The sequence below is a fragment of the Sphingopyxis sp. EU05-FHT14B03 genome (genome assembly GCF_058790875.1).
The window spans coordinates 767036-824706 of record NZ_JBYTDC010000002.1 but is presented as its reverse complement, the minus strand read 5'-3'; the positions used below and the strand labels follow the sequence as shown (position 1 = coordinate 824706).

The following is a 57671-nucleotide window of genomic DNA, read 5'->3' as shown; positions in this document are numbered from 1 at the left end:
AGCCGCCCGATCAGCGTCGACTTGCCGTCGTCGACCGAGCCGCAGGTGATGAAGCGCAGCAAGGACTTTTGCTGATGCTGCGCGAGATAGGCGTCGATATCCTCGGCGATGAGCGCGTCGGTGACGTAGACGGGGGCAGCGGGTGCCTCGGGGGGGCTGTCGGTCATCAGAAATACCCCTCCTGCTTCTTCTTCTCCATCGACGCGTCGCCGCCGTCCTTGTCGATCGCGCGGCCCTGCCGTTCCGACGTCGTCGTCAGCAGCATCTCCTGGATCACTTCGCTCAAGGTCGCCGCCTCGCTCTCGACCGCGCCGGTGAGCGGGTAGCAGCCCAAGGTGCGGAAGCGGATCGAGCGGGTCACGGGCACCTCGCCGTCCTTGAGCGGGAAGCGGTCGTCGTCGACCATCAGCAGCAGCCCGTCGCGCTCCACCGTCGGGCGCGGCGCCGCGAAGTAGAGCGGCACGATCGGGATATTCTCGCGCGCGATGTACTGCCAGATGTCGAGCTCGGTCCAGTTCGAGATCGGGAACACCCGGATGCTCTCGCCCTTCGCTTTCCTGGCGTTGTAGAGGTTCCACAGCTCGGGGCGCTGCTTCTTGGGATCCCAGCCATGGCTCGCGGTGCGGAACGAGAAGATGCGCTCCTTGGCGCGGCTCTTCTCCTCGTCGCGGCGCGCGCCGCCAAAGGCGACGTCGAAGCCATGCAAATCGAGCGCCTGCTTCAGCCCCTCGGTCTTCCACATGTCGGTGTGCAAGGGACCATGGTCGAACGGGTTGATCCCCCGCGCCTTCGCCTCGGGGTTCTGGTAGACGAGCAGCTCCATGCCGCTCTCGGCCGCCATCCGGTCGCGCAGCTCATACATCGCCTGAAACTTCCAGGTCGTATCGACGTGGAGCAGCGGGAACGGCGGCGGCGAGGGGTAAAAGGCCTTGCGCGCCAGGTGCAGCATCACCGCGCTGTCCTTGCCCACCGAATACAGCATCACCGGCGCCGCCGCATCCGCCAGCACCTCGCGCATGATGTGAATCGCCTCCGACTCCAAGCGGTCAAGATGGGTCAGGTTCGATGGACTTTGCGGCGTGGGAGACGACAAGCTCCGGTTCCTCTTTATTCGATGACGCTGGATCGGCGACATACGCGCCTATCCGGCGTAGACCATTCCCAAATGGGAGCCACGCGGACGACCGTCCGCGCCGATCGCCCCTAGCCACTCGGCGCGCCGACAGGCAAGCAGTATGGGCTTTGCGGCAAAATAGTCTGGCTTGTGCATCCCCTTCTGTTTGCGGCACCTTCCTGCTAGTCGCAACAACAAGCAGATAGAGGAACATATGCGCGCCACCCCCGATTTCGATTTCGCGCTCGGCGACAATGCCGAGATGATCCGCGAGAGCGCCGCGCGCTTCGCCGACGACAAGATCGCGCCGCTCGCGGCCAGAGCCGATGCCGAGGACTGGTTCCCGCGCGACGAACTGTGGACCGCGATGGGCGACCTTGGCTTGCACGGCATCACCGTCGAGGAAGACTATGGCGGGCTGGGGCTCGGTTATCTCGAGCATGTCATCGCGGTCGAGGAAGTCAGCCGCGCATCGGGCGCGATCGGGCTCAGCTATGGCGCGCATTCGAACCTGTGCGTCAACCAGATCCGCCGCTGGGGCAATGCCGAGCAAAAGGCGAAATATCTCCCCAAGCTGATCTCGGGCGAGCATGTCGGCAGCCTGGCGATGTCCGAAGCCGGCGCGGGCAGCGACGTCGTGTCGATGAAGCTAAAGGCCGAGCGGAAGGGCAGCGGCTATGTCCTCAACGGCACCAAATTCTGGATCACCAACGCGACCTGCGCCGACACGCTCGTCGTCTATGCCAAGACCAGCCCCGAGGCGGGATCGCGCGGGATCACCGCCTTCCTGATCGAAAAGGACATGCCGGGGTTCAGCATCGGACAAAAGATCGACAAGGTCGGCATGCGCGGCTCGCCGACCGCCGAACTGGTGTTCGACGATTGCGAAGTGAGCGAAGAGCAGGTGATCGGCCCCGAAAATGGCGGCGTCGGCGTGCTGATGTCGGGGCTCGATTATGAACGCGTCGTGCTTGCCGGGCTCCAGCTCGGCATCATGCAGGCGTGCCTCGACACCGTGATTCCTTACGTCCGCGAGCGCAAGCAGTTCGGCAAACCGATCGGATCGTTCCAGCTGATGCAGGCGAAGGTCGCCGACATGTATGTCATGCTCCAGTCGGCGCGCTCCTATGTCTACAACGTCGCCAAGGCGTGCGACGCGGGGCAAACGACACGCTTCGACGCCGCCGGCTGCATCTTGCTGGCGAGCGAGAACGCGGTGAAGGTCGCGGGCGAAGCGATCCAGGCACTGGGCGGCGCGGGCTACACCAAGGACTGGCCGGTCGAACGCTATTGGCGCGACGCGAAGCTGCTCGACATCGGCGCCGGAACGAACGAAATTCGCCGTATGTTGATCGGCCGGGAGCTTATTGGGGCGGGCTGAGACCAGCCGAAGGGGGGCTAAATGAGGGGTATTGGCGGCGGGATACGCGGCGCGTGAACTGGCTATGGCTTGCCGCCGCGGCGATGGTCGCATCGGCCCTCACCCATTCGATTCTGGGCGAAAAGCGGCTGATCCAGCCGCTGCTGCGCATCAAGCGCGGCATCCTGCTCGCCGACCTGCCGCGCAAGGTCTTCCGCTTCGCGTGGCACGCGATGGCGGTGCTGATGCTGCTGTCGGCGGCGACGGTCGCCTGGCCGGGCACGCCGCGCGGGCTGATTATCGTCCTCGGCGTCGGCTGGCTGGGAACCGGACTGGTCAACGCCGCGTGTACCGGTGGACGGCACATCATCTGGCCCTTTCTGGCCGGATCGGGGGTGCTGGCGCTGATCGGAGCATGGGCTTGAACGACACGCTGCTGACCGCGATGCAATATTATGGCGCTGGCGCCGCGACGCTGGCGGCGCTCGTCGTCTCGCTCAACCTCGGCCGACGCTGGACCGGCTGGGCGTTCGTGGTGTTCGTGACGAGCAGCATCGCGCTGGTCGCGTGGGGCTTTCTGCAACCCGAGAGCGAGGGCATTGGGTGGCAGAATATCGCGTTGCTGATCATCAACGCGATCGGGGTCTACCGTTATCTGATCCTGAAGGAAAAGCCGGGGGCGGAGCAGCCTCCCGACTAACCGTCATTGCGAGCGAAGCGAAGCAATCCAGGGCGGTTTACGCCTACTCTCTGGATTGCCGCGTCGCTTCGCTCTTCGCAATGACGAGGCTTATCTACCCCCAAACCCGCACGCGTTTGTCGGGCGCCAGATACAGCTTGTCGCCTTCCTTCACGTCGAACGCCTTGTACCAGGCGTCGAGGTTGCGGACCGTCAGCGCGCGGTACATGCCCGGCGCATGGCCGTCGGTCGCGACGCGCGCGCGCAGCGCCTCGTCGCGCATCTTGGTCGCCCAGGTCTGCGCATAGGCGATGAAGAAACGCTGGTCGCCGGTGAAGCCGTCGATCACCGGCGCCTCCTTGCCGTTCAGCGATGCGCGATAGGCGTCATAGGCCGCCTGCAAGCCAGCGACGTCGGCGATATTCTCACCCAGCGTCAGCTTGCCGTTGATCGCGAGGTCGGGAAACGGCTTGTAGGTGTCGAACTGCGCCGCGAGCGCAGCACCCGCCGCGTTGAACTTCGCGAGATCGGCCGGGGTCCACCAGTTGCGCAGCGCGCCAGTCGAATCGAACGCGGCGCCATTGTTGTCGAAGCTGTGGCTGATCTCATGACCGATCACCGCGCCGATCGCGCCATAATTATAGGCGGGATCGGCCTTGGGATTGAAGAAAGGCGGCTGCAGGATCGCGGCGGGGAAGTTGAGCGCGTTCTGGACCGGCAGGTTCACGGCATTGACCGTCTGCGGCACCATCCACCATTCGCCCTTGTCCATCGGCTTGCCGATCTTGGCGAACTGGTGCGCCGTTTCGGCCTTTTCGCCCGCGACGACATTGGCATAGGCATCGTTGCCGACCGTGTAGCTGCCATAATCGCGCCAGCTGTCGGGATAACCGACGCCGACGACGATCGTCTCGACCTTCTTGATTGCTTCCTTCTTGGTGTCGGGCGCCATCCAGTCGATGCCCTCGACCCGCTTGGCAAAGGCACCTTTGATATTGCTCACCATGTCGCCGACTTCGGCCTTCGCCGAGGCGGGGAAATATTTGTCGGCATAGGCCTTGCCGACCGCATCGCCGAGATAGGTATCGAGCGCGTCGAGCGCGCGCTTGTCACGCGCACGCTGCTGCGGCGTGCCGGCCAGCGTCGTGCCGTAAAAGGCGAAATGGACGTTGTCGATCGCGGTCGGCAGCACGTCGCTGTGCGTATTGATCTGGTGGAAAACCAGCCAGTCCTTCCACGCGTCGAGCGGTTCGGATGCGACGAGCGCCGACAGGCCGGTGATCGCCGCTGCGTGATAGGCACCGAACTTGCTCGCGCCGTCCAGTCCGGCACCAGCCAGATAGGCCGACCAGTCGATGCCGGGGGCCTTTTTCGCGAAATCGGCCTTGCTCCACACGCCCGACGATTTGGCGAAATCCTCGCTGTCTTCGCGCGACACATGCGCCTTGGCGATCTTGACCTCGAGATCGTAGATGCGCTTCGCCTTCGCGGCGGCATCGGCCTGCCCCGCAGCGGTCAGCAGCCTGGCGATATAGGCCTGATATTCTGTGCGGATCTTCGCCATCTTGGGATCGGCGGACAGATAATATTCGCGCTCGGGCAAACCCAGCCCGCCTTGCAGCACATAGGGAATGACGTCGCCCGGCGTCGCAAGCCCCTGCGTCACGAAAATGCCGAACAGGTTTTCGGTGTTGAAGTCGGTGGCGTTCAGCGGGTCGACGTCGGCGCGCGTCTGTTCGCCCAGTATCTTCGACAGCGCCGCCTTGTCGGCGATCGCATCGAAGCGCGCGATGTCGGCCGCCACCGGCTTCATGCCCGCGGCATCGATCGCCTTGGTATCGACATAGGCGCGATAAAAGGCCGCGATGCGCGAATTGTTGCTGTCCGCGCCCGGCGCGCCCTTGACGATCGCATCGACCAGTTCGCGGTTGCGCTTTTCGGTTTCGAGCTGCGCCACATAGAAAGCGCCGATGTTCGACCGGTCGGCCGGAATCTCGGTCGTCTTCGCCCAATTGCCGTTGGCGTAAGCGAAGAAGTCGTCGCCCGGCTTGGCGGTGGTGTCCATCGCCGCCTTGCTGATGCCGAGTTCGGTGCCGACGGTATAGGCGGCGCTGCTTGCCTCCTTGCCGCTGGTGCAGGCAACGGGGCCACCGAGGATCGCCGCGGAGGACAGCAGGATGGCGAGGATGGGATGCTTCATGGGGGGAAGGACCTTGTCTGTTTCAAAATATGCCGAAGCGATACGCCTGTGTGCCGATGGTTTCAACGCCAACCGATTTCGGCGTGCGGCGCTTTCCAATCGACGAGCGACCGGCTAACTCCGCCCTTCTGAACGGGAGAGTAATGGACGTGAGCGCACCGGTCCTCGGAACCATGATCAACGCCGATAGCGAAGCCTATCGCGCCAATGCCGCACACAATATCGCGCTGCGGGAGGAACTGCGGGCACGCGTCGCCGAAGCCGGGCTGGGCGGCAATGAAAAGTCGCGCGAGCGCCACACCAGCCGAGGCAAACTACTGCCGCGCGAGCGCGTCGAGCGGCTGCTCGATCCGGGCTCGCCCTTCCTCGAAATCGGCCAGCTGGCCGCGAACGACCTCTACGACGGCGAAGTGCCCGGCGCGGGGCTGATCTGCGGCATCGGCCGCGTGTCGGGGCGCCAGTGCATGATCGTGTGCAACGATGCCACCGTGAAGGGCGGCACTTACTATCCGCTGACGGTGAAGAAGCATCTTCGCGCGCAGGAGATTGCCGAGGCGAACCGCCTGCCCTGCATCTACCTCGTCGACAGCGGCGGCGCGAACCTGCCGCATCAGGATCAGGTGTTTCCCGACCGCGACCATTTCGGGCGCATCTTCTTCAACCAGGCGACGATGAGCGCCAAGCGCATCCCGCAGATCGCCTGCGTGATGGGAAGCTGCACCGCGGGCGGCGCTTATGTGCCCGCGATGAGCGACGAGACGGTGATCGTCCGCAACCAGGGCACGATCTTCCTCGCCGGCCCGCCGCTGGTCAAGGCGGCGACGGGCGAAGAAATCAGCGCCGAGGACCTCGGCGGCGGCGATTTGCACGCGAAGAAATCGGGGGTCGTCGACCATCTCGCCGAGAATGACGAGCATGCGCTGACCATCGTCCGCGACATCGTCAGCCATTTGGGAACCAACGCGGGCTTCGACGTCGCTATCAAGGACCCGCGTCCGCCCAAATATGACGGCGAGGAGCTTTACGGCATCGTCCCGCAGGATGTACGCGCGCCCTATGACGTGCACGAAGTGATCGCGCGCATCGTCGACGGCAGCGAGTTCCACGAATTCAAGGCCAATTACGGCAGTACGCTCGTCTGCGGCTTCGCGCATATCTGGGGCATCCCGGTCGCGATCCTGGCGAACAATGGCGTGCTGTTCAGCGAGAGCGCGGTCAAGGGCGCGCATTTCATCGAACTGGCGCAGCAGCGGCGCATCCCCCTGCTCTTCCTGCAGAATATCAGCGGCTTCATGGTCGGTGGCAAGTACGAAGCCGAAGGCATTGCGAAACATGGCGCAAAGCTGGTGACAACGGTCGCGACGGCGACGGTGCCGAAGATCACCGTGCTGATCGGCGGCAGCTTTGGCGCGGGCAATTATGGCATGTGCGGGCGCGCCTATTCGCCGCGTTTCCTGTTCACCTGGCCCAATGCGCGAATTTCGGTGATGGGCGGCGAACAGGCGGCGAGCGTGCTGGCGACGGTGCACCGCGATGCGGAGAAGTGGACGGCGGAGGAGGCCGAGGCCTTCAAGGCGCCGATCCGGCAAAAGTACGAGGATGAGGGCAATCCCTATCATGCCACGGCGCGGCTGTGGGACGATGGGATCATCGACCCGGCGCAGACGCGCGATGTGCTGGGGCTGGCCTTCGCGGCGACGCTGAACGCGCCAGTGGAAGAGCGCGGGTTCGGCGTGTTCCGGATGTAATTCGGCGAGGGGGGCGGAAATGACACGAGACTATCACGGCGTGATGAACGCCGCGGTCGACCTGGAGCAGTTTCGGGGATTTCTTACAGTCGAGGAAGAAAAGCAGCAGCGAGAAGCCACGGGTCGTTTCAATTCGGCGCGTAATCGCTTCGTCTATGACGCGCTGAGGGGGGGCGAGGAACCGGAAGCGGTGAAGCGCGGCGTCGAAGCGGAAATCGGCGCCATGATCGCCGCCGACGACTATAGGGCGGCGACATATCATTTCGTCCGCGACGAACTGTTCGCGCGGATCGACCGTGAAGCTGGCAAGCGGCCTTGGGTCCGTTCGATGTGGCGCTGGTCGCCGACCGCCTTGGGGGTGCTGTTGGCATGCATCTATTTCGGGGTGCGGCTAGCCAGCGGGGTGACCATCGACCAGCCCGAAACGAGCAAGCAGGGTTTGATCCAGCGCGCGGCCGCCTTCGAAAAGGCGGCGACCTACAACGAGTGGATCAACACCGATACCCGGCGTGGCGGCTGGTTGAAGGGTCTATTGCTCTGGCCGATCGAGCCGTCGGAAGCGGAAATCAAGGGTGCCCGCGAGTTCGCATCGCTCGCGCTCGAAGGATATGACGTGTTGTCGGAACGAGGCGAAATCTGCGGGACCTTGGCAGCGGGACCTAGCGATCAACTGTCTGCGGAACAGATCGCGTTCACGAGCGATATTGCAGAGCACATCCAACGCGACGGCACGGCGTGGCAGGCGCCACCGGTCATGACTATTCTTCAGCCGATCAGGACAAAATATCCGTGCTAAGGGCTCATCGATGATCAACTCCCTCCTCATCGCCAATCGCGGCGAAATTGCCTGCCGTATCATCCGCACCGCGCGCGAGATGGGAATTCGGACCGTCGCGGTCTATTCGGAGGCCGACGCGAAGGCGCTGCATGTGCGCGAGGCCGATGAGGCGGTGCATATCGGGCCGTCGCCGGCGCGTGAATCCTATCTGATCGGTGAGAAGATCATCGCCGCCGCGAAGGCTACCGGCGCCGAGGCGATCCATCCCGGTTATGGGTTCCTATCGGAGAATGCCGAGTTCGCACAGGCGGTTGCCGATGCCGGGCTCGTGTGGGTCGGCCCCAAGCCTTCGTCGATCACCGCGATGGGCCTCAAGGACGCGGCCAAGAAGCTGATGGCCGAGGCCGGGGTGCCGGTGACGCCGGGCTATATGGGCGAAAATCAGGACCCCGCCTTCCTCGCCGAACAGGCCGGGCAAATCGGCTACCCCGTGCTGATCAAGGCGGTCGCCGGCGGCGGCGGCAAGGGGATGCGCAAGGTCGAAGCCGCGGCCGATTTCTTCGACGCGCTCGCCTCGTGCCAGCGCGAGGCGGCGGCGTCGTTCGGCAACGCCCATGTGCTGATCGAGAAATATATTCTGACCCCGCGCCATATCGAGGTGCAGGTCTTCGGCGACACCCACGGCAACGTCGTCCATCTGTTCGAGCGCGACTGCTCGCTCCAGCGCCGTCATCAGAAAGTGATCGAGGAAGCCCCTGCCCCCGGCATGGACGACGCGACGCGCGCCGACCTCTGCGACGCCGCGGTGCGCGCGGCAAAGGCGGTCGACTATGTCGGCGCCGGCACGATCGAGTTCATCGCCGACGCCAGCGAAGGCCTGCGCGCCGACCGCATCTGGTTCATGGAAATGAACACGCGGCTCCAGGTCGAGCATCCGGTGACCGAGGAAATCACCGGCGTCGATCTGGTCGAATGGCAGCTGCGCGTCGCATCGGGCGAGCCGATTCCGCTGACGCAGGACGAGCTGGCGATCAACGGCTGGGCGATGGAAGCGCGGCTTTACGCCGAGGATCCCGCCAAGGGCTTCCTGCCCTCGATCGGCACACTCGAACTGTTCCAGCTTCCCGAACAACTCGGCCGCGTCGACACCGGCGTCTATGAGGGCGCCGAAGTGTCGCCCTTCTACGACCCGATGATCGCCAAGGTCATCGCCTGGGGCGAGGATCGCGAGGAAGCGCGCGAACTCTTGTCCGAAATGCTCGAGGACAGCGCGATCTGGCCGGTGAAGACCAATTCGGCCTTCCTGATCAACGCGCTCGACCACCCCGATTTCGTTGCGGGCAGCGTCGATACCGGGCTGATCGGCCGCGACGGCGACAGCATGACCGCCGAGCCCGAGCCGTCGGCGCAGGCGCTGACCAACGCCGCGATGGCGATGACGCCGCGTGTCCTGCAGGCGGGCTTCCGTCTCAACGCGCCCGATGTGCGCAGTGCCCCCTTCCTGCTCGACGGCAAGCGCGTCGAGGTGATGCTCCACGGCCCCGGCGCTGAAGAACCCGCCCCCGCGATGCTCGTCGCCGAGGCGGGATCGGTGTGGCAGCTCACCCCATGGCGCGCCGCGGGAAGCACCGGCGGCGCGGCGGGTGACGGCGCGATCCTCTCGCCGATGCCCGGCAAGATCATCGCGGTGGAGGTCGCCGCGGGCGACACGGTGACCAAGGGCCAGAAACTGCTGACGCTCGAAGCGATGAAGATGGAGCACAGCCTGACCGCGCCCTTCGACGGGGTGGTCGCCGAACTCAATGCGGTGGCCGGCGCGCAAGTGCAGGTCGAAGCGCTGCTGGTGCGGATCGAGAAGGAAGAAGGCTGATGGCCGGCAAATATTTCGACGAATGGGCGATCGGCGACACGCTGGCGCACGACATCCGCCGCACGGTGACCGAGACCGACAATCTGCTGTTCACGGTGATGACCCACAATCCACAGCCGCTGCACCTCGACGTCGAGGCGGCGAAGGCGTCGGAGTTCGGGCAGATCCTCGTCAACGGCACCTTCACCTTCAGCCTGATGGTCGGGCTGTCGGTCGGCGACACGACGCTCGGCACGCTGGTCGCCAATCTCGGTTACGACAAGCTCGTCATGCCCAAGCCGGTGTTCATCGGCGACACGCTTCGCGCCGAATCCGAAGTCGTTGGTCTCAAGGAGTCCAAATCGCGGCCGAATGCGGGTATCGTGACCTTCCTGCACCGCGCGATCAACCAGCGCGACGAAATCGTCTGCCAGTGCGAACGCTCCGCGCTGATCAAGAAGAAGAACTGATTTTTCCGTTCGGTTCGAGCGAAGTCGAGAACCGTTTGCCCTTCGCGCGTCTCGACTTCGCTCGACACGAACGGCATAGGTGATGGCATGAGACTCCGCTCCCTCCTCTTCGTCCCCGGCGACCGGCCCGAACGCTTCGCCAAGGCCGCCGCCTCGGGCGCCGACGCGATCATCCTCGACCTTGAGGATTCGGTGTCGCTCGCGAACAAGGATGCCGCCCGCCACGCGATCGCCGACTATCTGGCGGGCACCCGCGAGGTGATCACCTTGGTGCGCGTCAATCCGCTCGACGGCCATCTGACCGCCGCCGACGTCGCCGCGATCATCGCCGCGCGCCCCGACGCGATCATGCTGCCCAAGGCCGAAGGCGCCCCCAGCATCCAGCAACTCGACACGATCATGCGCAGCGAATCCGCCGACGATGCGTCGCTACCAGCGATCCTGCCGATCGCCACCGAAACCCCGGCCGCCGTCTTCACCCTCGGCAGCTACCGCGAAGTGAAGGATCGGCTCGTCGGACTGACCTGGGGCGCCGAAGACCTGCCCGCCGCGATCGGCGCGACGACCAGCCGCGAAGCCGACGGCAGCTATACCGCGCCCTATGACGTCGCCCGCGCGATGACGCTCTTCGCCGCGCACGCCGCGGGCACCGCCGCGATCGACACCGTCTTTCCCGCGATCAAGGACGAAGCCGGCCTCGCCGCTTATGCCGCGCGCGCGCGGCGCGACGGTTTCACCGGCATGATGGCGATCCATCCGTCGCAGGTCGGCCCGATCAACGCCGCCTTCACCCCCGCCGCCGAGGAAGTCGCGCGGGCGCAGGCGATCGTCGACGCCTTTGCCGCCAATCCCGACGTCGGGGTGCTGCAGGTCGACGGCAAGATGGTCGATGCCCCGCATCTAAAGCAGGCGCGGCATATCCTGTCGCTGGCGGACTAAAGAACTTCGCACCCAATCTCCATTGGTGTCGAGCGAAGTCGAGACACCCTGAAGGCGGGGGTTTCCCAAGCGTGTCTCGACTTCGCTCGACACAAACGGGAATTTAGGCCGGCTTTCGCCCGAACGGCCGGTGCCGCCTGATCCAGGCCTTGCCCTTGTGCCAGTTCTTGCGCATCCCGCGCTCGGGGATCGCATCGAACATCGCGTCGGGGCTTTCGGGGTCGAGCAGTTCATGCTCGGCGATATATTGGTCGAACGGCCCCGGTTTGGTCAGGTCGAGCAGTTCGAGCGTCCGCCCTTCGCTCCCGCGTAACGCCTCGATCGCCGCAACCAGCGACCCGCTGCCTTCGAACGCGCGGCCGACCTCGCTCGGCTCGACCCCCAGATGCTCGGCGATCAGCGACTCGCGCAGCCGGCGGATCGTCGGCTCAACCCCGGTGTTCGCCGCCAACGCGGCATCGATCGTCACATCGCATTCGCTGTCGAGCCCCATCGAGCGGTTGTTCATGTTCGCCGACCCGACACGGATCATTCGGTCGTCGACGATCGCGGTCTTGGCATGGACATAGATGGCCTCGCCCCCCTCGGTATGCGGGACATAGACGCGCAGCCGGTCGCCATGCTTCGCCTTCGCGATTTCGCGCACCAACTGCACGCGCGCGGCGTCCATCGCCATCTGCTCCAGCCAGCCGTCAGCCTGCTTCGGCATCACCAGCACAAATTCGGGCGGATCGTCCTCGTTCAGCCGCTCGGCGATCGCGGCAGCGATCTTGGCGCTCGTGAAATATTGATTTTCGAAATAGATGAAGCGCTGCGCCGCCGCGATCATGTCGAGATAGAGCTGCTCGATCTCGCGGATTTCCTCATAGCCGTCATATTCGGCGCGGGTGCGCGAAATGGCGACATCGACCCCGAAGAAGTCGGCCTCGAGCGCTTCGGGCCAATTCTCCCCGTCGCCCTTCACCTCGCGCAACGGCTTCTTGGTTGCGCGCTGCCACCGCTCGTTGCCCAGTTCGGCCAGCGCATTGCCGACCGGCCCGGCGAGGATCATCGTCGAATCATGCCAGGGCATATAGGATTTATCGTCGGGATCGGTGCGGCGCGGATCTTCGTCGGAGTGGTCGCGCGTATCCCAGCGGCGCGCGGCGACGTCGATGCCGCCGCATACCGCCAGATGGTCGTCGAACACCGCGACCTTCTGGTGATGGCTACACCCGAACGGGTGCGCGCTGTCCATGCGAAAGCTGATCGAGCGCGTCAGTTTCCAGCGCGCGATCATCGTCACGATGGCGGGCGACAGATATTGCTTCAGTCCGCCGAAATTCCATCGCAGGATGTCGATGTCGCGATCGGGGGCATCATGCGCCAGCCGCAGCAGATAGTGGCCGAGCGCCTCGCCCTCGCCCTTCTCGTCGGGGCATAGGGCGATGCGCGGATCGAAGTCCCAGCCGATCAGCAGGATGCGTTCCTTCGCACCCGCCATCAACTCTTTGAGCAGCGCATAATAATCGGCGGCATCGACGATCATCCGCGCCTTGTCGGCGCGTTCGATCCGCCAGCAATTGCGGCCTTCGACAACGATCGGGGAAAGCGCGCCCTCGCTCATGGTCGCTGAGACGCACCGCAACCACTTTGGTTGCCCCGACCTGCAAAGACGCCATCAAGCAGCGTGGAACTGCTCCGGCGTCAGCGCCATCATCGCCTCGCTGCCCGCCTCGATCTTGCGGCGCAGCGCGCCCGCGTCGGGCATGAAGCGTTCGGCGAAGTGACGCGCGGTGACCAGCTTGGCCTCCATGAACGCCTTGTCGCCGCGCCCCTCGACCAGCGCCTTTTGCGCGGCCTCGGCCATCATCAGCCACATCGACCCGAGCGCGACGATACCCATGATGTGCATATAATGATGCGCGCCGGCGCCGACATTGTTCGGGTTCGCCATGCCGTTCGCCATGAACCACATCGTCGCGGCCTTGAGCTCGCCATTGGCCTTTTCGAGGCGTTCGGCGAAATCGGCGAGCTCGGGCACGTCCTTCGCCCGCGCGCATTCGCCGTCGACCACCGCGAACAGCGCCTGCACCGCACGCCCGCCGTTCTGCGCCAGCTTGCGCCCGACAAGGTCCATCGCCTGCACGCCGTTGGCGCCTTCGTAGATCATCGTGATGCGGGCATCGCGGACATATTGCGACATGCCCGTTTCCTCGATGTAGCCGTGCCCGCCGAACACCTGCTGCGCATTGGTCGCGACCTCATAGCCCTTGTCGGTGCCATAGCCCTTGATCACGGGGGTGAGCAGGCTGACGAGGTCGTCGGCCTGTTGGCGTTCCTCCTCGGTATCGGCGACATGCGCCAGATCGACCTGCAGCGCACCCCACAGGCACAGCGCCCGCAGCCCCTCGACCGTCGCCTTGCCGTCCATCAGCATGCGGCGCACATCGGGGTGGACGAACAGCGGATCGGCCTTTTCCTGCGGGTCCTGCGGGCCGGTGAGCGCGCGGCCCTGACGCCGGTCCTGCGCATATTGCACCGCGTTCTGGAACGCGATCTCGGCCTGCCCCAGCCCCTGGATGCCGACGCCGAGCCGCGCGGCGTTCATCATCACGAACATCGCGGCGAGACCCTTATTCTCCTCGCCGACCATCCAGCCGGTCGCGCCATCGTAATTCATCACACAGGTCGAATTGGCGTGGATGCCCATCTTGTGCTCGATCGACCCGCACAGCAGCTGGTTATGATCGCCGAGCGAGCCGTCTTCGTTCACCAGATATTTGGGCACGATGAACAGCGAGATGCCCTTGACGCTGTCGGGTGCATCGGGGGTCTTCGCCAGCACAAGGTGGATGATATTGTCGGTCAGGTCGTGCTCGCCCGACGAGATGAAGATCTTGGTGCCGGTGATCGCATGGCTGCCATCGCCATTGGGGACGGCGCGGGTGCGGATCAGGCCGAGGTCGGTGCCGCAATGCGGCTCGGTCAGGTTCATCGTCCCGCCCCACTCGCCGGAAATCATCTTGGGGACATAGATGGCCTTCTGCTCGTCCGATCCCTTGACGAGGATCGCCGCGACCGCGGCTTGGGTCAGACCGGGGTACATGGCGAACGCCTGATTGGCCGCCATGCGATATTCCTCGACCGGGAAACCGACGACGTGCGGCAGGCCCTGTCCGCCGAACTCTTCGGGCTGGGTCAGCAGCGTCCAGCCGGCGTCGCAATAGGCCTTATACGCCTCCTTGAAACCCGCCGGGGTGGTGACGCTGCCGTCTTCGTGGCGCGTACAGCCTTCGAGGTCGCCCGACAGGTTGATCGGGAACAGCACCTCTTCGCAGAACTTGCCCGCCTCGGTCAGCACCGCCTCGACCATGTCGGGGCTTGCATTGGCGAAACCCGGCAAATTGGCGTAGCGCTCGATCCCGAGCACTTCGTTGATCAGGAACAGCGTGTCTTGGACGGGGGCGCGATAGACGGGCATGCGAATTCTCTCTGCAAAACAGGGGTTGGTATCATGTCTTGCCCGGGGAGGCTGGATTGTCGAGCGTCAGTTCGCCTTTTGGCGCGCGTCGACCTTTTTCACCATGTCGATGAAGCGTGACAGTTCATCGACGGCGCTGTCGATGTCGTCCCGCTGGCTGCGGAGCAACGCGATGCGCTCCTGGCATTTTTCGATCGTCACCTGGCGCTGGGTCTTGCGGTCGTCGCCGACGTCGTACAGGTCGATCATCTCGCGAATGTCGGCGAGGCTGAAACCGGTGCGCTTGGCGCGCAGGATCCAGGCAAGCCGCGCCCGGTCGCGCTTCGAATAGATGCGCGACAATCCCTTGCGCGACGGGCTGATCAGCCCCTCATCCTCATAGAAGCGCAGCGCACGCGCGGTGACGCTGAACTCCGACGACAGGTCGGTGATGCTGAACTGTTCGCGGCCGAGGTGATCGGGCGTATCGATGTGGGCGTGGCCGTAGTCGTCGGTCATCGGAGGAGAATAGTTTCCGTTGACGTGAACGTCAAGGCTGGCGGAGCGGAGCGAAACCGGTGGATCAGGCGCCGCACGGCATGGTCACATTGCCGCGCTTGTCCTTCATCTGCAAGCGTCTTGCATCGCCCTCCGCCCAGCTCGCACGCGGCAGGCGCAGACCCGACAACGACGCGCGTTCGGGGCAGAGCTTGTCGCACTGCGACGGCAGCCCGCCGGGCAGTTGCAGCTCATCCTCTTCCTCGCGAACCAATGCGCTGCAGCCCTCGGCGCCGGCGAAATCGAGCCGCCAGCCTTCGCCGTCGCGAATGATGCGTCCGCTCGCCTCGCACGACAGGCCCGGGCCGAAGGCGGCGGTGACGGCGAAGCGCCAGCGGTCGGCGCCGTCGGGGACGACGCACATCGCGTCGCGGCCCAGATCGTGGCGCCGTTCGAACACGCCGGTCAGGTCGGTCGCCTCGGGCCGGACGATCCCGCGTTCGCGCGCCGCGATCTCGAGCGGATTGCCGCTATCGGCGCGCTCGGCGGCCTCGGGCGCGGGCCGCCCGCAGGCCGCGAGCAGCAGCAACAGCGCGCAGCCGAACTTACGCATCATCGTCGAGGAAGGTCAGCCGGCCATCGCTCTCGACGCGGCGATAGAAGCAGGACCGCCGCCCGGTGTGACAGGCCGGCCCCGCGGGGGTGACGCGGAGCAACAACGCGTCCTGATCGCAATCGACGCGCATTTCGACCATCGCCAGCCCGTTTCCGGATGTTTCCCCCTTACGCCACAGGGATTTGCGCGACCGCGACCAGAAATGGGCCTGCCCCGTCTCCTGCGTCAGCCGGATCGCGGCATCGTTCATATGCGCCACCATCAGCAAAATCCCGCTGTCCGCATCGGTGACGATCGCCGTCACCAGTCCGGCGGAATCAAAACGCGGGTCGAAGCGGTCGGTGGCATCACGGATATCGGTCATGAAAGGCGCTTTAGAGCAGGACAAATGCAACTGTCACGCAAGAGTCCAAATTGGGGGGGCGACAATTGCGATTCCCCTCCCTATATGCGCCGCAGTCACTGCCCCGCACAGCTGGACAAAAATGCTCACCACACACCCGTTCGATGACGACAAGCTCCGTGAGGAGTGCGGCGTCTTTGGTATTCACGGCGCCGAAAGCGCGGCCGCAGTCGTCGCGCTGGGCCTCCACGCGCTCCAGCATCGCGGCCAGGAGGCCGCGGGCATCACCGGCTTCGACGGCAGGGAGTTCCATACCCACCGCGCGATGGGCCATGTCGCGGGCAATTTCGACCGCGACGACATCATGCGCCAGCTCGCCGGCGCCTCGGCGGTCGGCCATGTCCGCTATTCGACGACCGGCGAAACCGCGCTGCGCAACGTCCAGCCACTCTACGCCGACCTGTCGACCGGCGGTTTTGCCGTCGCGCACAACGGCAATATTTCCAACGCGACAGCGCTGAAGAAGATTCTCGTCCGCCGCGGTTCGATCTTCCAGTCGACCAGCGATACCGAGGTGATCATCCACCTCGTCGCGACGTCGAACTATCGTACCCTGCTCGACCGCTTCATCGACGCGCTGAAACAGGTCGAAGGCGCCTATTCGCTGATCTGCCTGACCGCCGAGGGCATGATCGGCTGCCGCGACCCGCTCGGCATCCGCCCGCTGGTCATCGGCAAGCTTGGCGATGCCTTCATCCTCGCGTCGGAAACCGTGGCGCTCGACGTCGTCGGCGCCGATTTCGTGCGCTCGGTCGACCCCGGCGAACTGGTGATCATCCGCGACGGCGAACTCACCTCGCACCGCCCCTTCGCCGAACGCCCGGCGCGCCCGTGCATCTTCGAATATGTCTATTTCTCGCGTCCCGATTCGATCGTCGACGGGACGAGCGTCTATTCGGTGCGCAAGGCGATCGGCGCCGAACTGGCGCGCGAAAATCCGGTCGAGGCCGACCTCGTCATCCCGGTTCCCGATTCGGGCACCCCCGCGGCGATCGGCTACGCGCAGGAATCGGGCATTCCGTTCGAACTCGGGATCATCCGCTCGCACTATGTCGGCCGCACCTTCATCCAGCCGGGCGACAAGGTTCGCCACCTTGGCGTCAAGCTGAAGCATAATGCGAACAAGGCGCTGATCGCGGGCAAGCGCGTCGTGCTGATCGACGATTCGATCGTGCGCGGCACGACGAGCCTCAAGATCGTCCAGATGATGCGCGATGCCGGCGCGACCGAGGTGCATATGCGCATCGCCAGCCCGCCGACCCAGCACAGCTGTTTCTATGGTGTCGACACCCCCGAGCGCGCCAAGCTGCTCGCGGCGCAGATGACGGTCGGGCAGATGGCGAATTTCATCAACGCCGACAGCCTGTCGTTCATCTCGATCGACGGCCTGTATCGCGCGCTCGGCGAGGCCGAACGCAGCGACCGGGCGCCGCAATATTGCGATGCCTGCTTTACAGGCGACTATCCGACCACACTCACCGATTTCGACGAGCATGGATTGGAAGATCAATTTTCCCTGCTCGCCGAACGAGTTGTCTGACACCATGCATATTCAGTCTGAAGAATTGGCGGGCCAGGTCGCGCTCGTCACCGGGGCAAGCCGCGGCATCGGCGAAGCGATCGCCGAAGCACTGGCGGCGCGCGGCGCGCATGTCGTCATCACCGCGCGCACCGCGGGCGGACTCGAAGAACTCGAAGACCGCATCCATGCCGCCGGAGGCAGCGCCACGATCGCGCCGCTCGACCTCACCGACGGTGACAGCATCGCCCGGCTGGCGAGTGCGATGGCCGAACGCTGGCAGAAGCTCGACATGCTGGTGCTCAACGCCGCGATGCTCGGCACGCTGACCCCGGTCGGCGCGATCGACGGCAAGGAATTCAACAAGCTGCTGACGCTCAACCTGATCGCACAGCAGGCGCTGATCGCCAATTTCGACCCTTTGCTGCGCCGCGCCGCCAGCGGCCGCGTCCTCGCGCTGTCGAGCAGCGTGGCGCGCGAACCGCGCGCCTATTGGGGCGCCTATGCCGCGACCAAGGCGGCGCTCGAGACGCTGATCACCAGCTATGGCGCCGAAATGCGCAATATCTCGACCGTGCGCACCGCGATCCTCGACCCCGGCGGCACCCGCACCCAGATGCGCGCGCGCGCCTATCCCGGCGAAGATCCGCAGAGCATCAAGGACCCCGCGGCGGTCGGCGCCTTTGTCGCGCGATTGATGATCGACGGCTTCGACAGCACCGCCTTCCACGCGCTGCCCAAGGTGATGGCGGAGGCTTAACGCGATATTTGCTTTCGCGACCTAGGATGTCCGTTCGATACGGGTTTTCATGAAGGTTTCGGGAATGACCAGCGGACTTATTCGATCGGCGATTGCAACGATCGTCGGCATCGTCGTGGCGTTCGGCCTCATCCTGCTCTTCCAATATGCCAGCGCGAGCCTGTTTCCCGCCGGCTATGACACAGCGGTCTATGATGTTTCCGCCGAGGAAATCGAGGCGCCGCTTGGCACGACGATCGCGCTGATCATCGGTTGGTTCGTCGGCACCTTCGCCGGCGGATGGCTCGCCATGCGGGTGTCGGCAGGCACTGGCGCCGGCTGGATCGTCGCGGGCGCGGTGATGGGCGCGGCCATCTACCGTGCCTCTTCGCCCGTCGACGAATGGTGGATTTTTGCCCTGGCCGTACTCGTCCCCGCCGCCGCGGCCTGGCTTGCGCAGCGCGCGACGGGCTTCGCGACCCCGGCTACGGCTTGACCGCGGCGTCCTTGTCGACGGCCGCCTGCACCGTCTTGTAAAATGCCTCGCGCGCCGCGCCGACGCCCTCGGGATCGGTCGCGGTCGGCCAGTTGCCGTTCGACGCGATCACCAGCTTGCGCTTGGGATCGATGAAGATCCCCTGCCCGAAGATACCCTGCGCGGCGAAGCTGCCGTCGTCGTTGGTCCACCATTGATAGCCATAGCCGCGGCCCGGCAGGTCGATACCCGTCTGTTTGGTCGTGGCCGACGCGATCCAGTCGTCGGGCAGGACCTTCTGCCCGCCCGCAACGCCGCCGTTCAGGATGAACTGGCCGAAACGTGCATAGTCCTTGAGGCTCGCCGACATGCAGCAGCCGCTGATCTCATGCCCCGTCGGCCCGAGCATCCACACCGCATTCTGCTCCATGCCGAACGGCTTCCAGACCTTCTCCGACAGATAGGCGGACAGCGTCTTGCCCGTCGCGCTCGACACCAGCACCCCGATCAGATTGGTCTCGCCGGTCTTGTACACCCACTTCGACCCCGCAGGCGCTTCACGCGGCAAGGTCTTCATATAGCTGACGGTGATGTCTTCTCCCGCCACCGGTTTTTGCAGGTTGAACTGCGCCACATCGGATTTGGGATCGGTATAATCCTCATTCCATTTGACGCCCGAAGTCATCGTAAGCAGCTGCTTCACCGAGACATCGTCATAGGCCGAGCCCTTGAGCCCGGGGATATAGACGGTGACCTTGTCGTCGAGGCTCTTGATATAGCCGTCCTTCACCGCAGCACCGACCAGCGTCGAGGTGAAGCTCTTGGCGACCGAAAAGCTCGTCCAACGGCCCGCGGCGCTATAGCCGAGCGCATATTTTTCGAGCCTGATCTTACCGTCCTGGACAATGATCAGCCCGGCATTGCGCTGCTTGCCCATATAGGCATCGACATCGGCCCCGATATCGAGCGGCTTGCCCTGCGGCAAGGGATAGACCGGCCCTCCGGCTTCAACGGTGTTGACCACCACCTTGGGCACCGTCTCCATCGTGCGAAAAGCGGCGTCGCGTTGATCCTGGGTCCAGAACAGCACATTCAAATCCTTCGGCAGGTTGTCGGTTTTCGTGGGTGCGGGGGATGTGCATCCCGCCGTCGCGCACAGCAGCGCCGCCGCCATAAGTCTTCGCATGTATCGTCTCCCCCTGCTTGTTTTCAGGCTGTTTTTTCAAGCGTGACCTGGGCGACGTCGATGCCGCCGCCGCGAAAACCGCCCTCGCAATATTGCAGATAATAGCGCCAGAGCCGGATGAACCGCTCGTCGAACCCTGCGGGCAATTGCTGGCTCGCCACCGCCGCGTCGAAGCGTTCACGCCAGATTCGCAGCGTCTCGGCGTAATCGGGTCCGAACCGCCGCACATCGCGCCAGGCAAGCCCGCGTTCCTCGGCAAGCTTGCGGAAGCGGCTTTCGGATATCAGGCAGCCGCCTGGAAAGACATAGGCCTGGATGAAGTCGCTGCTCGCGGCATAGCGTTCGAACAGGGCGTCGTTGATCAGGATATACTGAATCGCGGCACGGCCACCGGGCCGCAACAGCCGCGCGACGGTGTCGAGATAGGCGGGCCAATAGGCCTGCCCGACCGCCTCGACCATCTCGACGCTCGCGATCGCATCATAGGGGCCCTGCGCATCGCGATAATCGCATAATTCGATCGCACTGCGCCCCGACAGGTCGACCTCGGAGAGCCGCGCATCGGCGATCTCCGCCTGCGCCGGCGAAAGGGTGATCCCGGTGTAGATCACATCGTGGCGTTCGACCGCCCGTTCGGCAAGCGCGCCCCAGCCGCAGCCGATTTCGAGCAGCCGGCTACCCGACCGCAGGTCGAGCCGGTCGAGGATCGCGTCGAGCTTTTCGACCTGCGCCTCCTCCAGCGATTGCGCCGCTTCCGCAAACAGCGCACTCGAATAGTTCATGCCAGTGTCGAGCCACAAGCGATAGAAATCATTGCCTAAATCATAGTGAGCATGGATGTTGCGCTTGGCGCCGCGGCGGCTGTTACGGTTGAGGAAATGCGCCGTGAGATTGAGCCAGCGCCACGGTCCGCGCGATCGTGCGGCATTGCCCAACGTCTCGCCATTGCGCATGAACAGGTCGAACAGCGGCACCGGGTCGGGCGAAGACCATTCGCCCTTGTCCCAGGCGCGGTACCAGCCCACCGATCCCGACAGCGCGAGGCGGACGAGGGCCGCCCAGCTGTGGACATGCACCACCGCGACCGGCCCGCGGCCTCGCCCCCCGAGAATGCGAATGCTGCCATCGGGGAGATGGGCTTCGAGCGTGCCCTGTTCGAGTCCGGCGTCGATCTTGTCGAGACGGCCATGGAAAAAGGCGGCGGGCGCTCGCGCCATCATCGAGGCGATCAGCCCGCCCGACCGAAAGGCGCGATCCGCCCGCAGCAACCGTCGGCCCCGCCCCGTCCTGACATGCGTGTTCATAGGGTCATCACTGCCGCAAAGCGGCGCGGCTGACAATCAATTGTCGTGCGCCTTCATGACGTCATACGCCGCAAGCGCCCGGGCCCGCGCCTCGCGATGCCCGATGAGCTTGGCGGGATAGCCCGACGGCCGTACCCCATGTTCATCCGGGTCGTGTACGTGATGTGCGTGAAGATCGAGCAATTCCGGCACCCATTCGCGAATATAGTCCGCCGCATCGAACTTCTCCGACTGCGTCAACGGCGCCATGATGCGCGGAAACATGTTCGAATCGATACCGGTGCCGGCGGTCCACTGCCAGTTGACGCTGTTGTTCCCGTAATCCGCGTCGACCAGCGTGTCCCAGAACCATTGCTCGCCGAGCCGCCAGTCGATCAGCAGATGCTTGATCAGGAAACTCGCCGCGATCATCCGCACCCGGTTGTGCATCCAGCCGGTCGCCCAGAGCTGGCGCATCCCGGCATCGACGATCGGATAGCCGGTACGGCCCTGTTGCCAGGCTTTGAGGTCGGTGTCGGCCGCCTTGCCGGTGCGCCAAGGGAAGTCGTCAAAGACCTCGCGGACGTTGCGACCGCCGTAATCGGGAAATTGCAGGATGACATTCTGCGCATAATCGCGCCAGCCGACCTCACTGAGAAACACGTCGACCGATCCGCCCGCATCGGCGAGCCGATGCCAGACATGGGCGGGCGAGACTTCGCCGAAGTGCAGGTGCGGCGAGAGACGCGAACTGCCCTCTTCGGACGGCAAGTTGCGGCGGCGGTCGTAATCGGCGGCTTCGTCGATGAAATCGGCGACGCGGGTGCGGGCGCCCTCCTCACCGGGTGTCCATTCGTTGCCGAACCCCGTCGCCCAATCGGGTGTGGTCGGGAGCAGGTTCCAGTCGGCGAGCGTGTCGGAGGCCGGCCATTTCGGCGGTGCGGCGATCTCGCGCGGGCGGTTCGCGGGTGCTGGGGGCGGCATGCGTTCTTTGAGCGCGCGCCAGAAGGGGGTGTAGATCTTGTAGAGGCCACCGGCGCCGCTGGTTACCGATCCGGGAGGCGCGAGATAATTGCCGTCGTGCCAGATCAGGTCGAGACTTTTGGACACGGCGCGCTCAGCGTTGCGCCACCAGGGCTCGTAGTGGCGCAGGCAGTGGACCTGCCCTGCCCCGCATTCATCGGCGATTTGGTCCAGTTGCTCGTCGCTCTTGCCGCGGCGCAAGATCAGCCGCGAGCCCTTTTGGCGCAGCGCCGCGTCGAGGCTGGCGAGGCTGTGGTGGAGCCACCAGCGCGAGGCGCCGCCCATCGCACGGTGTTTCGGCGTTTCATCGTCGAGGATATAGACCGGGATCACCGCCCCCCCCGCCGCCGCGGCGAGCAGCGCCGCCTGATCGGACAGGCGAAGGTCGCGGCGAAACCATACGATCGAGGGTGCGGTCAGGGTGTGGGTTCCGGTTTGGGGTCGACGATGACTTGAAACTGACCGCGGCTCAGCCGGTTCCCGAACCGCTGGTCGGACAGGATCAACCGGCCCTTTTTGTCGAACTTCGCGACCGGCATCCGCGACCAGAAGAGGAAGGCCTGCGCCGCCGGGCTGGTCGCCACCATCGGTGCGACGCGCGGGTCGTCCATGCCGGTCGGCATGCCGGTGATATCGACCTCGCCGCCCGAGCCGATGTCGAAACTCGCGCTGCCGTAACGCTCGCCACTGCGCCAGAAGACGTCGCGTTTCCAGAACATCAGCGGCGGTGGGCTGGCGACGACGAGCGCGTCGGGGTGGCCCCCACCGCGTAGCACCGCGGCGATTTCGCGCTCGGCGGTGCCGGTGATCAGGCCGTTGAAGAGGAAATAGCCGCAGATCGCGGTGAAACCGACCCAGGCGGGGCGTGTCCATGCCGCGACCTTCGCACGTTCGCGGCGCAGCGAGAGCCAGACCGACAGGCCGAGCGCGATCCAGACCCACAGGTCGATGATGAAGATGCTGTCGCCATAGAACCAGCGGTGGCTGAACGGTTCGAGCAGGCGGATGCCGTAATTGTTGAGCCAGTCGAGCGCGGGGTGACTGAGGCAGCCGATATAAGCGAGCGCGAGCAGCCAGCCCTTGTGGATGGCCAAGCGGCCTTCGGGGCGCTTGCCGCGTTTGGTCTGCCAGCGGTCGAAGCCAATCATCGCGATCCAGAGCAGGATCGGTAGCAGGATCAGCGCGATCGGGCCGTGGGTGATGCCGCGGCGCATCGACAGCGAGAGCTGGCCATAGACGGTGCAGGCGGCGTCGATATCGGGCAGGTTCGCCGCGATGATCAGCGTCGGCATCGCGAGGCCGGTCTTTTTCTTGAGCCCCATCTGGCCGAGCACGGCACCGACGAGGCTGTGAGTCAGATTGTCCATAGATCCTATAGACCCGACCCACAGCGTTATCGCAATGCGTTAAAGCTCAGGCCCGCCCTCGGTCACCGTCCAAGTCTGGCCCTTCTTGAGCAGGCTTTGCAGGTCGGCCTTCTTGCCTTCGGATGCCGCCTTGTTCTGGCGCCAGACGTCAGCTTCGAAGGTCGGGCGGGGGTCGTCGTAGAGGACGCCCAAAGCCATCGGGAATTCGCCGAAGCGCATTTCGACCAGCATGTGCGCGACGCTGCGGTTGGTGACGTCATGGACGATCACCCCCGCCGCCTGCCAGTCGCCATCGACGACGTCGACGACCTTCAGATGCAGTGCTTCGCTGTCGAGCGCGATGCCCTTCGTGCCCTTTGCAAAGACCATCGGTTCGCCATTTTCGAGCCAAAGCTGGCGGTCCTCGGCGCCCTTGGGGGCGGCGAAATCCTCGAACACGTCCTTGTTGTAGACGATGCAATTTTGGAAGATTTCGATGAAGGCGGCGCCCTTGTGGGCATGGGCGGCCTTCAGAACCTCGGGCAGCTTTTTCGACACGTCGAAACCGCGCGCGACGAAGCGCGAACCGGCGCCGAGCGCGAAGGCGGCGGGCTGGGCCGGACGATCGACCGAACCATAAGGCGTCGAGGGACTGGAGGTGCCGACGCGGCTGGTCGGCGAATATTGGCCCTTGGTGAGGCCATAAATCTCGTTGTTGAACAGCATGATCTGGCAATCGAGATTGCGACGGATCAGGTGCATCGTGTGGTTGCCGCCGATCGACAGCCCGTCGCCGTCGCCGGTGACGATCCAGATGTCGAGACCCGGATTGGCGAGCTTCAGCCCCGTCGCGAACGCCGGCGCGCGGCCATGGATCGTGTGGAAGCCATAGGTTTCCATATAATAGGGGAAACGCGACGAGCAGCCGATGCCGCTGATGAACACGGTGTTTTCGGGCGTCGTGCCGATTTCGGGCATGGTGCGCTGCACCGCCTTCAGAATCGCATAGTCGCCGCAGCCGGGGCACCAGCGGACTTCCTGATCGGTTTCCCAATCCTTGAGCGTCGTGGTGCGGGCGATGGTGGTCATCTCGTTCATCAGAGGGCTCCCTCGATCGCGGCTTCGATTTCGGCGATGGTGAAGGGCTGGCCCGACACCTTGTTCACCGGCTTCGCGTCGACCAGATACTGGTCGCGCAGCACGGTCTTGAGTTGGCCGGTGTTCATCTCGGGCACGATCACCTTGTCATAGCTTTTGAGCAATTCGCCGAGGTTGGCGGGCAGCGGCCAGATGTGACGGATATGGATGTGGCTGACGTCGGCCCCCTCGGCGCGCTTGCGGCGCACCGCCTGGTGGATCGGGCCAAAGGTCGAGCCCCAGCCGACGACCGCGAGCTTGCCGCCCTCGCCACCCAGCTCGACGACCTGATCGGGCACCTTGATGCCGTCGATCTTGTCCTTGCGGATGTCGGTCATCGCCTGATGGTTCGACGCCTCGTAGTTGATGTGGCCGGTGTCGAGTTCCTTCTCGATCCCGCCGATACGGTGGAGCAGGCCGGGAGTGCCGGGCTTGACCCACGGGCGCTTGAGCTTTTCGTCGCGGCCATAGGGCTTGAACCCGCCTTCGGGCACTTCGGTGAGGAATTCGACCGGGAACGCCTCGTAAGTCGTCAGGTCGGGCACCGCCCAGGGTTCGGCGGCATTGGCGATATAGCCATCGGTGAGCAGCATCACCGGGGTCATATATTGCACCGCGATGCGCACCGCCTCGATCGCGCAGTCGAACGCGTCGCCGGGCGAGCGCGCGGCGATCACCGGCAGCGGCGCGTCGCCGTTGCGGCCGTAGACCGCCTGATACAGATCCGACTGTTCGGTCTTGGTCGGCAGGCCGGTCGAGGGACCGCCGCGCTGCGAATTGACGATGACGAGCGGCAGTTCGGTCATGATCGCGAGGCCCATCGCCTCGCCCTTCAGCGCGATGCCCGGGCCCGACGAGCTGGTCACACCGAGCGAGCCACCATAGCTGGCGCCGATCGCCGAACAGATCGCCGCGATTTCGTCCTCGGCCTGGAAGGTCGTGACGTCATATTCCTTGAGCCGCGACAGGTGATGCAGGATCGCCGAGGCGGGGGTGATCGGATAGCCGCCGAAGAACATCGGCAGCTTCGCAAGCTGTGCGCCCGCGACGAGGCCCAGCGCGATACCCTCGGCACCGGTGAGTGTGCGATAGAGGCCGGGCGCGACCGGCGCGGGATCCACATGATGCTGGGTGAGCGGTCCCGCGAGTTCGGCGGTCTCGCCATAAGCGTGACCGGCGTTGAGTGCCGCGACGTTGGCGGCGGCAAGATTCGGGTCCTTGGCGAATTTTCCGTTGAGCCAGTTGATCAGCGGCTGGCGCTCACGGTCGAACATCCAGAGCGCGAGCCCCAGCGTCCACATATTCTTGCAGCGCAGCGCTTCCTTGTTGCCGAGCCCGAAGGGCTTGACCGCGTCCATGGTGAGCTGACTGATGTTGAGCTTGAGCAACTGCCATTTGGCGAGGCTGCCGTCATCGAGCGGGTTGGCGTCGTACTTCGCCTTGGCGAGGTTGCGGTCGTTGAACTCACCCTCGTCGGCGATGATCAACCCGCCCTGCTTGAGCGACGGCACATTGGTCTTGAGCGCCGCGGGGTTCATCGCGACGAGCACGTCGGGCGCGTCGCCCGCGGTGTCGATCGCCGACGACCCGAAATTGATCTGGAACGCCGACACGCCGAACAACGTGCCCTGCGGCGCGCGGATCTCGGCGGGGAAGTCGGGAAAGGTCGCGAAGTCGTTGCCCGCAAGCGCCGACGACAGGGTGAACTGGCCACCCGTCAGCTGCATCCCGTCGCCGCTATCGCCGGCAAATCGAACTACCACTGCATCGGAAAGGGGGGACTGCCGATTGTCGGCTCGGTCCTCTACCGCACTCGCCATTTTCTATCTCTGCCTTTGAATCTTGCGAACCTGTGACATCGGCCTAGGCCCGTCGGCGCGATGCCGCAATTCAGAAAAAATTGTGCGCTGCAAAGCGAATGCGCGGCATAGGCGACGAGATCGGTTGCCAATTGCCATTGAATTATCGGCCGCGATGCCGAATAGCTGCGCCAACAACATAAGCGAGGGATGAACAGGATGACCGACGGCACCACCCATTTTACGCGCCCCGATGTGGCGGCCTTTCTTGCCTTCCTGAATGCACAGGAGGGCCCAAAGATGGAGGAGATGCCGGCCGAGGACGCTCGCGAAATGTTCCGGGTGATGACCCAGATGGCCGACAGCCCGCGCGGCGAGATCGCCAAGGTCGAGGACCGCAGCATCCCCGGCCCCGCCGGCGATATTGCGATCCGCCACTATGACAGCCGACCTGACCGCGCGGTCGGGCCGGTGCTGGTCTTTTATCACGGCGGCGGCTGGGTAATCGGCGACCTCGACACCCACGACGGCTGGTGCGCCGAGGCAGCACGGCAGCTCGACATGCCGGTGATCGCGGTCGATTATCGGCTGGCGCCCGAACACACCTTCCCCGCCGCGCCCGAAGATTGCGAGGCGGCGACGCGCTGGGTCGCCGACAATATCCCTTGCACCGGCCTGGTGCTGGCCGGCGAAAGCGCGGGCGGCAATCTGACCATCGCGACCGCGCTGACGCTGCGCGACACGCCGGCGTCGAAGCCGGTGATCGCGATTCACCCCATCTATCCCGCGGTGACCACCCACGACGACTGGCAAAGCTACCGCGATTTCGGCGAGGGCCATTTGCTGACCCAGGGCAGCATGACTTGGTTCAGCGATCAATATGCCGCCGACCCCGCCGACTATCGCGCGTCGCCGCTCGATTTCCCGGCCGAGGGCCTGCCGCCGACGTTGCTGGTCACCGCCGGGCTCGATCCGCTGCGCGACCAGGGCCGCGCCTATGCCGCCAAGCTGGTCGAGGCGGGGGTAACGACGGTTTACCGCGAGGGCGCGGGCACGATCCACGGCTATATCAACCTGTCGCAGGGCATTCCGAGCGCCAAGGACGACATCAAGGGGGCGCTGACCATGCTCAAGGCGATGGTCGCCGAAGCGACCGCGACGGCATGATCGACCATAGCAGCCTGCCCTATCGCCCCTGTGCCGGGGTGATGCTCGCCAATCGCGACGGCCGGGTCTTCGTCGGGCAGCGGCTCGATACGACGAGCGAGGCGTGGCAGATGCCGCAGGGCGGGATCGACCCCGGCGAGGACGCCGAGATGGCGGCGATCCGCGAACTCGGCGAGGAAACCGGGGTGCATGGCGGGTTGGTCGAGATCATCGCACGCAGTCGCGAGGAATATTTCTATGACCTGCCCGATCATTTGATCGGCAAGATGTGGGGCGGCAAATATCGCGGCCAGCGCCAGCACTGGTTCCTGATGCGCTTCATGGGCGAGGACAGCGACGTCAATATCGCGACCGAGCATCAGGAGTTTCGTGCCTGGCGCTGGTCCGACCTGAACGAGATTGAGAAATTGATCGTGCCGTTCAAGCGCGCGCTTTACCGTTCGCTGGTCGAGGAGTTCGGGCCGCTGGTCTGATCGCGGAGCGCGAGCGCCGTGCGGAAGACATCGGCGAACATCGCCGCGGTCAGGCGCCCGGTGTTCGTGTTGTAGCGCGAGCAGTGATAGCTGTCGACGAGGTGCCGGCCATCGGGGAGCGCATGGACGGCGCTATGGGCGAAGGGGTAGGTCGCCAGGCGCCCGCCGAATGACCGAACGACCGCGTCATGCGCGATCTTGCCCAGCGCGATGATGACACGCATTCCGGGCAGCGCGGCCATTTGCGTTTCGAAAAACGGGCGGCAGGCGGCAATCTCCTGCGGGGTGGGCTTGTTTTGCGGCGGCAGGCATTTGACGCTGTTGACGATGATCGCGCCGTCGAGGGTCAGGCCGTCGTCAACGCGGGCATCATAGCGCCCCTTGCTCAGCCCAAATTCGGCCAATGTCGCAAACAGCAGGTCACCGGCATAGTCGCCGGTGAAGGGACGCCCGGTGCGGTTGGCGCCATGCTTACCGGGCGCGAGACCGGCAAGCGCCAGCCACGCATCGGGATCGCCAAACGCATAGACCGGCGCGTTCCACCAATCGGGATATTCGGCGCGACACGCGGCCCGAAACGCGACAAGGCGCGGACAGTTCGGGCAATCGCGCGGCGGCTCGGTTCCCGGCAAAGGGCTTACAATTTCCACCCCGCTGCGATAGGCGCTGCGTCATGTCCGATGCAACGTCGCCCTCCCGGATTCCTTTGGCGCTCTATGCGATCGGCCTGGGGTCGAACCGGCGCCATGCGCGCTTCGGCGATCCGCGGCAGGTGTTGATGGCGGCGCTGGACGCGCTCGAAAGCGCGGACATCGAACCAGTGGATGCCAGCCCGATCATCGCCAGCGAGCCGATCGGCCCGTCACGCCGCCGCTATGCCAATGCCGTCGCGCTTGTCGCCTCGCCGCTTTCCCCGTCCGAGATGCTGAGGCGACTGCAGGCGATCGAGGCCGCATTCGGCCGCCGTACCGGCCAGCGCTGGAGCGCGCGCACGCTCGATCTCGACATATTGCTCTGGTCGGGCGGCACCTGGGCCGACCGCGATCTCACCATCCCGCACCCCGCCATGGCGAGCCGCGCTTTCGTCCTCGGCCCGCTGCGCGCGATCGCGCCCGACTGGCAGCACCCGCTGCTCGGCCGCAGCGTCCGCCAGCTCGCGGCGAAACTGGTGCGGGCAAAGCCGGTTGACCGGAACGCATCGGCGCACTAGGGCGACGGCTCACTTCGCGAGACCGCCCGTCCGGGCGCCGCGATGGGCCCTTAGCTCAGTCGGTAGAGCAACTGACTTTTAATCAGTAGGTCGCTGGTTCGAACCCAGCAGGGCTCACCATATATTTCACCCAAAACCCACAAAAGCAGAGCTGAGGACAACTCTTGACCGCGCGCCGATTCAGCGCGACGAACCGCTATGCCCAACGCAAATTTCTTCGAAACATATCCTCTCTACCGCAAGTTCCACGAGAACGTGCCTTCCCGAATGGACAATATCCCTAAACCGCGCATCAACATGGATCCCGTTTATCCCCTTGACGCATGTATGAGCGTTCGTGCCCTCTGAGGGCAGGTTCGCCATCTGTACCCAGCCCGCGAGGCCGCAACCTGCCGGTTGCGTTTGCGGATAAATGCGCCCCTATTGACTCGATCCGCAAACGGCCTTATCACCCCTGCCTAGAGCAAAGGCGGGAGGTTACCCCATGTCAGGCGAGACGATTCAATTCGAGCAGGCAGCGGAACGGGCGAATTCGGACGCTGAGAAGCGCCAGCAATCCACCATCTCATTTCCCTACCTCGACCTCAGCGTCGCGGTCGAGGTTTCGCAGGCTATGTACGACACGCGGGGCCATGGGGCTGTAGAGGCCCATGAACTCGCGGCGACGATGAATCAGACCCTCAGCGGGGCCTTTCGGCTCAAGACCGGCACTGCTCGTATTTTTGGCCTGACCGAGCGAGATGGCCGGGACGCCACTCGGCTCACCAAGCTTGGATTGCTGATCATCGAGCCGCAGACGGAAAAGGAAGCGCGGGCCGAAGCATTTTTGCAGGTACCGCTCTACCGCGAGATTTACGACAAGTACAAAGGCCAGCGCCTTCCGCCTCCCAAGGCGCTGGAGCGCGAAATGGAAGCGCTGGGCGTGTCGAACAAGCAGACGGACAAGGCGCGACAGGCTTTTGAACGCTCGGCGCGCCAAGCGGGCTATTTCGAGAAGGGAGAGGACCGGCTTGTCCGTCCGCACTTCGCTCACCGCGAAGACGAGGCGCCGCCGCCTCCCGAAGACAAGCCGGACGACAACGGCGGTCGGGGTGCTGGAGGCACTGGCGGCGGGGGCGGCGGCGGCCAGTATCACCCTCTCATCGAGGGCATGCTGCAAACGCTCCCCAAGATCGGCGAACCGTGGCCTGCGCCCGAGCGCAAGGCGTGGCTGACCATGGCCGAATCCATCTTCGCGATGATCTATATGAAGGGGTCCGAGGTCGAACGGCCCGCCTCTGAATCGAATACGGCGACCGATCAGTGATCAGTCGCCGCATCAAAATCCCTGACCATGGAGTGACGCTTTGGACGGCTTGCACTCCGCGGTCCTTCCCGGAGGAAAGGAGGTGCGCCATGTGGTCCATGGCCCGGACATTAGCGGTTAGCTAGCGGCCGAGGGCGCGTCGTTTACACGGCGCGTCCGCGGCTTGCTTTTACGCGAATCCCGTAAACAAGTCAAAAATGGAGTTTTCTACCATGGCTAAGCCGCCACCCCGTCAGACCTCACCGAAGGTCTCGTCGCTCGCTTCGCGTGTCCTTTCGGGCACCACGAAGCCCTCTGCCGCACAGGTCCGCACGCTCGCCGCTTCGGCGCTCGGGCAGGACCAGACGCGCGGACAGAAGCCTAAGGGCAAGTAAGGGCCGGCTCGCGCAAGCGGGTTAGCTTCACCACGCAGCGTGCAGGGATTTGGATCACCCCAGATACCTGCACGCTGTTTTCGTCGTCTACGGCCCCCATATTGGGCGCTAGGGCCTTTATCTCGTCGTCACGGATCAGCCAGCCCACCGACGCGCACCGGATGGTGCCAGGGGCTTCAAATGATGCTAGGTAGGTCCAGTTGGGAATTGGCTGTGCGCTATCTTCCCATTCGATCATGACCAGAGGGCACGACGTGGAGCGATTGACCTTATCCGAAGCCTTGGCGACCGATCGCTTAGACGCGTTCGTGGAGCAAGCCGAAGCGGACGGGGTAGGCCCCGCCCCCTTGGCAGACTTTGACGCGATGGTCGGGCGCATCACAGCGCCCCAACCAGAAGGTCAAACATCCCGTTCACCCGCTCGCGGTTCGACGCGCGGAAAGTGAACTCCGACAGATAGCGCTGCATGTGCTTCGCGCTGATTTGAACGTGCGTCGAGCGGATCGACGCTTTGAACAGCCGCCAGAAGCCTTCCACGGTGTTGACGTGGAAGGTCTCGCCCGAACGGTAGTCGTAGTGGGCGTATTCCTTCTGACCATGCTTCACCGCGCCGTGCGTGAAGCCGTCGCCAGTGAGTAAGTTGTAGCTGTAGAGTTCGTCGGTCGAGACGACCGAACCCGGCTCCACGTTGTCCAGAACAACTTGGCGCAGCGTGTCCTTTTTGACGTTGGGGATGACAACCGCCTTCATCGGGCCGTCGCGGCTGATAAGGCCCATGACGATGGTCTTGCCGGGTGCGCCGCGACCGCGCTTGCCGCCCGAACGACGACCGCCAACATAGGCTTCGTCCAGTTCGACGTGACCGGCGAGCAGCGCGTCGAACGATTGCGCCTTTGCGGTGAGATCGCGGATTTGCTGCCCAATGCGATAGGCGGTCTTGTAGGTCACCCCGAGCTGGCGCTGGAGTTCCTTGCCGCTGACGCCGTGGCGCGTCGTGCAGAACAGATACATGGCGTAGAACCAGCTAACCAGCGGCGTGCGCGTGTCGTGCAGGATGGTGTTGGCGGTCGGGTTCACATGGTGACCGCACGACGCGCAAACGTAGGTGCGGCGCTTCGCCAGCTTGTGAAAGGTCGAGTCCACGACGCCGCACTTGGGGCAGTCAAAGCGGGTGCCGCCGAAACGAACTTGCATGATGTGTTCAAGGCAGGCGTCATCGGTCGGGAAGCGAGCAAAGAACTCGCGAACGCTGAACTCGGGGCTGGCAGAAGGGCTTTTCTTGGTCATGCCATCTTAATGGCAGAGTTCCGTACATGCGTCAAGGGGATAAACGGGATTTTCAGCGCTGGTTTTATATAAAAATTTCTGATGACCTCCAAAGCGTATTCAAAATTGGTCAATCCCCCCCTTGGTCCATTAAAGCTGATCAAGACGTGTCAAAAATGCTCGGAGACCACAAAGAATATTTAACAAAAGGACTCGCTTGCGAATCTCAATCTTATGGGATTGCCGCATTATCCTATTATCGCCGGATAGTAGAAGAGATCATCGATACACTCCTTGATGAAATCGGGACAATGATATCAGAAGAAGAAAGAGAGGCATATGCCTTGGCGCTAACTGATGTCAAAAAGACCAGGATCACATCTGAAAAGATCGAACTAGTTAAGTATTTACTGCCGCCAGTTCTTCGCCCAGATGGGATGAATCCCCTTGCGTTGCTGCATGGGATTTTGAGCGATGGCCTACACGCACAGTCCGACGAACGTTGCCTAGAGCTCGCCGTTGAAGTGCGAGAAATTCTAACATTTCTTGCATCGCAGGTTGCAACAGCAAATGCAGCCTCGCGTTCATTCACCGCGAAGATGAGATCGTTGTTAGAAAAACGTAGTTCAATTTGAGCACTGGAGTGCTCGACCGGGATTCCTGAGTCTCAATTTTCATTTCAGCGGAAACACCGGCGCGGCGCTGACTGTCGCAGGCAGATGCTGCGCATCAGGGGTCGTACCCTTTCGGCAACTTCGTAGAAAAGGGCCGCGACTAATCCGCATCAATGCACGCCCCCGCCGCCGCGCGATACGCAAATCGGACGACGCACGGTGGGAGAATCGTCTCCTGTCAGACAAACTGGCGGCCTTCTGGGGTCGCCATTTTTCTATTGCCCGATGCGCCTGCTAATATTGGCGAGGCATTCCGAGTAATCGAGGCGCCGCCCTCCCCGCTTCCGATTGCGCTTTCGGGCGCGTCCCCCTATGCAGCCAGCTGAAAGCGGGGAGTTTATTCGGTCGATGGTTCGGTTGCGGTTACCCAAGAATTCCGAACTGGCCGATGCCCTTCGCTCGCTCCGCGGACCGTTGATGGTCGTCGGCGGGCTCAGCGCCTTCATCAACGTCCTCGCGCTCGCCAGCTCGATCTTCCTGATGATGGTCTATGATCGGGTGCTGCCGAGCGGCAGCGGGGCGACGCTGTTCGGGCTGTTCGTGCTGTTCGGCCTCGCCTTCGTCTTTCATGGCGTGCTCGACGTCTCACGTGCGCAGATGCTCGTCGATATCGGGCGGGCGTTCGGCGACAAGCTGTCGCCGCGGGTCGAGCAGTTGCAGTGGCAGTTCGCCATCGCACCGCCGCCGGGCAGGCCGCGCCCAACGCAGGACCTCGACCATATTCGTGGTTTCATGTCGGGTTCGGGACCCGCCGCCTTCATCGACCTGCCGTGGGTGATCTTCTTCCTCGCGGTCCTGTTCCTGCTGCATCCGTGGCTCGGCGTCGCGACGCTGGCCGGCATCATCGTGCTCGCCCTGCTGACCTGGCACACCGAGCGGTCGATCGCGAAGAACATGACCCTGCTCGAACCGCTGCGCTATACACGCGGGCAGAATCAGGAAATGAGCTTCCAGAATGCGGCCACGCTGAAGGGGCTGGGTATGACCGGAACCCTCTCGTCGCGGCTGCGGCAGAGCGACGGCGCCTATCAGGATGAAAGCAACCGCATCAGCCGGATCGTCGCCCGGGCGGGCGGAACCGGGCGCATCTTTCGCATCTTCCTGCAATCGGCGGTGCTCAGTGTCGGCGCGCTGCTGGTGATCGACGGCAAGGCGTCGGGCGGAATCATCTTCGCCAGCTCGATTCTCGCCGGCCGCGCGCTGGCGCCGATCGATCAGGCGATCGCGCAGTGGCGCGGCTTCGTCGCGGCCCGGCAAAGCTGGACCCGGCTCGACGAGATGCTCGGCAAACATGCCGAAGAGACCGCAAAGCCCGTTCGCCTGCCGCGGCCGACGAAACAGTTGCAGGTTGACCGGCTGACCCTCGTTCCCGCCGGCAGCGACCGGATCGCGATCGCCGACGTCAGTTTCGACGCGCAGGCAGGCGACGTCATCGGGGTGATCGGCCCGAGCGGATCGGGAAAATCTTCGCTGCTGCGCGGCCTTGCCGGGATATGGCCGCCGGTCCGCGGCGGCATCCGGCTCGACGGCGCGATGCTCGACCAGTGGGAGGGCGACGAACTCGGCAGCTATCTGGGCTATTTGCCGCAGGAAGTCGGGCTTTTGTCGGGCAGCGTCGCGGCGAATATCGGCCGCTTCTTGCCGACGGCGGGGTCGGACCAGATTTTGGCGGCGGCGCAGCAGGCCGGGGTCCACGACCTGGTGGTCTCGCTGCCCGGCGGGTATGAAACCGAAATCGGGTCGGGCGGGCATAATCTGTCGGCCGGCCAGCGCCAGCGTATAGCCCTCGCCCGTGCGCTCTATGGCGATCCGTTCCTGCTTTTGCTCGACGAGCCCAATTCCAACCTCGATCCCGAGGGCGAGGCGGCGCTGGCGGGAGCGATCAAGCGCGCGCAGGGTCGTGGTGCGATCACCTTGCTGGTCACCCATCAGACGCGCATTTTGAGTTCGACCAACAAGCTGCTGGTGCTTCGCGACGGCAAGGTCGCAGCATGGGGACCGCGTGACAAGGTGTTGGCGGCGCTCGCGCAGGGCGCGAAACAGGCGCCGCGCGACGGCGGCCTGAAGGCCGTAAATTAGGCCGCTATGACCGACGCTCAGGACCAGCCAACGGGGACTCCCGCTGCCGCAGCAGTGAGCGTTTCGTCGCCCGACATTGCCGCCGCGCTTGCGACGCGGATGCGGCGCGCGCTGTGGTTGATGGCGGGGATCATCGCCGCGCTGCTGGCCATCTCAACGATCGTGCAGATCGACGGCGCGGTCGTCGGCAGCGGCGCGCTGTCGGCTGAATCGCGGGTGAAGACGATCGCGCATCCCACCGGCGGCATCCTGTCGCGCCTGCTCGTTCGGGACGGCGATCGGGTGCGCGAGAATGACATCGTGATGGAATTCGCGACCGACGTGTCGGGACCGAGTTCCGAACTCAGCAACCAGTCGCTGGACCAGTTGCTCGCGCGGCAGGCGCGGCTCGATGCCGAACGATCGGGCCGTTCGCAGATGCGCTGGCCCGCAGGATATCCGCCGCCCGCCGATGACGAGGCGCGCGCGGCGCTGGCGCAGGAACGGCGGCTGTTGCAACTGCGGCAGAGCGAGATGACCGGAAACCGCCGGCTGCTCGACGAGCGGATTTCGCAGTTCAACGAGCTCAATCAAAGCTATCGCGTCCAGATCAGTTCGGCGCGGCGACAGCTCGAAATCATCCAGCCCGAGCTGGCCGGACTCCGGCAGCTCTATGAAAAGCGGCTGGTCACGGTGAACCGGCTCAACCAGCTCGAACGCCAGGCGGTCGAACTCGAAGGGTCGATCGGCGCGCTCGAGGCGAACATCGCGCAGACCAACGCGCGCATCTCCGAAGTCCGCGAGCAAAAACTCACCATCGAGCAATCGCGCCGCGCCGAAGCCGGCGCCGAACTGGCCCAGGTCGACGCAGCGATCGCCGACCAGCGCATCCGTATCGCCGACGCCGACGACCGTTTTTCGCGCTCCGTCGTGCGGGCGCCGGCAGCGGGGGTGATCGAAAAGCTGGCCTTTACGACGATCGGCAGCGCGGTTCCCGGCGGCACCCCGATCGCGCAGATCGTGCCCGACAAGGATGCCCTGATCGTCGAGGCAAGCGTGCGGCCTTCCGATATCGACCAGTTGAAGGTCGGACAGCCGGCCCGGATCATGTTCCCGACGCTCGAACAGAATGTCACGCCCGAACTTGCCGGCAAGCTCATCTATCTTGCCGCCGATGCCACCGACGACGGCCGGGGTGGCCCGCCCTTTTTCCGCATTCGCGTCGAACTGCCGGTCACGACCCGCAACATGCCGATCCATACCCAACTTCGCGCGGGATTGCCGGCGGAGGTGTTCCTGCGCACCGGCAGCCGGTCGCTGATGTCCTATCTGCTGAAACCGCTGCTCGACCAGATCAACCACGCCTTTCGGCAGTGATGCCGTCGTTCAAAAGGCGCCGCGCTCGCGCAGCAGCGCCTCGACCTTTTCGACGTCCGAGGGATAGTTGACATCGCCATAGCCCCCCGCGACGGGATCGACCTCGACCAGCGCAATCGGCTGGCCATTTTCGAGAAATCGTAGCTGTTCCAGGCTTTCTGCGACTTCGAGCGCACCAGCCTGCCAGCCCGCATAGCGCGCCAGCATCGCGGGCTCATAGGCATAGAGACCCAGATGCAGCTTCCGTTCGGCATTGACGTCCGAAGGGATCGGCGAACGCGAAAAATAGAGGGCGTTCCCGGCGCCGTCGGCGACGGCAAAAACCCCCGATGGCCGTCCAGCGTCAATCTCGCCCGCAAGATGCGCCCGCATCTCCCCCGAGCAACGAACGAAGGCGGTGAGGACGGCGCCGGCACCGGCGCGCCACGCCGCGATTAACGCCGCAACATGCGCACGATCGATCGCCGGCGAATCGCCCTGCAGATTGATCACCAGCGACGGAGCCTCCGCCAGTGACGCGACGGCTTCGGCACAACGTTCGGTCCCGTTGCGTGCGGTGGCGGAGGTCATCACGCAGCGCGCGCCGAAACCGGACGCCACATCGGCGATCGCGCGATCATCGGTCGCGATCACGATATCGGCGAGGTCGCGCAGGGCATTCGCCGCCCGCCAGCTATGTTCGACCAGCGGACGGGAGACGCCGTCAGCGCCGCGCAGCGGCGACAGCAGCTTGCCGGGAAAGCGCAGCGAGCCGAAACGCGCGGGGATGATGATCAGGACATCGCGGCGCGCATCACTCACTTTTCGGGATAGCCGGCCTGCAGCATGTCCTGGATATTGAGCATGCCGACCAGCGTCCGGCCATCGGCGGCCATCACCGGCAACACCGCGATGCGATGGCCGCGCATGATCGCAAAGGCATCGTGCTGGTCGGTATCGTCGCCAACCGTGACGGGGTCGGCGGTCATGATGCCCGACGCCGGGCTTTCGCTGCCGTCTAGGAAATGCCGTCGGATGTCGCCGTCGGTGACGATGCCCAGCAGCATCCGGTTCGCATCGACGACCGCACAGGCGCCGATGCCGGTTCGCGACGCCTCCGCGATCACCTGTTCGACCGGCGCATCGGGGCCGACCATGGGAAGCGCGTCGTCCTGCAGCATCAATTCACAAACCGACAGGAAGCGACCGCCGATCCGGCCGGCGGGGTGCAGCCGCGCGAACTGATTGCGGCTGAACGCTATTTCGCGCGCCACGAGCATCGTCAGCGCGTCGCCGACCGCGATGCTCGCGATGGTCGAGGAAAAAGGCGCGATGCCGAAATCGCATGCGGTGTCGAGTGCCGGTATCGCGATGACATGGTCGCACGATGCCGGCACGGCCTCGTCCGGCGCCGCGGTGATCGCCACCGTCTCGGCGCCGATCGACCGGGCATGGCGGATGACATACAATAACTCGCTCGACGCGCCCGATATCGTGATCGCAATCACGATATCGTCCGCCCGTACCATCCCGAGATCGCCGTGCAGCGCGTCGGCGCCGTGCATGAAGGTCGCCGCGACATCGCGCGCAGCAAGGCTGGCCGCGATCTTTCTGGCGGCGATCCCCGACTTGCCGATGCCGGTCAGGATCACACGCCCGCGGCAGGCGGCGATCCTGATTGCAAGCTTGAGCAGCGTGTCGTCGAGGCCGTCGAGCAATTGTTCAAGCGCAACGATGTGGGATCGCAGCACGTTTTTTGCGGGCAACAGCATATCATGCGCATCGGCCACCCCGGGATCATCGATCGAAACCGCATAGGGCATCACCGCAATCTCACACGAAGCCGAGCTGATACGCGGTATGATATTGCGCCATCCAGTGATCGGGATGCCAGTCGAGCACGGGCGTACCGGCATCGGGAGCGAAGGCGGCGTCTTCGACAGCTTTTGCGCCGTCCCCGAACAGGTCCGGTTTGCCCGCCGTCGCCGACAGGATGAAATCGCCCTGGGTCAGCTGGCTCATCGTCACATTGTGGAGGACGATGAAGTCGCCATTGCCAAGGTTGATGGCGCCGTTCGCGCCGACCTGGGTGAAGCCCGCCTGCAGCGCCGCGAAGCTTGCGAAACCAAAGGCTGAGACGTCGATCTTGTCGGTGCCACGCGCGAAATCGCCGATCACGTCGCCGCCGGTGCCGCGTTCGAAGACAAAGGTGTCCACTCCGCCCTCGCCGAACAGCACATCGTTGCCGCCCTTGCCATTCAGCGTGTCGTTGCCGCGCCCGCCGAGCAGATAATTGCCGATCGCGTTGCCGGTCAGCCGATTCGCGAGATCGTTGCCGACCCCGAACGGCGTATTGCCCTCCAGCACCAGATTTTCGACATTGGCATAGAGATAATAGCCGGCACCATTGATGTTGGCATAGACGGTGTCGGCCCCGCCGCCGACCGCTTCGAAGGTCAGGTCATCGGGGGTGTCGACATAATAAATGTCGTTGCCCGCACCGCCGTCCATGAGATCATAGTCTCCAAGACCCGAGGCCCCGCGCAATATGTCGTTGCCCGCACCGCCGACAAGGATATCGGTAAAGAAGCCCGCGCCGCCGATCAGCGTATCGTCGCCGTCCTCGCCATAAAGCGCGTCGGCGTCAGCGCCGCCGTCGAGGATGTCGTTGCCGAGACCGCCCACCAGATAATCGATCCCGGCATCGCCGAACAACTGATCGACACCGGCTTCGCCGAACAAGCTGTCTACGCCCGCACCACCGCGGATCACGTCGTCGCCGAGACCGCCGAGCAGCAGGTTCGCCCCCGCATTGCCCTGGAGCGTATTCGCCAGTTCGTTGCCGACCCCGAAAATGTCGCCCGCGCCGGTCGCGAGGGTCAGGTTTTCGAGATTGGCGTAGAGATAGTGGCCGACCGATGCTGTCACCGTGTCGGTGCCGCCGTTCAGGCCTTCGAAGGTCAGGTCGCCCTGCGCGTCGATGACATAATTGTCATTGCCGGCGCCGCCGTACATAAGGTCGGCGCTCGCACCACCATTCAGCATGTCGTTGCCGATGCCCCCGATCAGTGTGTCGATGCCCGCACCGCCGTTGAGCGTGTCATTGCCCGCGCCGCCGTCGAGCGTCGAGCCGAGAAGGATCGTGCCAGCCGCCGCAACCGTGTTGGCCGCCGAAATGTTGAGCGTATAGGAACTGCCAAGGGCGATGGGGCCGCCACCGTCCGACTCAGCGCTGTAGGTCGAAACCATAACATAATAGGTGCCCGCCGTCGTCGCATTGAACGTCAGGAAACTGTCGAGAGAATTTGCCGAGCCGACGTCCAGATCATTGGGGCTATCGTCATTGGTCGTCATCAAACTCGACGGGCCGTAGAGCCCAGGGCCGAAGAGCGCGATGATCGAATCCATGCGGAAACTGTTATCAATGTCGATCGTGATCTGGGCCCCAGCCGTCAGCGTGAAGCTATAAACATCTCGCTGGAGGCCGCCTTCACCGTGAACCGTGACGCTGTTCACTCCAGCGCCGACGGCCTGGATCGAGACGTCGCTGCTGTGCGGCGAAAAGCGCCCGTCGAGCGAGAGTGCCGACGCGATTTCGCCGTTGCGGAATGCCGCCGACTTGATCACATCCTGTGAACCATTGACAATGCTGGCGCCAATAAACGCGGTCATGACATCATCGCCGCTGCCGCCGATCGCACGCTCGATCGCGCTGAGCGTGTCATTCCCTTCGCCAGTCGCGATGCCAGTCGCCAGATTGACCGTGACCGCGCTGGTCATATGGGCGTAGCTGACCGTATCCCAGCCAGCCCCGCCGTTGAGGCTGTTGTTGGCCGCATTGCCGACCAGCAAATCGTCGCCATTCCCACCAATCGCATTTTCGATGACGGCCCCGTTGGCGATGGTGAAGCCGCCCAGCACGCCGCCATTGCGCGAGACGAACCCGCCGCCGCCTTCCTCGTTGCGCAGGGTGGCCGCCCGCAGGTCGATGATCGCATCGAGCTGGCTACCCTGTGCCGAGATGGTATCGGTTCCCCCGACGTCCCAGATCGTCATCCAGCCCGTGCCAGCCTGGTTAAGCGTCGGCATGGTGTAGGTGGTGTTGCCGGCGCCGGTGCTGGTATTCGCGCCATAGAGGAACTGCACCGCAGCGATATCGAAAGCCCCGGGTCCCATCTGCCAGCCATAATTGGCCGACGGGGAGATACCGACGTCTTCATAGCCGTCATTATAGGTCATCGTCGTGAAGATGCCCTGGTTGAGACCAAACGGCCCGGTCGAAAAGGCGTCGTCGAGGCCGGGAAAGCTGCCGTCACCCGGCTCATCGGCATGCGGATGCAGCAGCCCGATGCCATGACCCAGCTCATGCACGAAGGTCAGGAAACTCAGGCCGCCGGCCTGATTGCTCGCGGTGGTGAAATAGGAGATCGTCGTGTTGAACTCGCCCACCATGTCGCCGGTCGTCGGCAGCGTATGGCGGCCCAGGACATCGGACGGCAGGCTGCTGCTCAGGCGGCCGACGAAGTCGTAGCCGGAACGGCTGCCCGTTCCGTCATAGGCGGTCGTTGCGGCCTGGAACCGGATGTTCGCCACCGCGGCCCAGCTTGCGAGCGCGGCGGCATAGGCGCCGGCCGCACCGTTGGCGGCCCACAAGGCGCCGCCGTTCAGCCCGGTATCGCCCGGATTTCCCTGCAACGCATAGATCACCGTCGTCGCGGGGCGAAAGGCGACGCCATAGACGAGCGTATCGATGAAGACATTGCCGCTTTCGCCGACAGTCTGGAGGCGGGTGGAAAGAACCATGGAACGACCCTATTCGGCTGAAAAACGGATGGAAGGAAAGCGATAGGATATCATGGACGTGGATCGGACGAACCTGAAAAGATTTTCATATCAGGCCCAGAAACCCTGGTCGATCCATGCGCCGTGGATCTGCGCGCCGAAACGGATCGGCATAAGATCCAGATCGGTGTCGCCGACGAACAGGGCGTCGATCTTGCCCGCCGCTTCGAACGGATCGAGCTTTGGCGATGACGCCGACAGGATGAAATCGGTCGAGGCAAGCGCCGCCATATCGACCCCGTGCAACACGATCAGGTCGCCCGAACCCAATTGGATCGCGCCGTCGGCGCCCGCTTGCACAAAGGTCGCCTGCAGCGCCGCGAAGCTCGCGAAACCGAAGGCCGAGACGTCGATCTTGTCGGTGCCGCGCGCGAAGTCGCCGATCACGTCGCCGCCGGTGCCGCGTTCGAATATGAAGGTGTCCGCGCCGCCCTCGCCAAACAAGACATCGTTGCCGGCCTTGCCGTTCAATATGTCGTTACCCGCGCCGCCAAGCAGATAGTTGCCGGTCGCATTGCCGGTCAGCCGGTTCGCAAGATCGTTGCCGACCCCGAACGGCGTATTGCCCTCCAGCACCAGATTTTCGACATTGGCGTAGAGATAATAGCCCGCCCCATTGATGTTGGCATAAACGGTGTCGGCCCCGCTGCCGACCGCCTCGAAGGTCAGATCGTCGGGGGTATCGACATAATAAATGTCGTTACCCGCGCCGCCGTCCATCAGGTCGTAATCGCCGAGCCCGGAATCGCCGCGCAAGATGTCGTTGCCCGCGCCGCCGACGAGGATGTCGGTAAAGAAGCCCGCACCGCCGGTCAGCGTGTCGTCGCCGTCCTCGCCATAGAGCGCGTCGGCGTCGGCGCCGCCGTCGAGGATGTCGTGGCCGAGCCCGCCGACCAGATAATCGACCCCGGCGTCGCCGAACAACTGATCGGCGCCGCTTTCGCCGAACAGGCTGTCGACCCCGCCGCCGCCGCGGAGGGCATCGTCGCCGCCGCCGCCGAGCAGCAGGTTCGCCCCCTCGTTGCCGGTGATCATGTTGGCGAGCCCGTTGCCGACCCCGAACAGGTCGCCCACCCCCGCCGCGAGTTCGAGATGCTCGACATTCGCAAAGAGATAATGGCTGGCCGAGGCGACGACGCTGTCGACGCCCTCATCGGCATTTTCGAAGATCAGGTCGGCGCTGTCGTCGACGCGGTAGCTGTCGCTGTTCTGCCCGCCGTACATGCGATCGGCGCCGATGCCGCCATCGATTAGATCGCTGCCGGTACCACCCACGAGGGTGTCGTTTCCGCCCTCGCCGAAAATGCTGTCGGACCCGCTGCGTCCGTCGATGATATCATCGCCATCGCCGCCGTAGAGGTCGTTGATCGCATTGTCGCCGGTCATGATGTCGGCGAAGCCGCTGCCGACCGCATTTTCGATCGAGTCGAAGATGTCGACGTTCGCGAGACCGTCGGTCGCGGACCGTGAGAAGAGCGAAAGCGTGACGCCGCGGGCGCTGTCGATATAGCTGGCCGTATCGCGGCCGGTCCCGCCAAAGACCGTGTCGCGCCCCGCCCCGCTGATCAGCAGGTCGTTGCCGTCCTCTCCCAAGAGCGAATTATCGCCGCCGCCGCCGCGCAATATGTCGTCGCCGCCATTGCCGTAGAGATAGTCGGTGAAATCGGTTCCGGTGATGACATCGGCGAGGTTGCCGCCGAAGACCAGGCTGCCGTCCTGTCCGGCCATGACGCCGGCAAGCGATATCTGATTGGCGAAGTCGGCCGGCAGCGCGATGAAGGCGACCCGTTCGACATTGCGGAGGGCGCCGCCCAGCAAGCCGACACCGGTCGCGCCGGACATGCCGGCCAGATCAGCGATCACGCCCTGCCCGGCGTTCGACAGATCGAGCGACAGCGTGTCGTCGCCGGTACCGCCGTTGATCGCATCGCCATGACCGGCAAAGAAATAGTCGTCGCCGGCGCCGCCGAACAATTGATCCTGATCGGCATCGACCAGAAGCTCGTCATTGATGTCGCCGCCGGCGCGCAGGACATCGTTGCCGTCGCCGCCATGGAGCGCATCGCGGCCGATGCCGCCGATCAGCCAGTCGTTGCCGAGTCCCCCCGTCAGCGTGTCATTGCCTTCGCGGCCATAGAGTCTGATGCCGACCGTCATCACCTCCCCGGGCGCCGAATAGCCGGTGAGGACATCCCCGAACCGGCTGCCGTCGACCAGTGCCAGTGCCGAAATCGATTGCAGGACGCCCGTTCCGTTGGCGACGCTCTGTCCGTTCTGGAGCGGCCGGAAATCGATGGTGACGCCCGCGGAGGCGCCCTGCAGGTTCAGCCACAGGAGCGATTGCGATCCACCGCCCCAGACGCTGTCGTTGAACCCCGCGAAGAACAGCCCGCCGCCGGTGCCGACGAGGACATCGGCGTCGGCGGCGATATCGGTGCTGGTAAAACCATCCCAGCTATCGGAGATGAAATAGCCCGAGGAGGCGGAGGTGATGCTGTCCGCCCCGGCGCCGCCTTTCAGCTCATTCTCGCCAAGACCGTCGGTGATGATGTCGTTGCCCGCGCCGCCATCGATAAAGTCCCGATCCGCGCCGCCGTCGAGGACGTCGTTGCCGCGCCCGCCGATCAAAGAGTCGGTGCCGCCACCGCCCGAAATCCGCACGCCGGTCGCGCCGTCTTCGAAATCGGGATGCACGGCGACATAGTCGCCGCGGTCGCTGCCGGTGACGACGGTCGCCTGCCCGCCGGTCGCCGACACACGAACGACCTCGATACCAGCCAGGTCATAGGTCGCCGCCCCGCCGACCGCGCGTCCCGCCTGCAGATCGACGTCGAACCGCGACGTGAAGGTGATCGTGTCGTGACCGGTCCCACCGTCGATCAACCCCGTCGCAGCAGCGGCTCCGGTCGCGCCGCCGACGAAAAACTCGTCGACACCGTCGCCGCCATGGACCCGGTCGCCGATGCTGACATTCCGGAAGATATCGTCGTTGATCTGGCCATAAAAGCTGTCGGCAAAGGCGGTGCCCAGAAACGTGTCGCGGCCGCTGTCGCCATAGGCGGTGACCCCCATGCCATAGCCGGTGAAATCGAACAGGTTCGACTGGCCGCCGCCGACGAAGCGCTCAACGTTGCTGACGACATAGTCGCCGACGCGTATCTGGTTGGTCGTTCCGGCGACGACCGAAAATGTGAGGTCGAAGCCGGTATAGTTGAAATCGACCTCGAAGCTGTCGGTGCCCGCGCCGCCGTCGTAGGTCGACAGGGGCTGGCCGATCGTGACGTCGTTGACGATGAAGCGATCGTTGCCCGCCCCGCCGGCAATATTGTTGCGACCATAGCCCGTGGTAATGACATCGTCGCCGTCGCCGCCGTCGATGACGTCGTCGCCGTGACCGCCGTTGATCGTGTCATTGCCGCCGAGGCCATTGATCGTGTCGTCGCCATTCGTCCCGTCGAGCGTGTCGCTGTCCGGCGTGCCGTTGATCGTCGCCATCTCCAAACTCCCTCTTGTCGGTCCCGATCAAGCCCATGCCAGCTGGTAGCCTATGTCGTACCGGTGCATCCAATGGTCGGCATTCCAGTCGATCGCGGGAACGGCCGCATCGATCGACAGCGCCGAGTCATCGGCAATTTTCGGCGCGTTGCCGAATGTGTCGGTCTTAGGCGCCATCGCCGACAGGATGAAATCGCCCTGGGTCAGCTGGCTCATCGTCACATTGTGGAGGACGATGAAGTCGCCGTTGCCGAGGTTGATGGCGCCATTGGCGCCGACCTGAGTGAACCCCGCCTGCAGCGCCGCGAAGCTTGCGAAACCGAAGGCCGACAGGTCGATCTTGTCGGTTCCGCGCGCGAAATCGCCGATCACGTCGCCGCCGGTGCCGCGTTCAAAGACGAAGGTGTCCGCGCCGCCCTCGCCAAACAGCACGTCGTTTCCGGCCTTGCCGTTCAGCGTGTCGTTGCCGCGCCCGCCAAGCAGATAGTTGCCGGTCGCATTGCCGGTCAGTCGGTTCGCGAGATCGTTGCCGACCCCGAACGGCGTATTGCCCTCCAGCACCAGATTTTCGACATTGGCGTAGAGATAATAGCCGGCGCCGTTGATGTTGGCATAAACGGTGTCGGTCCCGCCGCCGACCGCCTCGAAGGTCAGGTCATCGGGGGTGTCGACATAGTAGCTGTCGTTCCCCGCGCCGCCGTCCATCAGGTCGTAATCGCCGAGCCCCGAATTGCCGCGCAATATGTCGTTGCCCGCGCCGCCGACGAGGATGTCGGTGAAGAAGCCCGCGCCGCCGATCAGCGTATCGTCGCCGTCCTCGCCATAAAGCGCGTCGGCGTCGGCGCCGCCGTCGAGGATGTCGTGGCCGAGCCCGCCGACCAGATAGTCGATCCCGGCGTCGCCGAACAACTGATCGACACCGGCTTCGCCGAACAAGCTGTCGCCGCCCGCACCGCCGCGTATCACGTCGTCGCCGACGCCGCCGAGCAGCAGGTTCGACCCGGCATTGCCGACGATAGTGTTGGCGAGATCGTTACCTACACCGAAGATATTGCCCGCGCCGGTCGCCAGCGTCAGCTTTTCGACATTGGCATGGAGATAGTAGCCGACCGACGCCGTGACGCTGTCGTTGCCCTCACCGGCATTCTCGAAAATCAGGTCATTCGCGCTATCGACGAAATAGGTGTCGTTCCCGCGCCCACCGGCCATCCGGTCGTTGCCGACGCCGCCGTTGAAAATATCGTTCCCGGCGCCGCCGATCAGTTCGTCGTCGCCTTCTTCGCCGAAGACCGTTCCATTGACGGTACCGAGACGGCCATCGAAGACGTCGGCACCGCCACCGAGATAGGCATTGCCGACGATCTGGCCGGAATTGACAACGAACTGCGCCCTGCCGTTCGGGTCGCCACGCGGGCCGTCGGGCCGGTATGCGAGGTCGATGTCGCCGTTGATCGTGCCGCGGTTGACGATTTCATATCCGTTGTCGCTCGACAGAAGGTCGTTCGCACGCGCCGCGATCGCGATATCGGCGGTGATCGTGCCTTCGTTGAGGATATAGCCGTTTCCGGAATGGTTCAGCACCTGCGGCGCCGGCATCAATATCCCGATCGAGCGCACGGTGTCGCTGCCGGTAACGGCCTCGATACGACCGTAATTCTCGATACGGATGAAGCCGCGATCGCTCTGGATCGCGGTCGCCAGCGAATGGCCCGACTCGACGAACAACAGACCGTGATTGATGATCGGTTGCCCGTTGACCGTATAGATCCCCATCGCCTGACCGTTTTCGGAGATGGAGTAAATCTCGCCGCTGTTGGTGATGCGGTCGGCCCAGGTGCGGATGGCGAAACTATGGTTGCTGATGCTGTAAGTGCCGATCACGCCGCGGTTGTCGATAAACCCGGAACCGCCGATGAATATGGCGGTCGAAGCACTGGGGGTATCGCTGATCCGGGTATGATCGATCAGGATCGAGCCGTTGTTCACGATCCCGCCCATATAGAAGAAGCTGACGGCCTCCACCGCAAAATCGGTGTCTTGGAGGATGACGCCGTTGTTGGTCAGTATGCCTTCGAAATTATGGCCGGAGAAAATAGTGTTCGACGTCGTCGGCGAACCCAGCCAAAGCTCGTCTTCGGTAATTGTGAAGGTGCTGCCGGGGTTGTACATATCCCCGATATAGGCGTTCGAGCTGAGGTCAGCGCCGGGGATGATCCCCGGTTGCGGCGCCGCGGCGCCCGAGATGGCATCGAGCCCCGACGCCTGCGCCGCCAGGCTGGCGACGATCGAAACCGTCACCCCCGCCCCGACGAGCACCGTTTCGCCACCCAGCCGGTAGCGTTGAAAGCTGACGCCTTCGACGACCGCCGTGCCGTCCAGCTGCCAGCCGCCGACCAGCGTCGTGGCCGCCGACGAACCGGTCGTCACCTGAATCGTCGCGTCGGTGGCGAGGCTAGCGCCGACGCTGCCTTGGCGCAGGATGAGGGTCTGTCCTGTCGACAGGCCATAGGATTCAACCCCGCGCAAGCGGCCGTCATCGACCGCCGTCAACAGATCGATCGTGCGTGCGCCGCTCGCGAACGTCAGTGTGTCGAAGCCCCGCCCGCCGTCGATCAGCGCAAAGCGGAAATCGCCGGCCAACACGCGGTCGTTGCCGCTGCCCGCCAGCACATCGTCGCTGCCCAGCGAATGAATGACATCGTCGCCGAACTCGCCGTACAGGCCGTCATTGCCCGCGCCGCCGCGCAGTTCGTCGTTGTCGAAGCCGCCAAGCAGCAGGTCGTTTCCGTTGTTGCCGAGCAACAGGTCCGCGCCGCGGCCGCCGAGAACGACGTCGGCCACGCTGCTGCCGCGAAATTCGTCGCTCCCGATGCCGAGGTCGACGAGCCCGTTGATACGGCCCTGGGTGGTATCGACGAGATCGTTGCCCTCGGACATATAGACCCCGCCGGTGATCGTGCCGGCGTTGTTGATGACATCGCGTTCGACACCGAGTTGAATCTCGCCGAATATCCGGCCGCTGGCGAGATTGTTGACGATCAGATTTCCGGACGAGGAGGCGATCGCGATGTCGGCCCGAATGGTGCCGCTGTTGTCGATCGAGCCGAGGCCGGCCTGCATGACGATCGCCGCCGACGGATTGACGCCCGTCGCCCGCGCCTCGATCAAGCCGGCGTTGACCAGCATCTTGCCGTTTTCGGGTCCGGTAGTTCCGCCAAGATAGATCGCGGTCGCACCGCTGTAATTATACTCGCCGTACAGAAAATTGCCGCCTTCGGCGATGATGCGCCCCGTTGCGGTATTCTCGATAAAGCCGCCATCGGTACGCAGAATGGCCGTGGCCTCGAAATCACCCCGCGCTGCGATCAGGCCGGAATTGACGATCGACGCCGAACGGTCGATGTCGAAGATAGTGGTCGCTGATCCGTTTCGGCTTAGCGCCTGCATTGTACCGCTGTTATCAAGATGTGCGAAGCCGCTTCCCGCCTCGAAATTCAGCACGCTCGCACCAATAACAGAATTGGCGTTATCGGCGATCGCCACCATCGTTCCATTATTGTCGATGAGTGCATAACCCAATTCGCGTCCGGCACCGTCGATTATATATGCTGAGGACGCGTTGTGCACCCAAAGTGTCCCGTTGTTGACGAGGTTCACCATCCCCCCGGCGTCGGCGCTGGTCACCAGGCCGTTCGCGAAGCGACCGAAAACCGTCTGCCCCGCCGCGATCGTGGCGTTCTGGCTGAGGACATAGGGCGTCAGGATCGGCGTCGCCGCCGGGTCGTGGCCGATCTGGTCAATCGTCGCCGTCGCGCCATAAAGGCCGACGAAATTATTCGCGGTGAGTTGCGACAAGGTCACATTTTCAAGCGTAAGCGTCTCGCGCAAGGAGATATGAAAAACGACATTGGCCCCGTCCTGCACCGCCAGACTGGTGATGTCGTTCAGATAGCGAATACCGTAATGGGTCAGGTCGAGCTTGTCCTCGGCGACGTTGAAATCGGTGATCCGGTCGCTGCCGGCGCTGTGCGCCAGTCCCTGATCTTGGGTGAAGCGGAAAATATCCGCTCCGGCGCCGCCGGTGAGGACGTCGTTGTTGCGCCCGCCGTCGATGATGTCGGCCCCGCCGCCGCCGGTGATGATGTCGCGCCCGGCGGTGCCGCCCAGCGTTTCGGGATCCACAGTGCCATTGATCGTCGTGACCGGAGCCAGGTTCAGCAGCGACCGTCCCTGCCCGCCGCCACCGATCGCCAGATCCGGAAAGAAATTGCCGTCGACAAAATCGGCGACAACTTCATTCTGGAATATGACGAACGTCGAAAACACGCCGTTCCCGAGCCGGTCGATCTGAAGGATGACGTCGTTGCCCGATTGGGTCAGCCGCACGATCCCTGCATCGAAAGGCGATTGGCGGTTGTCATAGCCCGTGCCTTGCAAATTATTGATGGCAAAGGTTTTGATGTCGAAAAGATTGCCCATGTTGCCGGCGGTGAAGTTCGTGAAGGTGATGACCCCCGTCCCCACGAGCGGCTGGAGGTGATAGAAATAGACCGCGCCGATATTCGTGAGGGTCAGCCCGCCGCTGGCAATCGCGCCGACATGAACCATGCCCCCGTCTGCGCCCCCGTCGATCGTCGCCCGTCCGGGTCCGGTTTGTTCGAAGGTGATGCTGTCGGAGCCCGCGCCGCCGTCGATGGTGACCCGGTCGCTGGCGCTGATCGATGCGATACGCACGGTCAAAAGGTCGTTGCCCGCGCCAAGCCAGACGGTCGACGAACGCCCCGATTCATCCCACACGATATCGTCACCATCACCCGCGTCTATGGTGTCGTCGCCGTCGCCGCCGCGGATCGTGTCTCTGCCGGCACCGCCGTTAATGGTGTCGTTGCCGCCGAGGCCGTTGATCGTATCGTCCCCACTGGTCCCCTCGAGCGTGTCATTGTTCGGAGTGCCGTTGATCGTCGCCATAGTATCGTCCTGCCCCACAGAAAGTCGAAGTGGTATTCGTCACATCAAACCGAGCTGATGACTCGTCTGGTATTGCGCCATCCAGTGATCGGGATCCCAATGCCATCCGGCAATGGCATCGATCGGCGCCGCACCGGCCACGTCGCCGTTTTTCGCATCGCCGTCGAAGCTTTCGGCCTTGGGCGCCGTCGCCGACAGGATGAAATCGCCCTGGGCCAGCTGGCTCATCGTCACATTGTGGAGGATGATGAAGTCGCCATTGCCGAGGTTGATCGCGCCGTTCACGCCGACTTGGCTGAAGCCCGCCTGCAGCGCCGCGAAGCTCGCGAAACCGAAGGCCGAGATGTCGATCTTGTCGGTGCCGCGCGCGAAATCGCCGATCACGTCGCCGCCGGTGCCGCTTTCGAAGACGAAGATATCGGCGCCCGCTTCCCCGAACAGCACATCCTCGCCCGCCTTGCCGTTCAGCGTGTCGTTGCCGGCGCCGCCGAGCAGATAATTGCCGATCGCATTGCCGGTCAGCCTGTTGTCGAGTTCGTTGCCGACGCCGAACGGCGTGTTGCCGTCGAGGATGAGATTCTCGACATTGGCGTATAGATAATAACCCGCACCGTTGATCCTTGCGTACACCGTGTCGGTGCCGCCGCCGACTGCCTCGAAGGTCAGGTCGTCGGGGGTGTCGACATAATAGATGTCGTTCCCCTCGCCGCCGTCCATCAGGTCATAGTCGCCGCGACCGTTCAGGCCGTTCAATATGTCGTTCCCCGCCCCCCCGACCAGAATGTCGGTGTGGAAGCTGTTGCCACCGGTCAGGACGTCGTCGCCATCCTGACCGTAAAGGGCGTCGGCATCGTCGCCGCCGTTCAGCCGGTCGTTGCCCGCGCCGCCGACGAGATAGTCGACGCCCGCATCGCCGAACAGCTGGTCGGCGCCATCCTCGCCGAACAGGCTGTCGACCCCGGCCCCGCCGCGAAGGACGTCGTCGCCGCCGCCGCCGAGCAACAGATTCGATTCCGCATTGCCCTGGATCGTGTTCGCAAGATCGTTGCCGACGCCGAAAATGCCACCGGCGGTCGCCGAGAGGGTCAGATTCTCGACATTGGCGTGAAGATAGTGTCCGACCGAGGCGGTGACCTCGTCGACGCCCTCGCCCGCGATCTCGAAGATCAGGTCGTTCTGATTGTCGACGCGATATTTGTCGTTGCCCGCGCCGCCATGCATATGGTCTGCGCCGGTCCCGCCATCGAGAATATCCTCGCCGCCGCGCCCGAAAAGCAGGTCGTCGCCGGCGCCGCCTTCCAGCAGGTTGATCGCGTCATCGCCCGTCAGCGAGTCGGCAAAGCCGCTGCCAATGACATTTTCGATCGACACCAAAGTATCGATGTCACCGCCCGGGGCGCTGGCGGTTCCGGCGGCGAGCGAAAGCGTGACGCCGGTGTTCAGATCGTCGTAGCTTGCCGTATCGGTGCCGGCACCTCCGTTGAGCATGTCACTGCCGGTGCCACCCAGCAGCAGGTCGTTACCGTCGCCGCCGTTCAAAATGTCGGCTCCGCCCAGGCCGCGCAATTCGTCGCTGCCGACCAGACCCGACAGGATGTTGATCCCGGCGTTGCCGATCAGCCGGTTGTCGAGCGCGTTGCCGGTCAGGGCGATCGCCGTGGTTGCCGTGGCATCGACCGCCGCCAGCGTTTCGACCTGGGAATTCGCGCCGAGGGTATAGTCGATGGTCGCGTTGATCCGGTCATTCCCCTGGAACGCCAGTTCGGTGACCGTGTCGCCAGCATGGTTGACCAGATAGACGTCGTCGCCCTTGCCGCCATCGAAGGCATCGGCGCCGCTCGTCCCGGCGAACTGCTGGTCGCGCACCGAAAGGTCGATCAGGAACACCTGACCCGACGCATGGTCGCGATAGACGAGATGCTTGCCGTCGGGGCTGATGTCGAGCTGCGCGCCGGTCATGCGGCCCGCGCTCGGCGTCGCGCCGACATCGACGAAAAAGCGTTCGATTTCGGTGAAATTGGTCGTTTCCAGCGCGACGATCTCGCCGCCGACGAGGTGATAATAGAGAATATCGCCGCTGGGATCGAAGGTCATCGCGTCGACAAAGCCGCCGCTATTGACGCGGCGAAGATCATTGCCAGAAACATCGGAGATATTGATCGCGAGTTCGACGATATATTGGGCGATCAACCCACCGGACTCGCTGATCGACTGGACGCCGCTATTGAAGCCCGGCTGCAGCGGGCCGTTGCCGCTATCGCCCCTTACAACGAAGCGCCCGGCCACCTCGTCGTAAACCGACCACTCGCCGCCCGAGGTCTGCGACGACGCAGCGAGCGTGAGACGGCCGGAATCGGTCAGGAAAACGCGCGTGTTGTTTCCATCACCAAAAATGCCCTCGATCGGCGTGTAGGTGCCCGTGGCGAGGTCGAGCAGTTGCATCTTGCCGCCGTAGAGCGCGACAATGGCGTGGGTGCCGTCGGTCGCCTGGACATCGGTCGCATAAGGACCACTTGCCTGCGCAAAAGACGTCACCGCGCCGGTGTCGGTCGCCACCCGATAGATGGCCGCGGGTCCGCCGCTTTCGGCGCGCGTGAGGAGCAGGAACGAGCCGTCGTCGGACACGCTCATCGCGCCGAAGCCGGGTCCGAACTGCCATGTCGTGATCAGCGTGCCCGTCGCGGCGTCGAAGACGTGGATGCGCGAATTCTGCGTCGCCACATAAACGCGCGATCCGTCCGGGCTGAACGCGATATCCGACGCGCCGCTGGCCTGAATTTCTTTTGTCGTGACGCTGTCGTCGGCCAATGCCTTACCCTTTCTGGCAGCGTCCTAGGTCAAAATCTGACGGACGCGTGTTTGAATGTCACCGCCGGAACACCAGCATATGATCGATATTGTGCGGCATGGCGAAAATTCCGTCTTTCGCTATCGGACGCACGCCCGCGACCGGGTCGACGATTTCGAGCGAGAAATCATAGGCGAGCACCTCGTCGAGGAAGCCGCGCGGGTCGTCGTAGCGCTGGACGGTGAATTCCATGAAGATGGTCAGCGGGCGCTTCTGCTTCAGGATGCCGGTCATGCCGTGCCACACCTGTTGCTCGAACCCCTCGACATCGATCTTGATGAATTCGGCGGCGAGCGCATGTTCGATCGTGTCGAGCCGGCGCACCGGCACCACGACTTCCGATGTGGTATTGTGCGACCGGCTGGTGCCGGGAAGCAGAACCCGGCCGCCGCCCGGCGAACTGTCCTGCACCTCGAGCCGCAACTCCGATTCCCCGGCGCCGAGCGCAATTTTGTGGAGATCGGTAAATCCCGCAAAGCCGTTCACCTGCAGGCTCTTGTCGAGCAAGCCGGCTAGGCGGGGATTGGGTTCGAAGGACAGCACCCGCCCCTCTGGCCCGGTGAGGTCGGCGAGCAGGAGCGAAAAATAGCCGAGATTGGCGCCGACATCGAGGACCACCGAACCGCGCCGCACGCTGCGCAGCATCGCTTCGGTCACCCACATTTCCCAGAAGCCGTCCATCATCAGGTGGCTGGCGATGCCGATATCGCGCGTATCGACATACATCTTGTAGCGCCCCAGGACGCGGCACAGCGCCTCATGGTCGCCAAGATAGTGCGATCGGCAAAGGCCACGAATATCGGCTTCGTTGTCGTTGCGCGGATGGCTGAGTAAGCGCCAGATGTCGTAATAGTTGGCCGCGCCCATAAACCCCTCTTATTGCAGTCGATATCGTGCAATTTCTTGTGATACTAGCGGTATTTGTTCCATTTTCGCGACTTTGCGACAAGCCGCGCGACCAGGCCGCGGATGCGCGACCGTGGCAGCATGTCGACAAGCGCCACCAACAGATGTTCGGGCGAACAGGGCAGCCCGGTCCGCGGATCGGCATAGAGCGGGTAAAGGATCAGTGTCGCGGCGACCAATTGCTCCAGCGACAGCGGGCGTGACCGCTGTTGTGCCGCGCCGCGATCGTCGGTGAGCCCCCACCCGGCGTAAAAGGGCTGGCCGTACACACTCACCCGGCGCCCACGCAAAAGCGCCTCGAACCCCAACAGGGACGAGAGGACGTGCACCGCATCGACTCGTTCGAGCAGGTCATGGGTCGCTCCGTCGGCGAGGACGAGGTCCGCGTCGGCGGCGATCGCGGGCTCGCGCCATTCGCCGTCGCGCAGTCCGGCGACGACGTCGGGATGCGGTTTGAAGATAATGAAGCTGCCGGGATTTTCCCGCCGTGCGGCGGAAACGATCTGCGCGAAGGATATCCCGCCGCCGCCCGCGATCACCGACAGGTCGTCCGCGACCTGTCCCGCGATCAATATGATATGCCGGTCCGCCGGAAGATCGACGCGCTTGCCACCCAAATTATATTTGGTCGCGCCGTTCGTCCGGATCTGCGCGATCAGCGCGGCCGCACGGGCGGTCAGTTCAGCGTCGATCGATGCGGTCTGCAACAGCATGTCCAGATCGCCGGGACGCGCGGGGTCGTAATAGATGCCGCGCTTGTCGAGGACGATCGAGCAGGGCTGGACGAACGCCGCGCCGAGCCCGGCCGAGCGGATAAAGCCGTCCTCGACGCGCCAGACGGAATCTCCGCCTTGCAGGCGTTCCAGCGTCGCGACGTCGGTCCGCGATGGCCAGGCGGCAACCGCGCCCTCGACGCGGTGGGCTTCCCGGACGTCGGACAGGAAGGGTGCGTGGGGCGACCCGATCAGGAACTGGCGAATCCGCCGCCTCTTCCAGCCCGCGATGCCGAGCATCGCGCCAACGCCCGCAGTGCGTCCGGCAACCTCGCGCCAGAGCGCGAGATAGTCGATCATTTGATCGAGCGACCAATCGCGATCGTCATAAGGGGAAACATAGCGCCAGTCGGTCCGCAAACATACTATCGCCCGCTCGGCCACGGTCGCCGTTTCGGCATGCCTGGCCCGGCCCTTTTCGACCGCCACGATCCTCCGGCCCGCGAGCGCCGCCAGCTGAACAAAAACGCGCTCGGGGTCGTCGCAGTAAACCGTCGAAACGCGGTCGATCAGTGGCCACGGGTCCGATTTTTCATCGAACCGCGCATGGTGCGGCCAATCCGAAGCAGGGATATTCGGGGCCACCAAGAGGATCGGGCCGGGACACGCGCGCGCGCAAATGTCGAGCAGCACCTGCAAATTTGCCGGATCGCGGCAGACGATTGCGCAGATGTCGCCCTCGACCGCGCCGAGCCAAGCCGCCAGCCGGGCGTCGAGCGGGCGCCAGAACAGGCCGCCGACGCGGCCGCCGACGATCCGCGCTGCCACCGCTTCGACCGTGCCGGTCTCGGGCAAGGCGACGTGCCCGGCACGCCGCCGGATTCGCGCCTTGTGACGCCGGTGCGGCGGCAATGCCAGGATGGCCGGAGCCGACATCGTCGGATCAGCGCGTCAGCACGTCGACCGTCACGACGGGAGAAGTCAGCTGGTTGAGCATCTGGACCAGCTTCGCGAACTGCGCCGACCGGGCATTGGCGATCAGGACCACATCGTCGTCCTGCATGCGAAAGCGGCTGGCGACGAAATAGCTGCGCGGATCGAGAAGATTGAGGCGGTAGATGGTCGGCACCGACGTCACCGTGCCGTCCACGTCGGTATCGACATAGCGAAAGACGAAGACGCCGGTCGCATCGGCCTGATTGTCAATCGGCCCACCCGCGCGCGCCAGCCCCTCGACGAGCGAAACCGGCGTGTCGGCAAGCGGCACCTCGGCGACGTCGCGCGCCGCGCCAATGACCGAGAAACTCTGCTGCCGTTTCAGCAACTGGACGACATCGCCGGGCATCAGGCGGATGTTCGCGGCGTCGCCCGCCCGAATCTGGTCGAGCGGCATTTCCTGGCTTTCTCCCGCACGCGCCAGCCGTACGATCAGGTTCGACTGCTGATCGGCGGGACCACCCGCGGCGGCGACGACGTCGAGGACGCGTTCGCCCGCCGCGGTAATCGCGATGCGACCCGGTGCCTTTACCTCGCCGCCGACGGTGATCGACCGCATCGGTCCCGACGCGACGCGCACCAGCACGTCGGCCTGTTGCGACAGGCCGCGCAGCCGGGTGCGGATTTCAGCCGCGACCCCCTGCGGCGTACGTCCGAGGACGTCGATCGGCCCGACATAGGGGATGTTGATATAGCCGCCTTGCGGTACGCTAATCGTCGGCAGCGTCGCACCGGCCGCCGACACCGTCGGATCCTTTGCATTGCTGCCGCTGTCGACCGCGCCGAACAGGCGATAGCCGACCTCGAACACGACGATTTCCAGATTGTCGCCGACCAATATCTCTTCGCTGCTGGTCGTTCCGTCGGTGAACGACCAACCGGCGGACGGCAGCGTCGGCACCTGAACCTCGGTCCATCCGCTTTCGGTCAGGTCGACCAGATTGAGTGTGCGGCCGTCGGCGAGCGTCGCCGGTTTCGTCACCTGCCCGGTCGTCGGCGCCGCCGAAGGCAGCATCGCGCAGCCGCCGAGCGCGCCGGCCAGCAACAGCGTCGCCGCCACCGAGCGGATCATCGTCACCGGCGGGGTCCGGACAGCAGGCTGTCGTAGAGCGCGTTGAGCCGGTCCTGATAGGCTGGCATCGAGAATTTCTCCGCCTGCGCGATACCGCGCCCGAAAAGGTCGGCGCGCAGTTCGGCATCGGTATCGATCCGGCGCAGCGCCGCGGCAATGTCCTGAATATCATAAGGATCGACGAGCAGCGCCGCCGAGCCCGCGACTTCGGGCATGGAACTGGTGTTCGCAGTGATGACGGGCGTCCCCAAAGTCATGGCCTCGAGGATCGGTAACCCGAAACCCTCATAGAGAGAAGGAAAAGCCACACCCTTGGCCCCGCGCACCAGCAGCATGAGCAGCCGGCGCGGCAGATAGTCGATCCGCCGGATATTCTTGAAGATCGTCTTCATCGGCCGGGTCTCGTCGCGCTGGATCAGCGACAGTTCGACGTCGGCGCCCCATGCACGGCGACCGAGGACAACGAGCGGCGCCTTCACGCCCGAGGCGAGATAGGCCTCGATCAGCCGTCCGACATTCTTCTTCGGCTCGATCGCGCCGAAGAAGAGGAAATAATCCTGAAAATCGAGACGAAAAATGCTCTTGATCGCCTGCGCCACCTCGGCCTCGTCGCCGCTCGCGAGGCTCAGGCTCTGCGCAGAGGGCCTGATCGCCTGATAGGTGTTGGTGATCTTTCCCTCGGCTTCGGGAAAAAAGTCGACGATATCCGCGCGGCTCGCCTCGGACACCGTGGCGATATGATCGCCCTTGCGAATGCAGGCGCGCATCAGCTTGTGATAGATCTTCTTGTTGTCGAGGCTGGCATAGGGAAGCTTCATCGGCACCAGATCGTGCATCGTGTAGATGTTGCGCGCCCCGGCCACGCGGATCGGCCACGGATAGGTCCAGTGCATGATGTCGGGCGCATCGGGCAAGGAAACGGTCGTGAAGGTTCCGAATCGGCGAAAATTGCGCATCGCCTGGTCGAACAGGTCCGACACGGTGAACAGCCGGTCGAAATCGGGCAATCGGTGCGCAAAGGGCCGGACTTCCTGCTTGCCGTGCAGATCGACCTGCCGCGCCTTGCGCGCCTTGACCGTCCAGCTGAGTTCGCGGCCCCAGCCAAAGCTCCACGATCGCGGCGCCTTCGACTGATATTCGGCGCCGAGCGCTTCGAAGAAATTGACGTTGCGCAGGACTTTGCGGAACGGCGTGCGAAGACCATAAACGCCGTCGAGTTGATGGCCGGCGGTCTGAATCGCATGCGCGAGCGACATCGAATAAGTCGCGACACCGGTTCCAAATGGCAAAGCCAGATTAAAACCATCGATTCCGACCCGCATTATTCCTCCGACACTGTTGGGC

General features: G+C 64.1%; 45 protein-coding genes and 1 tRNA gene (1 of these 46 cut by a window edge). 20 read left to right on the top strand and 26 right to left on the bottom strand.

The window, feature by feature from the left end; all coding sequences use genetic code 11:
* Together cysN and cysD are read right to left on the bottom strand one after the other, a co-directional pair.
* Positions 1-167: the start of a sulfate adenylyltransferase subunit CysN gene (cysN, locus tag AC3WS4_RS13040; RefSeq protein WP_492742820.1), read on the bottom strand. It extends 1759 nt beyond the left edge of the window; the window shows 167 of its 1926 coding nt (coding positions 1-167); its start codon is at positions 165-167; its stop codon lies off the left edge, out of view.
* Positions 167-1093 carry a sulfate adenylyltransferase subunit CysD gene (gene cysD / locus AC3WS4_RS13035; RefSeq protein WP_492742818.1) on the bottom strand — a complete coding sequence of 309 codons (927 nt, stop codon included), beginning with the start codon at positions 1091-1093 and terminating at the stop codon, positions 167-169. The genes cysN and cysD overlap by 1 nt, the downstream gene beginning before the upstream one ends.
* Positions 1094-1328: 235 nt before the next feature.
* On the opposite strand from cysD, the gene AC3WS4_RS13030 reads away from it, so the two are divergent.
* Genes AC3WS4_RS13030 through AC3WS4_RS13020 form a run of 3 tightly spaced genes read left to right on the top strand, consistent with a single transcriptional unit; the run spans position 1329 to position 3174 of the window.
* Positions 1329-2495 carry an isovaleryl-CoA dehydrogenase gene (locus tag AC3WS4_RS13030; RefSeq protein ID WP_056347342.1) on the top strand — a complete coding sequence of 389 codons (1167 nt, stop codon included), beginning with the start codon at positions 1329-1331 and terminating at the stop codon, positions 2493-2495.
* Between the two features lie 53 nt (positions 2496-2548).
* Entirely contained in the window at positions 2549-2899 is a 351-nt protein-coding gene (locus AC3WS4_RS13025; protein WP_492738104.1) for a hypothetical protein, read from the top strand.
* Positions 2896-3174, top strand: coding sequence for a hypothetical protein (locus AC3WS4_RS13020; protein WP_492738105.1), 279 nt, complete (start codon positions 2896-2898; stop codon positions 3172-3174). The genes AC3WS4_RS13025 and AC3WS4_RS13020 overlap by 4 nt, the downstream gene beginning before the upstream one ends.
* A gap of 94 nt (positions 3175-3268) precedes the next feature.
* Here AC3WS4_RS13020 and AC3WS4_RS13015 read toward each other — a convergent pair whose 3' ends face one another.
* Positions 3269-5353 (bottom strand): M13 family metallopeptidase, encoded by a 2085-nt coding sequence (locus tag AC3WS4_RS13015; protein ID WP_492738106.1) that lies wholly within the window; start codon positions 5351-5353, stop codon positions 3269-3271.
* 149 nt (positions 5354-5502) lie between these two features.
* Here AC3WS4_RS13015 and AC3WS4_RS13010 point away from each other — a divergent pair, with 149 nt between their 5' ends.
* The 5 genes from AC3WS4_RS13010 to AC3WS4_RS12990 all read left to right on the top strand — a co-directional run bounded on the left by AC3WS4_RS13010 (position 5503) and on the right by AC3WS4_RS12990 (position 11137).
* Positions 5503-7101, top strand: a complete 1599-nt coding sequence (locus tag AC3WS4_RS13010; protein WP_492738107.1) for a carboxyl transferase domain-containing protein — start codon at positions 5503-5505, stop codon at positions 7099-7101.
* A 40-nt stretch (positions 7102-7141) separates the two neighbouring features.
* Positions 7142-7897, top strand: coding sequence for a hypothetical protein (locus AC3WS4_RS13005; RefSeq protein WP_492738108.1), 756 nt, complete (start codon positions 7142-7144; stop codon positions 7895-7897).
* 10 nt (positions 7898-7907) lie between these two features.
* The gene (locus AC3WS4_RS13000; RefSeq protein ID WP_492738109.1) at positions 7908-9749 is read left to right on the top strand and encodes an acetyl/propionyl/methylcrotonyl-CoA carboxylase subunit alpha; all 1842 of its coding nucleotides are present in this window, start codon (positions 7908-7910) and stop codon (positions 9747-9749) included.
* The gene (locus AC3WS4_RS12995; RefSeq protein ID WP_187141926.1) at positions 9749-10198 is read left to right on the top strand and encodes a MaoC family dehydratase; all 450 of its coding nucleotides are present in this window, start codon (positions 9749-9751) and stop codon (positions 10196-10198) included. Before AC3WS4_RS13000 ends, AC3WS4_RS12995 begins: the two co-directional genes overlap by 1 nt.
* Before the next feature lie 87 nt (positions 10199-10285).
* Positions 10286-11137, top strand: coding sequence for an HpcH/HpaI aldolase/citrate lyase family protein (locus AC3WS4_RS12990; RefSeq protein WP_492738111.1), 852 nt, complete (start codon positions 10286-10288; stop codon positions 11135-11137).
* Between the two features lie 103 nt (positions 11138-11240).
* Here the strand turns inward: AC3WS4_RS12990 and AC3WS4_RS12985 are convergent, their stop codons facing one another.
* The 5 genes from AC3WS4_RS12985 to hisI form a co-directional block, all read right to left on the bottom strand.
* The gene (locus AC3WS4_RS12985) at positions 11241-12743 is read right to left on the bottom strand and encodes a phospholipase D-like domain-containing protein (protein ID WP_187141928.1); all 1503 of its coding nucleotides are present in this window, start codon (positions 12741-12743) and stop codon (positions 11241-11243) included.
* Positions 12744-12797: 54 nt separating this feature from the next.
* Positions 12798-14600, bottom strand: coding sequence for an acyl-CoA dehydrogenase C-terminal domain-containing protein (locus AC3WS4_RS12980; protein ID WP_492738113.1), 1803 nt, complete (start codon positions 14598-14600; stop codon positions 12798-12800).
* A gap of 66 nt (positions 14601-14666) precedes the next feature.
* Positions 14667-15098, bottom strand: a complete 432-nt coding sequence (locus tag AC3WS4_RS12975) for a MerR family transcriptional regulator (protein ID WP_056347361.1) — start codon at positions 15096-15098, stop codon at positions 14667-14669.
* 64 nt (positions 15099-15162) lie between these two features.
* Positions 15163-15690 carry a hypothetical protein gene (locus tag AC3WS4_RS12970; protein ID WP_492742816.1) on the bottom strand — a complete coding sequence of 176 codons (528 nt, stop codon included), beginning with the start codon at positions 15688-15690 and terminating at the stop codon, positions 15163-15165.
* Entirely contained in the window at positions 15683-16057 is a 375-nt protein-coding gene (gene hisI / locus AC3WS4_RS12965) for a phosphoribosyl-AMP cyclohydrolase (RefSeq protein WP_492738117.1), read from the bottom strand. The genes AC3WS4_RS12970 and hisI overlap by 8 nt, the downstream gene beginning before the upstream one ends.
* 121 nt (positions 16058-16178) lie before the next feature.
* Between hisI and purF the strand changes: the two genes are divergently transcribed.
* The 3 genes from purF to AC3WS4_RS12950 all read left to right on the top strand — a co-directional run bounded on the left by purF (position 16179) and on the right by AC3WS4_RS12950 (position 18850).
* The gene (purF, locus tag AC3WS4_RS12960) at positions 16179-17636 is read left to right on the top strand and encodes an amidophosphoribosyltransferase (protein WP_056347365.1); all 1458 of its coding nucleotides are present in this window, start codon (positions 16179-16181) and stop codon (positions 17634-17636) included.
* A 4-nt stretch (positions 17637-17640) separates the two neighbouring features.
* Complete coding sequence (locus tag AC3WS4_RS12955) at positions 17641-18375, top strand: SDR family NAD(P)-dependent oxidoreductase (protein ID WP_492738119.1); 735 nt, start codon at positions 17641-17643, stop codon at positions 18373-18375.
* A 64-nt stretch (positions 18376-18439) separates the two neighbouring features.
* Positions 18440-18850 carry a hypothetical protein gene (locus AC3WS4_RS12950; protein ID WP_056347369.1) on the top strand — a complete coding sequence of 137 codons (411 nt, stop codon included), beginning with the start codon at positions 18440-18442 and terminating at the stop codon, positions 18848-18850.
* Here AC3WS4_RS12950 and AC3WS4_RS12945 read toward each other — a convergent pair.
* From AC3WS4_RS12945 to AC3WS4_RS12920, 6 genes are read right to left on the bottom strand one after another with little or no spacing between them, the layout of a single operon-like run.
* Complete coding sequence (locus tag AC3WS4_RS12945) at positions 18840-20015, bottom strand: serine hydrolase domain-containing protein (protein WP_492738122.1); 1176 nt, start codon at positions 20013-20015, stop codon at positions 18840-18842. The two genes, AC3WS4_RS12950 and AC3WS4_RS12945, sit on opposite strands and share 11 nt — an antisense overlap.
* A 23-nt stretch (positions 20016-20038) precedes the next feature.
* The gene (locus AC3WS4_RS12940; protein WP_492738124.1) at positions 20039-21319 is read right to left on the bottom strand and encodes a class I SAM-dependent methyltransferase; all 1281 of its coding nucleotides are present in this window, start codon (positions 21317-21319) and stop codon (positions 20039-20041) included.
* Between the two features lie 36 nt (positions 21320-21355).
* The gene (locus AC3WS4_RS12935; protein WP_492739169.1) at positions 21356-22741 is read right to left on the bottom strand and encodes a cryptochrome/photolyase family protein; all 1386 of its coding nucleotides are present in this window, start codon (positions 22739-22741) and stop codon (positions 21356-21358) included.
* On the bottom strand, positions 22738-23688 hold the full coding sequence (locus AC3WS4_RS12930; RefSeq protein ID WP_056347375.1) for a metal-dependent hydrolase: 951 nt from the start codon (positions 23686-23688) through the stop codon (positions 22738-22740). The genes AC3WS4_RS12935 and AC3WS4_RS12930 overlap by 4 nt, the downstream gene beginning before the upstream one ends.
* Positions 23689-23727: 39 nt before the next feature.
* Positions 23728-24765: a 2-oxoacid:ferredoxin oxidoreductase subunit beta gene (locus tag AC3WS4_RS12925; protein WP_056347377.1), complete on the bottom strand. Its 1038-nt coding sequence runs from the start codon at positions 24763-24765 to the stop codon at positions 23728-23730.
* Positions 24765-26624 (bottom strand): 2-oxoacid:acceptor oxidoreductase subunit alpha, encoded by a 1860-nt coding sequence (locus AC3WS4_RS12920; RefSeq protein ID WP_492738127.1) that lies wholly within the window; start codon positions 26622-26624, stop codon positions 24765-24767. The genes AC3WS4_RS12925 and AC3WS4_RS12920 overlap by 1 nt, the downstream gene beginning before the upstream one ends.
* A gap of 198 nt (positions 26625-26822) precedes the next feature.
* On the opposite strand from AC3WS4_RS12920, the gene AC3WS4_RS12915 reads away from it, so the two are divergent.
* Both AC3WS4_RS12915 and AC3WS4_RS12910 read left to right on the top strand, forming a co-directional pair.
* Positions 26823-27770, top strand: a complete 948-nt coding sequence (locus AC3WS4_RS12915) for an alpha/beta hydrolase (RefSeq protein ID WP_492738128.1) — start codon at positions 26823-26825, stop codon at positions 27768-27770.
* A complete protein-coding gene (locus AC3WS4_RS12910) occupies positions 27767-28243 on the top strand; it encodes an RNA pyrophosphohydrolase (RefSeq protein ID WP_187141938.1) in 477 nt (158 codons plus the stop codon). The genes AC3WS4_RS12915 and AC3WS4_RS12910 overlap by 4 nt, the downstream gene beginning before the upstream one ends.
* On the opposite strand, the gene AC3WS4_RS12905 is transcribed toward AC3WS4_RS12910, so the two are convergent.
* Positions 28204-28893, bottom strand: a complete 690-nt coding sequence (locus AC3WS4_RS12905) for a uracil-DNA glycosylase (RefSeq protein ID WP_492738130.1) — start codon at positions 28891-28893, stop codon at positions 28204-28206. The genes AC3WS4_RS12910 and AC3WS4_RS12905 overlap by 40 nt on opposite strands.
* A gap of 23 nt (positions 28894-28916) precedes the next feature.
* Here AC3WS4_RS12905 and folK point away from each other — a divergent pair, with 23 nt between their 5' ends.
* The 4 genes from folK (at position 28917) to AC3WS4_RS12885 (ending at position 31133) form a co-directional block, all read left to right on the top strand.
* Positions 28917-29453, top strand: a complete 537-nt coding sequence (folK, locus tag AC3WS4_RS12900) for a 2-amino-4-hydroxy-6-hydroxymethyldihydropteridine diphosphokinase (protein WP_056347387.1) — start codon at positions 28917-28919, stop codon at positions 29451-29453.
* 44 nt (positions 29454-29497) lie between these two features.
* Positions 29498-29573, top strand: a tRNA-Lys gene (locus tag AC3WS4_RS12895).
* A gap of 364 nt (positions 29574-29937) precedes the next feature.
* On the top strand, positions 29938-30759 hold the full coding sequence (locus AC3WS4_RS12890; protein ID WP_492738133.1) for a hypothetical protein: 822 nt from the start codon (positions 29938-29940) through the stop codon (positions 30757-30759).
* Positions 30760-30971: 212 nt separating this feature from the next.
* A complete protein-coding gene (locus AC3WS4_RS12885; RefSeq protein WP_492738136.1) occupies positions 30972-31133 on the top strand; it encodes a hypothetical protein in 162 nt (53 codons plus the stop codon).
* A 378-nt stretch (positions 31134-31511) separates the two neighbouring features.
* Here the strand turns inward: AC3WS4_RS12885 and AC3WS4_RS12880 are convergent, their stop codons facing one another.
* Positions 31512-32420: an IS1595 family transposase gene (locus AC3WS4_RS12880; RefSeq protein ID WP_492738141.1), complete on the bottom strand. Its 909-nt coding sequence runs from the start codon at positions 32418-32420 to the stop codon at positions 31512-31514.
* Positions 32421-32446: 26 nt separating this feature from the next.
* Here AC3WS4_RS12880 and AC3WS4_RS12875 point away from each other — a divergent pair, with 26 nt between their 5' ends.
* From AC3WS4_RS12875 to AC3WS4_RS12865, 3 genes are all read left to right on the top strand, one after another.
* Complete coding sequence (locus AC3WS4_RS12875; protein ID WP_492738143.1) at positions 32447-33034, top strand: hypothetical protein; 588 nt, start codon at positions 32447-32449, stop codon at positions 33032-33034.
* A 387-nt stretch (positions 33035-33421) separates the two neighbouring features.
* Positions 33422-35152 carry a type I secretion system permease/ATPase gene (locus tag AC3WS4_RS12870; RefSeq protein WP_492738145.1) on the top strand — a complete coding sequence of 577 codons (1731 nt, stop codon included), beginning with the start codon at positions 33422-33424 and terminating at the stop codon, positions 35150-35152.
* A 6-nt stretch (positions 35153-35158) separates the two neighbouring features.
* On the top strand, positions 35159-36508 hold the full coding sequence (locus tag AC3WS4_RS12865; RefSeq protein WP_492738147.1) for an HlyD family type I secretion periplasmic adaptor subunit: 1350 nt from the start codon (positions 35159-35161) through the stop codon (positions 36506-36508).
* Positions 36509-36517: 9 nt separating this feature from the next.
* Here the strand turns inward: AC3WS4_RS12865 and AC3WS4_RS12860 are convergent, their stop codons facing one another.
* The 10 genes from AC3WS4_RS12860 to AC3WS4_RS12815 all read right to left on the bottom strand — a co-directional run bounded on the left by AC3WS4_RS12860 (position 36518) and on the right by AC3WS4_RS12815 (position 57649).
* Positions 36518-37309 (bottom strand): 3-deoxy-manno-octulosonate cytidylyltransferase, encoded by a 792-nt coding sequence (locus AC3WS4_RS12860; RefSeq protein WP_492738149.1) that lies wholly within the window; start codon positions 37307-37309, stop codon positions 36518-36520.
* Positions 37306-38238 carry a KpsF/GutQ family sugar-phosphate isomerase gene (locus AC3WS4_RS12855; RefSeq protein WP_492742814.1) on the bottom strand — a complete coding sequence of 311 codons (933 nt, stop codon included), beginning with the start codon at positions 38236-38238 and terminating at the stop codon, positions 37306-37308. Before AC3WS4_RS12855 ends, AC3WS4_RS12860 begins: the two co-directional genes overlap by 4 nt.
* Before the next feature lie 82 nt (positions 38239-38320).
* Complete coding sequence (locus tag AC3WS4_RS12850) at positions 38321-41290, bottom strand: M10 family metallopeptidase C-terminal domain-containing protein (protein WP_492738153.1); 2970 nt, start codon at positions 41288-41290, stop codon at positions 38321-38323.
* 90 nt (positions 41291-41380) lie between these two features.
* Positions 41381-44824, bottom strand: a complete 3444-nt coding sequence (locus AC3WS4_RS12845; RefSeq protein WP_492738155.1) for a beta strand repeat-containing protein — start codon at positions 44822-44824, stop codon at positions 41381-41383.
* Positions 44825-44851: 27 nt separating this feature from the next.
* Positions 44852-49792, bottom strand: a complete 4941-nt coding sequence (locus AC3WS4_RS12840) for a beta strand repeat-containing protein (protein WP_492738157.1) — start codon at positions 49790-49792, stop codon at positions 44852-44854.
* A 39-nt stretch (positions 49793-49831) separates the two neighbouring features.
* Positions 49832-52600: a hypothetical protein gene (locus AC3WS4_RS12835; protein WP_492738159.1), complete on the bottom strand. Its 2769-nt coding sequence runs from the start codon at positions 52598-52600 to the stop codon at positions 49832-49834.
* Positions 52601-52658: 58 nt separating this feature from the next.
* Positions 52659-53507 (bottom strand): FkbM family methyltransferase, encoded by an 849-nt coding sequence (locus AC3WS4_RS12830; RefSeq protein WP_492738161.1) that lies wholly within the window; start codon positions 53505-53507, stop codon positions 52659-52661.
* A 44-nt stretch (positions 53508-53551) separates the two neighbouring features.
* On the bottom strand, positions 53552-55195 hold the full coding sequence (locus AC3WS4_RS12825) for a capsular polysaccharide export protein, LipB/KpsS family (RefSeq protein WP_492738163.1): 1644 nt from the start codon (positions 55193-55195) through the stop codon (positions 53552-53554).
* Between the two features lie 7 nt (positions 55196-55202).
* Positions 55203-56327, bottom strand: a complete 1125-nt coding sequence (locus tag AC3WS4_RS12820) for a polysaccharide biosynthesis/export family protein (protein ID WP_492739170.1) — start codon at positions 56325-56327, stop codon at positions 55203-55205.
* Between the two features lie 2 nt (positions 56328-56329).
* On the bottom strand, positions 56330-57649 hold the full coding sequence (locus tag AC3WS4_RS12815; RefSeq protein WP_492738165.1) for a glycosyltransferase family 4 protein: 1320 nt from the start codon (positions 57647-57649) through the stop codon (positions 56330-56332).
* Positions 57650-57671 lie beyond the last annotated feature (22 nt).

Bases quoted from the DNA above. Each gene is read 5' to 3' on its own strand.
- AC3WS4_RS12925 (WP_056347377.1), bottom strand. From the start codon at position 24,765: ATGAACGAGATGACCACCATCGCCCGCACCACGACGCTCAAGGATTGG.
- AC3WS4_RS12975 (WP_056347361.1), bottom strand. From the start codon at position 15,098: ATGACCGACGACTACGGCCACGCCCACATCGATACGCCCGATCACCTC.
- AC3WS4_RS12990 (WP_492738111.1), top strand. From the start codon at position 10,286: ATGAGACTCCGCTCCCTCCTCTTCGTCCCCGGCGACCGGCCCGAACGC.
- AC3WS4_RS12945 (WP_492738122.1), bottom strand. From the start codon at position 20,015: ATGCGAAGACTTATGGCGGCGGCGCTGCTGTGCGCGACGGCGGGATGC.
- hisI (WP_492738117.1), bottom strand. From the start codon at position 16,057: ATGACCGATATCCGTGATGCCACCGACCGCTTCGACCCGCGTTTTGAT.
- AC3WS4_RS12920 (WP_492738127.1), bottom strand. From the start codon at position 26,624: ATGGCGAGTGCGGTAGAGGACCGAGCCGACAATCGGCAGTCCCCCCTT.
- AC3WS4_RS12885 (WP_492738136.1), top strand. From the start codon at position 30,972: ATGGCTAAGCCGCCACCCCGTCAGACCTCACCGAAGGTCTCGTCGCTC.
- AC3WS4_RS12875 (WP_492738143.1), top strand. From the start codon at position 32,447: ATGCGTCAAGGGGATAAACGGGATTTTCAGCGCTGGTTTTATATAAAA.
- AC3WS4_RS12985 (WP_187141928.1), bottom strand. From the start codon at position 12,743: ATGAGCGAGGGCGCGCTTTCCCCGATCGTTGTCGAAGGCCGCAATTGC.
- purF (WP_056347365.1), top strand. From the start codon at position 16,179: ATGCTCACCACACACCCGTTCGATGACGACAAGCTCCGTGAGGAGTGC.
- AC3WS4_RS12910 (WP_187141938.1), top strand. From the start codon at position 27,767: ATGATCGACCATAGCAGCCTGCCCTATCGCCCCTGTGCCGGGGTGATG.
- AC3WS4_RS12865 (WP_492738147.1), top strand. From the start codon at position 35,159: ATGACCGACGCTCAGGACCAGCCAACGGGGACTCCCGCTGCCGCAGCA.
- AC3WS4_RS12845 (WP_492738155.1), bottom strand. From the start codon at position 44,824: ATGGCGACGATCAACGGCACGCCGGACAGCGACACGCTCGACGGGACG.
- folK (WP_056347387.1), top strand. From the start codon at position 28,917: ATGTCCGATGCAACGTCGCCCTCCCGGATTCCTTTGGCGCTCTATGCG.
- AC3WS4_RS13015 (WP_492738106.1), bottom strand. From the start codon at position 5,353: ATGAAGCATCCCATCCTCGCCATCCTGCTGTCCTCCGCGGCGATCCTC.
- AC3WS4_RS12915 (WP_492738128.1), top strand. From the start codon at position 26,823: ATGACCGACGGCACCACCCATTTTACGCGCCCCGATGTGGCGGCCTTT.
- AC3WS4_RS12890 (WP_492738133.1), top strand. From the start codon at position 29,938: ATGTCAGGCGAGACGATTCAATTCGAGCAGGCAGCGGAACGGGCGAAT.
- AC3WS4_RS12840 (WP_492738157.1), bottom strand. From the start codon at position 49,792: ATGGCGACGATCAACGGCACTCCGAACAATGACACGCTCGAGGGGACC.
- AC3WS4_RS12815 (WP_492738165.1), bottom strand. From the start codon at position 57,649: ATGCGGGTCGGAATCGATGGTTTTAATCTGGCTTTGCCATTTGGAACC.
- AC3WS4_RS12870 (WP_492738145.1), top strand. From the start codon at position 33,422: ATGGTTCGGTTGCGGTTACCCAAGAATTCCGAACTGGCCGATGCCCTT.
- AC3WS4_RS13000 (WP_492738109.1), top strand. From the start codon at position 7,908: ATGATCAACTCCCTCCTCATCGCCAATCGCGGCGAAATTGCCTGCCGT.
- AC3WS4_RS12940 (WP_492738124.1), bottom strand. From the start codon at position 21,319: ATGAACACGCATGTCAGGACGGGGCGGGGCCGACGGTTGCTGCGGGCG.
- AC3WS4_RS12880 (WP_492738141.1), bottom strand. From the start codon at position 32,420: ATGACCAAGAAAAGCCCTTCTGCCAGCCCCGAGTTCAGCGTTCGCGAG.
- AC3WS4_RS12995 (WP_187141926.1), top strand. From the start codon at position 9,749: ATGGCCGGCAAATATTTCGACGAATGGGCGATCGGCGACACGCTGGCG.
- AC3WS4_RS12825 (WP_492738163.1), bottom strand. From the start codon at position 55,195: ATGTCGGCTCCGGCCATCCTGGCATTGCCGCCGCACCGGCGTCACAAG.
- AC3WS4_RS12830 (WP_492738161.1), bottom strand. From the start codon at position 53,507: ATGGGCGCGGCCAACTATTACGACATCTGGCGCTTACTCAGCCATCCG.
- AC3WS4_RS12850 (WP_492738153.1), bottom strand. From the start codon at position 41,290: ATGGTTCTTTCCACCCGCCTCCAGACTGTCGGCGAAAGCGGCAATGTC.
- AC3WS4_RS12970 (WP_492742816.1), bottom strand. From the start codon at position 15,690: ATGCGTAAGTTCGGCTGCGCGCTGTTGCTGCTGCTCGCGGCCTGCGGG.
- AC3WS4_RS12820 (WP_492739170.1), bottom strand. From the start codon at position 56,327: ATGATCCGCTCGGTGGCGGCGACGCTGTTGCTGGCCGGCGCGCTCGGC.
- AC3WS4_RS12955 (WP_492738119.1), top strand. From the start codon at position 17,641: ATGCATATTCAGTCTGAAGAATTGGCGGGCCAGGTCGCGCTCGTCACC.
- AC3WS4_RS12930 (WP_056347375.1), bottom strand. From the start codon at position 23,688: ATGGACAATCTGACTCACAGCCTCGTCGGTGCCGTGCTCGGCCAGATG.
- AC3WS4_RS12950 (WP_056347369.1), top strand. From the start codon at position 18,440: ATGACCAGCGGACTTATTCGATCGGCGATTGCAACGATCGTCGGCATC.
- AC3WS4_RS13030 (WP_056347342.1), top strand. From the start codon at position 1,329: ATGCGCGCCACCCCCGATTTCGATTTCGCGCTCGGCGACAATGCCGAG.
- AC3WS4_RS12980 (WP_492738113.1), bottom strand. From the start codon at position 14,600: ATGCCCGTCTATCGCGCCCCCGTCCAAGACACGCTGTTCCTGATCAAC.